The sequence below is a fragment of the Amycolatopsis sp. NPDC031561 genome, from assembly GCF_055580625.1.
The window spans coordinates 170,827-224,867 of sequence record NZ_JBVILA010000010.1; the positions used below are offsets into that span (position 1 = coordinate 170,827).

59 protein-coding genes and 1 pseudogene are annotated in these 54,041 nt (G+C 68.5%); 26 read left to right on the top strand and 34 right to left on the bottom strand.

Annotated features, from left to right (window positions below; all coding sequences use genetic code 11):
- Window positions 1-144: 144 nt before the first annotated feature.
- Window positions 145-1,842 carry a bifunctional 3'-5' exonuclease/DNA polymerase gene (locus ACZ5IK_RS21870; protein WP_465489315.1) on the bottom strand — a complete coding sequence of 566 codons (1,698 nt, stop codon included), beginning with the start codon at window positions 1,840-1,842 and terminating at the stop codon, window positions 145-147.
- A gap of 150 nt (window positions 1,843-1,992) precedes the next feature.
- Between ACZ5IK_RS21870 and ACZ5IK_RS21875 the strand changes: the two genes are divergently transcribed.
- Entirely contained in the window at window positions 1,993-3,627 is a 1,635-nt protein-coding gene (locus tag ACZ5IK_RS21875) for an acyl-CoA synthetase (protein ID WP_465489316.1), read from the top strand.
- Here ACZ5IK_RS21875 and ACZ5IK_RS21880 read toward each other — a convergent pair.
- Window positions 3,624-4,610, bottom strand: a complete 987-nt coding sequence (locus ACZ5IK_RS21880; protein WP_465489317.1) for a hypothetical protein — start codon at window positions 4,608-4,610, stop codon at window positions 3,624-3,626. The two genes, ACZ5IK_RS21875 and ACZ5IK_RS21880, sit on opposite strands and share 4 nt — an antisense overlap.
- 261 nt (window positions 4,611-4,871) lie before the next feature.
- Between ACZ5IK_RS21880 and ACZ5IK_RS21885 the strand changes: the two genes are divergently transcribed.
- The 5 genes from ACZ5IK_RS21885 to ACZ5IK_RS21905 all read left to right on the top strand — a co-directional run bounded on the left by ACZ5IK_RS21885 (window position 4,872) and on the right by ACZ5IK_RS21905 (window position 9,621).
- Entirely contained in the window at window positions 4,872-6,122 is a 1,251-nt protein-coding gene (locus ACZ5IK_RS21885) for a S8 family peptidase (RefSeq protein ID WP_465489318.1), read from the top strand.
- Between the two features lie 100 nt (window positions 6,123-6,222).
- Complete coding sequence (locus ACZ5IK_RS21890) at window positions 6,223-6,975, top strand: SDR family oxidoreductase (protein ID WP_465489319.1); 753 nt, start codon at window positions 6,223-6,225, stop codon at window positions 6,973-6,975.
- A complete protein-coding gene (locus ACZ5IK_RS21895; RefSeq protein WP_465489320.1) occupies window positions 6,972-8,036 on the top strand; it encodes a phosphotransferase family protein in 1,065 nt (354 codons plus the stop codon). Before ACZ5IK_RS21890 ends, ACZ5IK_RS21895 begins: the two co-directional genes overlap by 4 nt.
- Window positions 8,037-8,693 carry a histidine phosphatase family protein gene (locus ACZ5IK_RS21900; protein WP_465489321.1) on the top strand — a complete coding sequence of 219 codons (657 nt, stop codon included), beginning with the start codon at window positions 8,037-8,039 and terminating at the stop codon, window positions 8,691-8,693.
- Between the two features lie 10 nt (window positions 8,694-8,703).
- Entirely contained in the window at window positions 8,704-9,621 is a 918-nt protein-coding gene (locus ACZ5IK_RS21905; protein WP_465489322.1) for an SMP-30/gluconolactonase/LRE family protein, read from the top strand.
- On the opposite strand, the gene ACZ5IK_RS21910 is transcribed toward ACZ5IK_RS21905, so the two are convergent.
- Window positions 9,613-10,083 carry a VOC family protein gene (locus ACZ5IK_RS21910; RefSeq protein ID WP_465489323.1) on the bottom strand — a complete coding sequence of 157 codons (471 nt, stop codon included), beginning with the start codon at window positions 10,081-10,083 and terminating at the stop codon, window positions 9,613-9,615. The genes ACZ5IK_RS21905 and ACZ5IK_RS21910 overlap by 9 nt on opposite strands.
- A gap of 62 nt (window positions 10,084-10,145) precedes the next feature.
- Here ACZ5IK_RS21910 and ACZ5IK_RS21915 point away from each other — a divergent pair, with 62 nt between their 5' ends.
- Window positions 10,146-11,093 carry a helix-turn-helix transcriptional regulator gene (locus tag ACZ5IK_RS21915; protein WP_465489324.1) on the top strand — a complete coding sequence of 316 codons (948 nt, stop codon included), beginning with the start codon at window positions 10,146-10,148 and terminating at the stop codon, window positions 11,091-11,093.
- A 27-nt stretch (window positions 11,094-11,120) separates the two neighbouring features.
- Here ACZ5IK_RS21915 and ACZ5IK_RS21920 read toward each other — a convergent pair whose 3' ends face one another.
- The 4 genes from ACZ5IK_RS21920 to ACZ5IK_RS21935 are packed head-to-tail and all read right to left on the bottom strand — an operon-like array spanning window position 11,121 to window position 14,858.
- Window positions 11,121-11,948 carry an enoyl-CoA hydratase family protein gene (locus ACZ5IK_RS21920; RefSeq protein WP_465489325.1) on the bottom strand — a complete coding sequence of 276 codons (828 nt, stop codon included), beginning with the start codon at window positions 11,946-11,948 and terminating at the stop codon, window positions 11,121-11,123.
- Entirely contained in the window at window positions 11,945-12,637 is a 693-nt protein-coding gene (locus ACZ5IK_RS21925) for an SDR family NAD(P)-dependent oxidoreductase (protein ID WP_465489326.1), read from the bottom strand. Before ACZ5IK_RS21925 ends, ACZ5IK_RS21920 begins: the two co-directional genes overlap by 4 nt.
- On the bottom strand, window positions 12,634-14,136 hold the full coding sequence (locus ACZ5IK_RS21930) for a benzoate-CoA ligase family protein (RefSeq protein WP_465489327.1): 1,503 nt from the start codon (window positions 14,134-14,136) through the stop codon (window positions 12,634-12,636). Before ACZ5IK_RS21930 ends, ACZ5IK_RS21925 begins: the two co-directional genes overlap by 4 nt.
- Window positions 14,133-14,858, bottom strand: a complete 726-nt coding sequence (locus ACZ5IK_RS21935; protein ID WP_465489328.1) for a creatininase family protein — start codon at window positions 14,856-14,858, stop codon at window positions 14,133-14,135. The genes ACZ5IK_RS21930 and ACZ5IK_RS21935 overlap by 4 nt, the downstream gene beginning before the upstream one ends.
- A 48-nt stretch (window positions 14,859-14,906) precedes the next feature.
- On the opposite strand from ACZ5IK_RS21935, the gene ACZ5IK_RS21940 reads away from it, so the two are divergent.
- The 4 genes from ACZ5IK_RS21940 to ACZ5IK_RS21955 all read left to right on the top strand — a co-directional run bounded on the left by ACZ5IK_RS21940 (window position 14,907) and on the right by ACZ5IK_RS21955 (window position 18,882).
- Window positions 14,907-15,728, top strand: coding sequence for a PaaX family transcriptional regulator (locus ACZ5IK_RS21940; protein WP_465489329.1), 822 nt, complete (start codon window positions 14,907-14,909; stop codon window positions 15,726-15,728).
- Window positions 15,725-16,507: a tryptophan 2,3-dioxygenase gene (locus ACZ5IK_RS21945; RefSeq protein ID WP_101605809.1), complete on the top strand. Its 783-nt coding sequence runs from the start codon at window positions 15,725-15,727 to the stop codon at window positions 16,505-16,507. Before ACZ5IK_RS21940 ends, ACZ5IK_RS21945 begins: the two co-directional genes overlap by 4 nt.
- Complete coding sequence (locus ACZ5IK_RS21950; protein WP_465489330.1) at window positions 16,504-17,694, top strand: kynureninase; 1,191 nt, start codon at window positions 16,504-16,506, stop codon at window positions 17,692-17,694. Before ACZ5IK_RS21945 ends, ACZ5IK_RS21950 begins: the two co-directional genes overlap by 4 nt.
- Window positions 17,695-17,811: 117 nt before the next feature.
- Window positions 17,812-18,882, top strand: a complete 1,071-nt coding sequence (locus ACZ5IK_RS21955) for a Glu/Leu/Phe/Val family dehydrogenase (protein ID WP_465489331.1) — start codon at window positions 17,812-17,814, stop codon at window positions 18,880-18,882.
- Window positions 18,883-18,968: 86 nt separating this feature from the next.
- Here the strand turns inward: ACZ5IK_RS21955 and ACZ5IK_RS21960 are convergent, their stop codons facing one another.
- Window positions 18,969-19,157, bottom strand: coding sequence for a DUF5302 domain-containing protein (locus ACZ5IK_RS21960; protein ID WP_076164687.1), 189 nt, complete (start codon window positions 19,155-19,157; stop codon window positions 18,969-18,971).
- 76 nt (window positions 19,158-19,233) lie between these two features.
- Window positions 19,234-20,199 carry a winged helix-turn-helix transcriptional regulator gene (locus ACZ5IK_RS21965; RefSeq protein WP_465489332.1) on the bottom strand — a complete coding sequence of 322 codons (966 nt, stop codon included), beginning with the start codon at window positions 20,197-20,199 and terminating at the stop codon, window positions 19,234-19,236.
- 129 nt (window positions 20,200-20,328) lie between these two features.
- On the opposite strand from ACZ5IK_RS21965, the gene ACZ5IK_RS21970 reads away from it, so the two are divergent.
- Both ACZ5IK_RS21970 and ACZ5IK_RS21975 read left to right on the top strand, forming a co-directional pair.
- On the top strand, window positions 20,329-21,801 hold the full coding sequence (locus tag ACZ5IK_RS21970) for a carotenoid oxygenase family protein (protein ID WP_465489333.1): 1,473 nt from the start codon (window positions 20,329-20,331) through the stop codon (window positions 21,799-21,801).
- A 144-nt stretch (window positions 21,802-21,945) separates the two neighbouring features.
- The gene (locus ACZ5IK_RS21975; RefSeq protein ID WP_465489334.1) at window positions 21,946-23,169 is read left to right on the top strand and encodes an acetyl-CoA acetyltransferase; all 1,224 of its coding nucleotides are present in this window, start codon (window positions 21,946-21,948) and stop codon (window positions 23,167-23,169) included.
- Here ACZ5IK_RS21975 and ACZ5IK_RS21980 read toward each other — a convergent pair.
- Both ACZ5IK_RS21980 and ACZ5IK_RS21985 read right to left on the bottom strand, forming a co-directional pair.
- Complete coding sequence (locus ACZ5IK_RS21980) at window positions 23,085-23,483, bottom strand: hypothetical protein (RefSeq protein ID WP_465489335.1); 399 nt, start codon at window positions 23,481-23,483, stop codon at window positions 23,085-23,087. The genes ACZ5IK_RS21975 and ACZ5IK_RS21980 overlap by 85 nt on opposite strands.
- Window positions 23,484-23,575: 92 nt before the next feature.
- Window positions 23,576-24,445: an alpha/beta fold hydrolase gene (locus ACZ5IK_RS21985; RefSeq protein WP_465489336.1), complete on the bottom strand. Its 870-nt coding sequence runs from the start codon at window positions 24,443-24,445 to the stop codon at window positions 23,576-23,578.
- Window positions 24,446-24,506: 61 nt separating this feature from the next.
- Between ACZ5IK_RS21985 and ACZ5IK_RS21990 the strand changes: the two genes are divergently transcribed.
- Window positions 24,507-25,250: a TetR/AcrR family transcriptional regulator gene (locus tag ACZ5IK_RS21990; RefSeq protein ID WP_465489337.1), complete on the top strand. Its 744-nt coding sequence runs from the start codon at window positions 24,507-24,509 to the stop codon at window positions 25,248-25,250.
- A 93-nt stretch (window positions 25,251-25,343) separates the two neighbouring features.
- On the opposite strand, the gene ACZ5IK_RS21995 is transcribed toward ACZ5IK_RS21990, so the two are convergent.
- On the bottom strand, window positions 25,344-25,976 hold the full coding sequence (locus tag ACZ5IK_RS21995; protein WP_101605817.1) for a TetR/AcrR family transcriptional regulator: 633 nt from the start codon (window positions 25,974-25,976) through the stop codon (window positions 25,344-25,346).
- Window positions 25,977-26,201: 225 nt separating this feature from the next.
- The gene (locus ACZ5IK_RS22000) at window positions 26,202-27,548 is read right to left on the bottom strand and encodes a sensor histidine kinase (RefSeq protein WP_465489338.1); all 1,347 of its coding nucleotides are present in this window, start codon (window positions 27,546-27,548) and stop codon (window positions 26,202-26,204) included.
- A gap of 77 nt (window positions 27,549-27,625) precedes the next feature.
- Between ACZ5IK_RS22000 and ACZ5IK_RS22005 the strand changes: the two genes are divergently transcribed.
- From ACZ5IK_RS22005 to ACZ5IK_RS22015, 3 genes are read left to right on the top strand one after another with little or no spacing between them, the layout of a single operon-like run.
- A complete protein-coding gene (locus ACZ5IK_RS22005; protein WP_465489339.1) occupies window positions 27,626-28,141 on the top strand; it encodes a P-loop NTPase family protein in 516 nt (171 codons plus the stop codon).
- A complete protein-coding gene (locus ACZ5IK_RS22010; RefSeq protein ID WP_465489340.1) occupies window positions 28,138-28,797 on the top strand; it encodes an ATP-binding cassette domain-containing protein in 660 nt (219 codons plus the stop codon). The genes ACZ5IK_RS22005 and ACZ5IK_RS22010 overlap by 4 nt, the downstream gene beginning before the upstream one ends.
- Window positions 28,794-29,909 (top strand): ABC transporter permease, encoded by a 1,116-nt coding sequence (locus ACZ5IK_RS22015; RefSeq protein ID WP_465489341.1) that lies wholly within the window; start codon window positions 28,794-28,796, stop codon window positions 29,907-29,909. The genes ACZ5IK_RS22010 and ACZ5IK_RS22015 overlap by 4 nt, the downstream gene beginning before the upstream one ends.
- On the opposite strand, the gene ACZ5IK_RS22020 is transcribed toward ACZ5IK_RS22015, so the two are convergent.
- The 6 genes from ACZ5IK_RS22020 to ACZ5IK_RS22045 all read right to left on the bottom strand — a co-directional run bounded on the left by ACZ5IK_RS22020 (window position 29,906) and on the right by ACZ5IK_RS22045 (window position 35,315).
- Window positions 29,906-30,607, bottom strand: coding sequence for a response regulator transcription factor (locus tag ACZ5IK_RS22020; protein ID WP_101605822.1), 702 nt, complete (start codon window positions 30,605-30,607; stop codon window positions 29,906-29,908). The genes ACZ5IK_RS22015 and ACZ5IK_RS22020 overlap by 4 nt on opposite strands.
- A 76-nt stretch (window positions 30,608-30,683) precedes the next feature.
- Window positions 30,684-31,358: a nitrilase-related carbon-nitrogen hydrolase gene (locus tag ACZ5IK_RS22025; protein WP_465489386.1), complete on the bottom strand. Its 675-nt coding sequence runs from the start codon at window positions 31,356-31,358 to the stop codon at window positions 30,684-30,686.
- Window positions 31,315-32,169, bottom strand: a complete 855-nt coding sequence (locus tag ACZ5IK_RS22030; RefSeq protein WP_465489342.1) for a hypothetical protein — start codon at window positions 32,167-32,169, stop codon at window positions 31,315-31,317. The genes ACZ5IK_RS22025 and ACZ5IK_RS22030 overlap by 44 nt, the downstream gene beginning before the upstream one ends.
- Window positions 32,170-32,238: 69 nt before the next feature.
- On the bottom strand, window positions 32,239-33,045 hold the full coding sequence (locus tag ACZ5IK_RS22035; RefSeq protein ID WP_465489343.1) for a sugar phosphate isomerase/epimerase family protein: 807 nt from the start codon (window positions 33,043-33,045) through the stop codon (window positions 32,239-32,241).
- Window positions 33,045-34,196, bottom strand: a complete 1,152-nt coding sequence (locus ACZ5IK_RS22040; protein WP_465489344.1) for a dihydrodipicolinate synthase family protein — start codon at window positions 34,194-34,196, stop codon at window positions 33,045-33,047. The genes ACZ5IK_RS22035 and ACZ5IK_RS22040 overlap by 1 nt, the downstream gene beginning before the upstream one ends.
- A gap of 78 nt (window positions 34,197-34,274) precedes the next feature.
- Window positions 34,275-35,315, bottom strand: a complete 1,041-nt coding sequence (locus tag ACZ5IK_RS22045) for a LacI family DNA-binding transcriptional regulator (RefSeq protein WP_465489345.1) — start codon at window positions 35,313-35,315, stop codon at window positions 34,275-34,277.
- A gap of 38 nt (window positions 35,316-35,353) precedes the next feature.
- Between ACZ5IK_RS22045 and pip the strand changes: the two are divergent.
- The 4 genes and pseudogenes from pip to lpdA form a co-directional block, all read left to right on the top strand.
- Window positions 35,354-36,292, top strand: a pseudogene (gene pip / locus ACZ5IK_RS22050) (prolyl aminopeptidase); the annotation flags it as partial.
- A gap of 66 nt (window positions 36,293-36,358) precedes the next feature.
- Complete coding sequence (locus tag ACZ5IK_RS22055) at window positions 36,359-36,766, top strand: nitroreductase family deazaflavin-dependent oxidoreductase (protein WP_465489387.1); 408 nt, start codon at window positions 36,359-36,361, stop codon at window positions 36,764-36,766.
- A gap of 63 nt (window positions 36,767-36,829) precedes the next feature.
- Complete coding sequence (locus ACZ5IK_RS22060) at window positions 36,830-37,600, top strand: lysophospholipid acyltransferase family protein (protein ID WP_465489346.1); 771 nt, start codon at window positions 36,830-36,832, stop codon at window positions 37,598-37,600.
- Window positions 37,601-37,647: 47 nt separating this feature from the next.
- Window positions 37,648-39,033 carry a dihydrolipoyl dehydrogenase gene (gene lpdA, locus ACZ5IK_RS22065; protein WP_465489347.1) on the top strand — a complete coding sequence of 462 codons (1,386 nt, stop codon included), beginning with the start codon at window positions 37,648-37,650 and terminating at the stop codon, window positions 39,031-39,033.
- A 235-nt stretch (window positions 39,034-39,268) separates the two neighbouring features.
- Here the strand turns inward: lpdA and ACZ5IK_RS22070 are convergent, their stop codons facing one another.
- From ACZ5IK_RS22070 to ACZ5IK_RS22085, 4 genes are all read right to left on the bottom strand, one after another.
- On the bottom strand, window positions 39,269-39,523 hold the full coding sequence (locus ACZ5IK_RS22070) for an AMED_5909 family protein (protein ID WP_465489348.1): 255 nt from the start codon (window positions 39,521-39,523) through the stop codon (window positions 39,269-39,271).
- On the bottom strand, window positions 39,501-39,749 hold the full coding sequence (locus ACZ5IK_RS22075; protein WP_465489349.1) for a hypothetical protein: 249 nt from the start codon (window positions 39,747-39,749) through the stop codon (window positions 39,501-39,503). The genes ACZ5IK_RS22070 and ACZ5IK_RS22075 overlap by 23 nt, the downstream gene beginning before the upstream one ends.
- 288 nt (window positions 39,750-40,037) lie before the next feature.
- A complete protein-coding gene (locus ACZ5IK_RS22080; protein WP_465489350.1) occupies window positions 40,038-40,499 on the bottom strand; it encodes a hypothetical protein in 462 nt (153 codons plus the stop codon).
- Between the two features lie 4 nt (window positions 40,500-40,503).
- Window positions 40,504-40,749 carry a hypothetical protein gene (locus tag ACZ5IK_RS22085; RefSeq protein ID WP_378440264.1) on the bottom strand — a complete coding sequence of 82 codons (246 nt, stop codon included), beginning with the start codon at window positions 40,747-40,749 and terminating at the stop codon, window positions 40,504-40,506.
- 242 nt (window positions 40,750-40,991) lie between these two features.
- Between ACZ5IK_RS22085 and ACZ5IK_RS22090 the strand changes: the two genes are divergently transcribed.
- Both ACZ5IK_RS22090 and ACZ5IK_RS22095 read left to right on the top strand, forming a co-directional pair.
- Entirely contained in the window at window positions 40,992-41,735 is a 744-nt protein-coding gene (locus ACZ5IK_RS22090) for a DUF5919 domain-containing protein (RefSeq protein WP_465489351.1), read from the top strand.
- Window positions 41,736-41,745: 10 nt separating this feature from the next.
- Entirely contained in the window at window positions 41,746-42,216 is a 471-nt protein-coding gene (locus ACZ5IK_RS22095) for an NUDIX hydrolase (protein ID WP_465489352.1), read from the top strand.
- 5 nt (window positions 42,217-42,221) lie between these two features.
- Here ACZ5IK_RS22095 and ACZ5IK_RS22100 read toward each other — a convergent pair whose 3' ends face one another.
- Both ACZ5IK_RS22100 and ACZ5IK_RS22105 read right to left on the bottom strand, forming a co-directional pair.
- Entirely contained in the window at window positions 42,222-43,115 is an 894-nt protein-coding gene (locus tag ACZ5IK_RS22100) for a hypothetical protein (protein WP_465489353.1), read from the bottom strand.
- A 10-nt stretch (window positions 43,116-43,125) separates the two neighbouring features.
- Entirely contained in the window at window positions 43,126-43,746 is a 621-nt protein-coding gene (locus tag ACZ5IK_RS22105) for a TauD/TfdA family dioxygenase (RefSeq protein WP_465489354.1), read from the bottom strand.
- A gap of 69 nt (window positions 43,747-43,815) precedes the next feature.
- Between ACZ5IK_RS22105 and ACZ5IK_RS22110 the strand changes: the two genes are divergently transcribed.
- Entirely contained in the window at window positions 43,816-43,998 is a 183-nt protein-coding gene (locus ACZ5IK_RS22110) for a hypothetical protein (protein ID WP_125681322.1), read from the top strand.
- A gap of 683 nt (window positions 43,999-44,681) precedes the next feature.
- Here the strand turns inward: ACZ5IK_RS22110 and ACZ5IK_RS22115 are convergent.
- On the bottom strand, window positions 44,682-45,053 hold the full coding sequence (locus ACZ5IK_RS22115; RefSeq protein ID WP_101605830.1) for a PH domain-containing protein: 372 nt from the start codon (window positions 45,051-45,053) through the stop codon (window positions 44,682-44,684).
- A 28-nt stretch (window positions 45,054-45,081) separates the two neighbouring features.
- On the bottom strand, window positions 45,082-45,555 hold the full coding sequence (locus ACZ5IK_RS22120) for a hypothetical protein (RefSeq protein WP_465489355.1): 474 nt from the start codon (window positions 45,553-45,555) through the stop codon (window positions 45,082-45,084).
- 79 nt (window positions 45,556-45,634) lie between these two features.
- Between ACZ5IK_RS22120 and ACZ5IK_RS22125 the strand changes: the two genes are divergently transcribed.
- Window positions 45,635-46,405, top strand: a complete 771-nt coding sequence (locus ACZ5IK_RS22125; protein ID WP_101605832.1) for an FHA domain-containing protein — start codon at window positions 45,635-45,637, stop codon at window positions 46,403-46,405.
- On the opposite strand, the gene ACZ5IK_RS22130 is transcribed toward ACZ5IK_RS22125, so the two are convergent.
- The 3 genes from ACZ5IK_RS22130 to ACZ5IK_RS22140 form a co-directional block, all read right to left on the bottom strand.
- Window positions 46,398-46,694: a hypothetical protein gene (locus ACZ5IK_RS22130; RefSeq protein ID WP_101605833.1), complete on the bottom strand. Its 297-nt coding sequence runs from the start codon at window positions 46,692-46,694 to the stop codon at window positions 46,398-46,400. The two genes, ACZ5IK_RS22125 and ACZ5IK_RS22130, sit on opposite strands and share 8 nt — an antisense overlap.
- 76 nt (window positions 46,695-46,770) lie before the next feature.
- Window positions 46,771-47,856 (bottom strand): winged helix DNA-binding domain-containing protein, encoded by a 1,086-nt coding sequence (locus tag ACZ5IK_RS22135; protein WP_465489356.1) that lies wholly within the window; start codon window positions 47,854-47,856, stop codon window positions 46,771-46,773.
- Between the two features lie 97 nt (window positions 47,857-47,953).
- Window positions 47,954-48,415: a GNAT family N-acetyltransferase gene (locus ACZ5IK_RS22140; RefSeq protein ID WP_465489357.1), complete on the bottom strand. Its 462-nt coding sequence runs from the start codon at window positions 48,413-48,415 to the stop codon at window positions 47,954-47,956.
- Window positions 48,416-48,515: 100 nt separating this feature from the next.
- Between ACZ5IK_RS22140 and ACZ5IK_RS22145 the strand changes: the two genes are divergently transcribed.
- Window positions 48,516-49,427, top strand: a complete 912-nt coding sequence (locus ACZ5IK_RS22145) for an NADP-dependent oxidoreductase (protein WP_465489358.1) — start codon at window positions 48,516-48,518, stop codon at window positions 49,425-49,427.
- Window positions 49,428-49,484: 57 nt separating this feature from the next.
- Here the strand turns inward: ACZ5IK_RS22145 and ACZ5IK_RS22150 are convergent, their stop codons facing one another.
- The 4 genes from ACZ5IK_RS22150 to pstC are packed head-to-tail and all read right to left on the bottom strand — an operon-like array spanning window position 49,485 to window position 54,017.
- Entirely contained in the window at window positions 49,485-51,038 is a 1,554-nt protein-coding gene (locus ACZ5IK_RS22150) for a substrate-binding domain-containing protein (protein ID WP_465489359.1), read from the bottom strand.
- A complete protein-coding gene (locus ACZ5IK_RS22155) occupies window positions 51,035-51,853 on the bottom strand; it encodes a phosphate ABC transporter ATP-binding protein (protein ID WP_465489388.1) in 819 nt (272 codons plus the stop codon). Before ACZ5IK_RS22155 ends, ACZ5IK_RS22150 begins: the two co-directional genes overlap by 4 nt.
- Window positions 51,854-51,876: 23 nt before the next feature.
- Window positions 51,877-53,028, bottom strand: coding sequence for a phosphate ABC transporter permease PstA (gene pstA, locus ACZ5IK_RS22160; protein ID WP_465489360.1), 1,152 nt, complete (start codon window positions 53,026-53,028; stop codon window positions 51,877-51,879).
- Complete coding sequence (gene pstC / locus ACZ5IK_RS22165; protein ID WP_410663559.1) at window positions 53,028-54,017, bottom strand: phosphate ABC transporter permease subunit PstC; 990 nt, start codon at window positions 54,015-54,017, stop codon at window positions 53,028-53,030. The genes pstA and pstC overlap by 1 nt, the downstream gene beginning before the upstream one ends.
- Between the last annotated feature and the right edge of the window lie 24 nt (window positions 54,018-54,041).

The window sequence follows — 54,041 nt, forward strand, 5'->3', positions numbered from 1 at the left end:
TCTTGGTTGGGTCGTGGGGGGGGGGGGGGGTTGGTGGTGTGGGGGTGTCTTGTGGGGGAAAACCCAAAACCCCCCCCCACGACCACGGTGACCCACTCGGTACCGCACTAGGACAGTCGCCGCAATTAGTCCTCTAGTTGCGGTTTACTTCGCGTCCGCGTAGGTGTCCACGGCGGCGATGTGCAACGGGAACCGGACCGGGCAGGCCTCCCCGAACAGCATCCGTGCCGCCTCCGTCATGCTGTCCACAATGGACTGCGAGACCTCGTCGGCGAACTCGGCGGGGGTGTGCACCAGGACCTCGTCGTGCTGGAAGAACACCAGATGCGCGGGGGAGGGGAGCTTGCCCCGCAGGGTCGCCAGCAGGACCGCGGTCATGTCCGCCGCGCTCGCCTGCACGACGAAGTTGCGGGTGAACCGGCCCCAGTTGCGGGACGCCTGGCGGGCCTTGAGCTCTCCGGCCTCGTCGTCCGCGACACCGCCGGTCAGCGCGCGCCAGGCCTCCGACGGCGCGGGCGACGTGCGACCGAGCCGGGAGCGGACGCGCTCGCCGCGTTCCCCGGCCTGCGCGGCACGCTCCACATAGGACACCGCGTCCGGAAACCTGGTCCGCAGCAACGCCAGCAGCGGCCCCGCCTCACCGGACGTCCCGCCGTACATCGCCGAAAGCATCGCGATCTTCGCCCGGTCGCGGTCGTCACGGTCGTCCCAGGCGGGCACCGGGACGCGGCGGACCCCGGAGAACATCGCCTCGGCGAGGCTCGCGTACAGATCCGTGGCCGCGGCGACGTCGGCCAGCTTGCGGTCCCCGGACAACGCCGTCAGCACCCGCGGCTCCAGTTGCGCGGCGTCGGCGACCACCAGTTTCCAGCCCGGATCGGCCCGGACGCAGGTCCGCAGGACCTTCGGGATCTGCAGCGCGCCGCCACCCCGGCTCGCCCAGCGTCCGGAGACGACGCCGCCGACGATGTAGTGCGGGCGGAACCGGCCGTCGTGCACCCACTCGTCGAGCCAGGTCCAGCCGTTGGCCGAATGCAGCCGCGCGAGTTCCTTGTACTCCAGCAGCGGCGGGACGGCGGGGTGGTCGATGTCGCGCAGCAGGTACTTCCTGGCCGAGGTGACCTCGATGCCCTCGCGCCCGAGCGCCCGGACGACGCTGGCCGGGGCGTCCGGATTGACCGGACGCCCGCCGAACGCGTCGCTGATCCGCGCCGCCAGCTCGACCAGCCGCTTCGGCCGCTGCCCGGCCGGGACGCGCGGCCCGAGCTGATCGGCGAGCAGTTCGAGATGCAGGTCCGCCCGCCATGGCAGCCCGTCGGCCGACATCTCCGCGGCCGCCAGCGCGCTCGCCGACTCCGCCGCGAACAGCAGGCGGAGCCGCTCCGGATGATCGGTGACCGCGACTCGCTTTTCCTGCTCGGCCAGCACCCGGCGGGCCGCGTCGATGACGGTGACGCCGGACGGCAGCCGGGGGCCGCGCGTCTCGAACAGCGTCGGCTGGTCGTCCTCGGCCCAGAGGGGCGGCTCGTCGGCGGGCGCCTCCTGGCCGTTCGCCCTGGCCAGCGCGCCGTGCAGGCTCCGCGACTCCTGCGGCCTGCCCTCGTGCGCCAGCAGCAGGCCCTCGGTCAGCGTCAGGTCGTGACACCGCCGCACCCGGACGCCTGCCTTGATCAACGCCGGATACGTCCGTTCGACCGACGGGAACACCCAGCGTGGCGCGTGCTCCGCCTCCAGGCGCCGCACCTCGTCGACGAACTCCGCAAGCTTCAGGCCCCGCGGCGCTTCCCCGGAAATCGAGATCGCGAAGTCGCCATCTTCTTCTTGACCTGCGAACGCTTGCACGTTGCCATTGTGCTAGTTGCCACCGACATTTCTGTCACCAGCACGCTAGTGCGCCTGCGCTACCGGTCGGCTACTGTCGAGTAGCAACCCATACCGCCGGTACGTGAAGGCGGAATGGCGTCTCGCCGCAGCAGCAACGGAGGTGCCCGGATGAGAAACCCCACCGGCCTCGCCACCCTGGTGGCGGGCAAGGTGACCGAGACCGTGCGGAGCATCGACGTGATGCGCCAAGCGGGCCTGCTCCCGATCCCGCGGGTCGACGAGGGCCTGCGTTCGCTGGTCATGGTGCGGAAGTGGGGTCCGTTCGCCGGCGCGAACATGATCGCCGCCCGCCGGGACCCGACCGCGACCGGCATCATCGACGAACTCGGCCCGCTGACCTTCAAGCAGCTCGACACCCAGTCGAACGCGCTGGCCAGGGCATGGGCCGAGCGTGGCCTCGGACCGGGCTCGGTGATCGCCGCGTTGTGCCGCGACCACCGCGGTCTCGTGCTGACGATGCTCGCCTCCGGCAAACTCGGCGCGAAGCTGCTGCTGATGAACACCGGGTTCGCCAAACCGCAGCTCGCGGACGTCTCGAAGCGCGAAGGTGTCACGGCGCTCGTCTACGACCAGGAGTTCACCGACCTGCTGGACGCGGTCGAGGGCGAGGTCGACCACTACCTCGCGTGGGTCGACTCGGACACCGTGCGCCCACGCGACATCCCGGTCGTCACCGAACTGGTCGCCAGTACCGACGACCGCCCGTGGCCCGCGCCCGCCAAACCGGGTGGTTTCATCCTCCTGACCAGCGGCACCACCGGGACACCGAAGGGCGCGCCGCGGCCGCACACCTCGGCGCTCGCCTCCGCGCAGTTCCTCGACCGCATCCCGCTGCGGACCGGCGAGGCGACCTACATGGGCGCGCCGCTGTTCCACGGCACCGGGTTGTCGCAGTTCATCCTGTCCTTCGCGCTCGGCTCGAAGGTCGTCATGCGGCGCAAGTTCGTGCCGGAGGAGACGCTGCGCGGGGTCGCGGAGAACCGCTGCACGACGCTGGTCCTCGTGCCGACGATGCTGCAGCGGATCGTCGATCTGCCCGAAGAGATCCGCGCCAAGTACGACACCTCGTGCCTGCGGATCATCTTCGTCGCGGGTTCCGCGCTGTCCCCGGACCTCGGGAACCGCGCGACAGCCGCGTTCGGCGACGTCGTGCACAACCTCTACGGCTCGACGGAGGTCGCCGTCGCGACCGTCGCGACGCCGGAGGACTGGCGCAAGGCACCCGGCACGGTCGGCCGCGCGCCGGTGGGCTGCAAGGTCGCGCTGTACGACGAGAAGGGCGGCAAGATCACCGAGCCGCATGTCACCGGCCGGGTGTTCGTCGGCAGCGGGCTGAGCTTCCAGGGCTACACGGACGGGCGGCACAAGGAGATCATCGACGGTCTCCTCTCCAGCGGCGACGTCGGCCATTTCGACGAGGACGGCTTGCTGTTCATCGACGGCCGCGACGACGAGATGATCGTCTCCGGCGGCGAGAACGTGTTCCCGATCGAGGTGGAGAACCTCCTGGTCGAACGCGAGGACGTCCTCGAAGCCGCGGTGGTCGGTGTCGAGGATCCCGAGTTCGGGCAGCGGCTCAAGGCGTTCGTGGTGCGGGCCGACAAGTCGGATCTGGACGTCGACGGGGTGCGTGAGTACGTCAAGGCCAACCTCGCCCGGTACAAGGTGCCGCGCGACGTGGAGTTCCTCGACGAGCTACCGCGCAACGCGACCGGGAAGGTATTGCGCAACAAGCTGCACTAGTACTCCCAGTCGATGCCGAAGACGCCGGGACCGAAGTCGAGTGCGACGGCGTGGACGCCGTTGTTCTGATCGAGCTTCAGGTCCCGGCGGTCCAAGGGAGACGTCCCTTGCCTCAGGCCCGAGGCACTTGTTCCCGCCGAGGGCCCATGTGCGCTGTATTGCCAGCACTTCGTCGGGATGGTGTCCGGGTCGAACCGGATCTCCAGCAGGTACTCCCGGACCGGACGCCGGAACTCGCGGTAATGCGTGTTCCGGCATTCCGGGTACGGCGGGCCGGGGTTCGTCAGGGAGTACTCGATCAGGTGCGTCTCGCCGCGGTCGATGGGCCGGTCGAAGAGCAGTTCGGCCACCGTGAGCCCGTGCTCGTCGTCGACCTCGGCGCGGCCGACGTGGCAGTTGCGCAGCGTGTTCAGCACCGGCGGCCCGGCTTCCGGATCGCCCTGGGCGTAGACCAGCAGCCAGCGATCCTGCCCGTCCGCGCCCGCCTGGAACACCGCCCGCGCGGTCACCGCGCGTTGCCCGCCGTCCGCGGCGATCTCGCACAGGTCGTGCAGGCCGACCAGTTTCAGCTGATGGTGTTGTTCGAGCGCGTTGGGAGCGCCGACCTTCTCCAAGAGCGCCTGAAGCGCTTCGAGCGGGAAGGTCAACGGCTGTTCGGTGGTGGCCCGGCTGCGGCGTGACGACGCCCCCCGTGGCCGCGGCGGCGGCAGTAGGCTGAGCAGCGAACCGGCGGGAATCGCCAGGACCTCTTCGAGGACCCGGACCGCGGACAGCGAACTCTGTCGCTCCGGCTGGCGTTTGCCGGACTGCCAGTAACTCAACGCGGTGACGCTGACCGACGCGCCTCGGGCCAGGAGCCGGGCTTGGATCCGGTCGAGACTCAGGCCGCTGGTGGCGATGGCCGACCGCAACGCCGTGGCGAACGCGGTCCGCGGCTCTTCATCGTCCGTGGTCACTCGATCCGCCGTGCTCCCCGCCACCATATGCCGCCCGACCGCCCCCGCCTGCCGCTTCTTGACACCGTCGGAGTTGATAACAACGCGAATAACTTTAACAGTCTGGGGTAACACTCCAGGGGCGCCTTCTGCCAGGCGAAAACGCCTTTCCGGACGAGCGCCGTTAGTCCTTATGGCCTAGTACTGGTAACTGTGAATCATTGCCGGGCACCTGGCGAACCGGTTTGCATGGCTGCAGCAACGATCATCCTCCCGGGTGATCCGCACGGCGCGGCAGGAAGGGAACCAGTGAGCAAGTCCCGGAAGAACCTGAAGTCCCGAAAGACCCGTAGCGGTTTGGTGGCGGGAGTCGCCCTCGCCGGTGTGACCGCGGCGGTCGCCACGTTCGGTGCGGGTGCGGCCAACGCCGACCAGCAGGGCGAGATCCGCGGCGCCGGTGCGGCCAACGCGGTCGGCGGCAGCTACATCGTCGTCCTCAAGCCCACCGCGGTCGGCCAGGGCGTGGCCGCGGCGAGCGAGATCACCGCGAACGTCGCCTCCAAGGCACAGGGCCTCACCGGTCAGTACGGCACCACGCTTTCCCGCACCTACGGCTCGGCGCTGAACGGCTTCTCGATCAAGGCCGACGAGGCCGCCGCGAAGCGTCTCGCCGCCGACCCGCAGGTCGCGTACGTCGTCCAGAACAAGACGTTCAAGATCAGCGAGACCCAGGACAACCCGCCGTCGTGGGGGCTCGACCGCGTCGACCAGGCGGACCTGCCGCTCGACAACAAGTACACGTACCCGACGAAGGCCGACAACGTCACCGCCTACGTCATCGACACCGGTGTCCGCGGCTCGCACAAGGACTTCGGTGACCGCGCGACCGGCGGCAAGGACTTCGTCGACAACGACGACACCCCCAACGACGAGCACGGTCACGGCACGCACGTCGCCGGCACCATCGGCGGCACGGACCACGGTCTGGCCAAGGGCGCCAAGATCGTCGGCGTCCGGGTGCTGGACGCCAACGGCAGCGGCACCACCGAGGGTGTCGTCGCCGGTGTCGACTGGGTCGCGGCGAACGCCAAGGGCCCGTCGGTCGCCAACATGAGCCTGGGCGGTGGCGCGGACGACGCCCTGGACGAGGCGGTCAAGGGAGCCATCGGCAAGGGCGTGACCTTCGCGCTCGCGGCGGGCAACGAGTCCTCCGACGCCGGCACCACCTCCCCGGCCCGCGTCAAGGAGGCCATCACGGTGGCCGCCAGCGACAAGACCGACAAGCAGGCCAGCTTCTCGAACTACGGTTCGGTCGTGGACCTGTACGCCCCGGGTGTCGACATCACCTCGTCGTGGGGAACCGGTGACGACGCCACGAACACCATCAGCGGTACCTCGATGGCCTCGCCGCACGTTGCCGGCGCTGCCGCGCTGTACCTCTCGGCCCACCCTGACGCCACCCCGGCCCAGGTCGCCGAAGGCCTGGTCGCCGCGGCCGCCGACGGCAAGATCAGCAACCCGACCGGGGGCACCGCGAACAAGCTGCTCCAGGTGAAGTAAACGTCCTTTCGGACAGGCTGCCCCCGGCGAACTCCAGGCGCCGGGGGCAGCCATCCGTCCAAGGGGCGCCGGACTTGTTACCAACGGGTAAGCTCCAGCCATGGTCCTGCGGAAGAACATCCTGATCACCGGGGCGAGCTCCGGACTCGGCGAGGGAATGGCCAGGCAGTACGCCGCAAGAGGCCGCAATCTGGCACTGGCCGCCCGTCGTGCCGACAGGCTCGAAACCCTCGCCGCGGAACTCAAGAAGGCCTATCCCGGCATCACCGTGGTCACCCGGAAGCTGGACGTGAACGACCACGACCAGGTCTTCACCGTCTTCGAGGAGTTCCGTGAGGAGCTCGGCTCTCTCGACCGCGTGATCGTGAACGCGGGCCTCGCCAAGGGACAGCCGATCGGCTCCGGCCGGTTCGACGCCAACCGCCAGACCCTCCAGACCAACTTCCTCGCCGCGGCCGCCCAGATCGAGGCCGCCGTCGGCATCTTCCGGAAGCAGAAGGAAGGCCACCTCGTGGTCGTTTCCTCCTTCTCCGCGCTTCGCCCCTTCCCCGGCAACATGACCGCGTACGCCGCCTCGAAGACGGGCGTCTCGGCGCTGGCCGAGGGCACCCGGATCGAGCTGATGAGGACGCCGATCAAGGTCACCCAGCTGCTGCCCGGGTTCATCGAGTCGGAGATGAACGTGGACATCTCGAAGATCCCGCTCGCCGTGAAGGCGGAGACCGGCGCGCAAGCGCTGGTCAAGGCGATCGAAACCGAGAAGGCGAAGGCGTTCGTGCCGTCGTGGCCGTGGACCCTGCTCTCGAAGGTGTTCCGGTTCGTCCCGGTGTCGGTGCTGAAGAAGTTCGCATGACCCTGGCCGCGGACAAGACCGTCGAGGTGCGCGGTGAGGACTCGTTCGACCCCGCCGCGGTGCACGCCTGGCTGTCCGGACACGTTCCGGGGCTCGGCGACGCGCCGCCCGTGGTTCGCCAGTTCCCCGGCGGCGCCTCGAATCTCACGTACCTGCTGACCTATCCCGACCGCGAGCTGATCCTGCGGCGCCCGCCGCTCGGGCACAAGGCCGCGTCCGCGCACGACATGCGCCGCGAGTTCCGTGTCCAGCAGGCGTTGCGACCGGTCTTCCCTTACGTGCCCGAGGTTCTCGCCTTCTGCGACGACGAAACCGTGCTCGGCGGCGACTTCTACGTGATGGAACGTCTCGAAGGTCTGATCCTGCGGGGAGATCTGCCCGCAGGGCTCGACCTGACGGCCGGGAGCGCGCGTGAGTTGTGCGGCAAGGTCGTCGACAGGCTGGTGGAACTGCACGCCGTCGACGTCGAGGCCGCCGGGCTGGCCGATCTCGGCAAGGGCGCCGGTTACGTCGAACGTCAGGTGCGCGGCTGGTCGGAGCGGTTCCTCAAGGCGCGCACGGACAACGTCCCCGACTGCGCCGAGGTGATGGCGTGGCTGAAGGAGAATCAGCCGTCCGAGGTCAAGATCTGCTTGATCCACAACGACTACCGGCTCGACAACCTGGTGCTCGACGACGACCTCGGCATCGTGGGCGTGCTGGACTGGGAGATGGCCACCCTCGGCGATCCGCTGATGGAACTCGGCAGCACGCTGGCGTACTGGGTGCAGGACGACGATGACGACGTCATGAAGCTCAGCCGCCGCCAGCCGACGCACGTGCCGGGGATGTACACGCGCGAGGAATTCGTGCGGCGCTACGCGGAACGCTCCGGCCTCGCGATCGGCGACTGGACGTTCTACGAGGTGTACGGCCTGTTCCGGCTCGCGGTGGTGATCCAGCAGATCTACTACCGCTTCCACGAAGGGCAGACGAGCAACCCGGCGCTGAAGGATCTCTGGCAGTTCGTCGGCTATCTCGACGGGCGTTGCCGCCGGATCATCGGAGGAGGGCAGGCGTAGATGGGCGCGATCTACCTGGTCCGGCACGGGCAGGCGTCGTTCGGCGCGGAGAACTACGACCAGCTCTCGCCGCGCGGTTTCGAACAGTCCACTGTGGTCGGTGAGGAACTGCTGCGGCGGGGTGTCGAGTTCACCCAGGCTCGGTCCGGTTCCCTTGCCCGCCAACGGGACACGGCCGCGACGGCGTTGAAGGCGCTCGGTTCCGGGGTCGCCGTCGTCGAGGACGAACGCTGGAACGAGTACGACCACGTCGACATCGCGAAGTACCACGCCGCCGGTGTCCAGCAGACCGACTCGCGGGCGTATCAGGCCGCTTTGGACGGTGCGCTGAGCGCTTGGGTCTCGGCGGGGGAATCCGGTCCGTGTGCCGAGACCTGGCCTCAGTTCTTGGAACGCGTCAAGGGCGCGCTGGCGGACGTCGTGGCGTCACTGGGCAAGGGCGAGCACGCCGTCGTCTTCAGCTCCGGTGGCGTGATCGCGACGGTCTGCGGTGCGCTGATGGGCACGCCCGAGGCTGGGCTGCTGAAATTGAACCGGGTCACCGTGAACGCGGGCATCACCAAACTGGTGTCCGGCCGCGGCGGGGTGACCCTGCTGTCGTTCAACGAACATCCGCATTTCGAGGCGGAAGCCGCAAAACTGCTCACCTACCGCTAGGAGCCACGCGATGTCGTTCGGCGAGGTCACGGTCATCCCGGTCAACGGGCACGGTCCCGAAGACGTCGTGGTCGACGACCAAGGGCGCGTCTACACCGGCGTCGACGACGGGCGCATCCTGCGCGTCTCGCCGGACGGCAGGCGGATCGACGTCCTCGGCGACACCGGCGGCCGTCCGCTGGGGCTGGAGTTCTTCGGTGACGATCTCCTGATCTGCGACGCCAAAGCCGGGCTGCTGACGATGCCGCTCGCCGGTGGCGACACCACCACCCTGGCGACTTCGGCCGTGGGCCTCGATTTCGTGTTCTGCAACAACGCCGCCGTGGCCGCCGACGGCACGGTGTACTTCACCGACTCGTCGCGGCGGTTCGGCATCGAGAAGTGGCGCGACGACCTGATCGAGCAGACCGGCGGCGGACGGTTGCTGCGGCGGACCCCGGACGGGAAGATCGAGCAGCTCGCCGACGGTTTCCAGTTCGCCAACGGGGTCGCGCTGCCGCCCGACGAGTCCTATGTGGCCGTGGCCGAAACCGGCGCCTACCGGGTCGCTCGCGTGTGGCTCACGGGCGACCGGGCGGGCACGCGGGACTATCTCGTCGACGATCTGTGGGGTTACCCCGACAACATCTCGACCGGCAGCGACGGGCTGATCTGGATCACCGTGGCGAGCCCGAAGGTGCCCGCGCTTTCCTTGATACAGAAGCTCCCCGCGCCGCTGCGGGCCGGTGTCCGCGCGCTGCCGACGTCGCTCCAGCCTGCGCCCGCGCGGGAATGCGGGGTGCGCGGGGTGACTCCGGACGGGAAGCAGGTCCACGAACTGCGCGGGGAGATCGACGGGTTCCACGTCCTCGTCGGCGTCCGGGAACGGGACGGGAAGCTGTACTTCGGCTCCCTGGAGGACAACGCGATCGCCGTCACGTCAGTCTAGGCAGAATTCGTTGCCCTCCGGGTCGTTCATCACGATGAAACCGAGGCTCAACGGCTGCTCTGGCTCGAAGCGCTGAATCCGCTTCGCCCCCAGCGCGACCAGCCTGTCGCACTCGGCCTCGAGCGCCGCCATGCGCTCGTCCCCCTCGAGACCGGGAGCGGCGCGGAGGTCGAGGTGGAGGCGGTTCTTGGCGATCTTGTCCTCCGGGACCTGCTGGAAGAAGATCCTCGGTCCCACGCCGTCCGGGTCCTGAAGGGCGGACCTGCTGTTGCGCTGCTCCACGGGCACGCCGACCCGCTCGAGGAACTCGTCCCACGCGTCCAGCGGATCGGTGCCCTCGGGCACTTCGACCCCCGGCGGGCCGGGGTGGACGTAGCCCAGGGCATCGCGCCAGAAGGTCGACAGGGCTTTCGGGTCGAGGGCGTCGAAGCTGACCTGGAATTCGCGGCTCTTGCGGTTCATGGGATCACTCTGACATGCCTAGCGGACAGGATCGGTCCGCTATCTCTGACAGAGTGGGTGACATGGAGGACGAGCGGGGTACGACCGAGCGGGTGCTCACCCTGCTCGGACTGCTGCAGCAACGCGCGGTGTGGACCGGCCCCGAACTGGGCGAACGGCTCGGCGTCACCCCGCGCACGATCCGGCGGGACATCGAGCGGCTACGCGCCCTCGGCTATCCGGTGCAGGCCAGCAACGGCGTCGGCGGTGGCTACCAGCTCGGCCCCGGCCACGACATGCCGCCGCTGTTGCTGGACGACGAGGAGGCGATCGCCACCGCGGTCTCCCTGCTCGCCGGCGCGGGCAGCGGTGACGCGGCGCTCCGGGCCCTCACCAAACTGGACCGGGTGCTGCCGACCAGGCTCCGGCACGAGGTTCGCGCGCTCTCCGGCTCGGTGGTCTCGTTCGACGGAAGCCGCGCGCCGATCGACCCCGACGTGCTCATGACACTGGCGCGCGCGTGCCGCGACGAGGTCGAGGCGGGCTTCGGCTATCCGTCCTCCTCGGGCTTCACAGTGCGGCGGGTCGAGCCGTACCGGCTGGTGGCTTCGGGGCGGCGCTGGTATCTCTTGGCTTTCGACCTCGACCGCGACGACTGGCGCACCTTCCGGGTCGACCGGATGACGGAGGTTTCCGCGCGTTCATGGCGTTTCCGTCCGCGTCCGGCGCCTGACGCGGCGGCTTATGTGCAGGAGAACGTGGCGAGCCGGGTCTATCAGCACCAAGCGCGGTTCCTGGTGCACGCGCCCGCTTCCGTTGTGAGGGCGCAGATCCCGGCGTCGGCCGCGGTGGTGCGGGAACGGGGGGACGCGCGGTGCGAGGTGCTGAGCGGGGCCGGGGATCTCGACTTCCTGCTGATGCATGTGGTGGTGCTGGGGCATTCCTTCGAGGTGATCGAGCCGGTGGAACTGGAGGAACGGTGCCGGATTCTGGCCGAACGACTACTGGGGGCCACCACCTCCCGCAAGTAGTCGACTACTTGCGGAGACAGGGAGGCCTTACCGGCCGGTCCATTGAGGTGAGCGCCCGGCCGCCCAGGCGGCGTAGAACTCACCGTGGTCCTTCGCTGTCATCAGCAAAGCCTGCGTGATCGCCTCGAGCTCGATGGAGCTCCCCAGGTCCATGTCCTGCTCCCGCGTCAGCAGCACCTTCGTGGTGCTGTACGCCAGAGCCGGGCCATCGGCGAGACGGCGAGCCAGCGCGGCAGCGGTAGCAGCCAGGTCGGAATCGTCAACGACCTGGGAAGCCAGCCCGATGGCCTCGGCCCGTGTGGCGTCGATCTTGTCGCCCAGCATCAGCAACTCCGTCGCCCGGCCCAGGCCGACCAGCCGCGGCAGCAGGTACGCCGAGCCCATGTCCGCCCCGGCCAGTCCGACCTTCGTGAACAGGAAGGCGAACTTCGCCGACGAGGCCAGCAGCCGGAAGTCGCTGGCCAGCGCGATCACCGAACCCGCGCCCGCCGCGACGCCGTTCACCGCGGCGATCACCGGGATGGGGCACTCGCGCAGCGCTTTCACCACCGCGCCGGTCATGCGGGTGAACTCCAGCAGTTCCGCGGACTCCATTTTCTGCAGTTCGCCGATGATCTCTTCGACGTCGCCGCCGGAGCAGAACCCGCGGCCTCGGCCGGTGATGACCAGCACCCGGACGTCGCCGCGGTGCGGCAGCTCGGCCAGCAGGTCGCGGAGGTCCGCGTAGATGTCGAAGGTGAGCGCGTTCAGTTTTTCGGGGCGGTCCAAGGTGACCGTGGCGACGCCATCGTCCACGGTGAACTCGAAATGTTCCCAGTTCGCCGTGATCGGCGGCGTGGCGCGGAACGGGCTCATGATTGGATCCCACCTCCATCGAGGACGAGTGTCTGTCCGTTGATCGCGGCGGCTTCGGCGGCCGCGAAGAAGGTCACCGCGTGGGCGACCTCGTCTGGTTCGAGCAGGCGGCCGAGCGGGGACGCGGCGGCGAGGGCGGCTTCCGCGCCGGCTTCGTCGCGGCCGGTCCGTTCCTGGATCCGGGCCACCGAGGCGGCCGTCATGTCCGTGCGCACGAAGGCGGGGCAGACGGCGTTCGCGGTGACGCCGGTGCCCGCGACTTCGGCGGCGGTGGCGCGCATCAGGCCGACGGCGGCGTGCTTCGAGGCCGTATAACCGGCCGTGTAGCGGTAGCCGATGTGCGACGCCGTCGAGGCGACGGTGACGATCCGGCCGGTGTCGCGCGAGCGCATGCCGGGCAGAACCGCCCGTGTGCACAGGAAAGCGCCGGTCGCGTTGACCTCGATCTGGGTTCGCCACTGGTCCAGCGATGTCTTCGCCAGCGGCGCGCTCGCCGAGATCCCGGCGTTGTTCACCAGGACGTCCACCGGCCCGAGGCCGTCGAAATACCGGGCGACGGCGCCCTCGTCGGTGACGTCGCAGTCCGCCCGGCCGGGGGCGTGCACCTTGTCCCCGGCGGCCTGGAACCGGGCGGCGATGGCCGCGCCGATCCCGCGGGTCCCGCCGGTGACGACGACGATCCTGCTCACTCTGCCTCCACCCGGCGCAACGCGCGCCGATCGAGTTTTCCGTTGGCGGTGCGGGGGAGTTCGGTCACGAACACCACCTCGCGCGGATATTTGTGCTTCGCCAGATGGGTCCGTGCGTGGTCCTTCAGCTCTTCCGGGGTGACGGAAAGGCCTTCCGCCAGGACGACGCACGCCCGCGGGACGACCAGGCCGTCGACGCTCACGCCCAGTACCGCGCAGTCGACGACGGCGGGATGACCGATCAGGCAGTCTTCGATCTCGCTCGGCGCGACGAACACGCCGGACACCTTCAGCAGGTCGTCGGCCCGGCCGTGGTGGTGGAAGTACCCGTCGGCGTCGCGGCTGAACAGGTCGCCGGTGCGCACGGTGTCGCCGTGGAACGTCCGCGCGGTCTTCTCCGCGTCGCCGTAGTACTCGCGCGCGATGGTCGGACCGGTGACCTCCAGGGTGCCGATCTCGCCGTCCGGCAAGGGATCGTCGCTCTCGTCGAGGATGCGGGCGGTGTAGCCGGGGACCTCGCGGCCGAGGCTGCCGACCCGCTGCGCGCCGGGCACATTGGACAGATAGATGTGGTACGCCTCCGAGGAGCCGATCCCGTCGATCACCGGGACACCGAACAGGTTGTCCCACTTGCGATGCAGCTCCGAAGGCAGTGCCTCGCCCGCCGACGTCGCGAGCCGCAGAGAGCTCATGTCCACTGTAGACGCCGAAGGATGGGCGATCATCGCGCTCATCATGGTCGGCACGTTGACCAGGATCGTCGGCCGGTGGCGCTCGATCAGAGAGAACAGCAGCTCGGCGGTGCTGCGCTGCGGGAACACGATTCCGGAAGCGCCCACGCCGAACGGGAACAGCGCGGTCAGATCCCGCGCGTAGCCGAAGAACAGTTTCGGCACGGCGAGCACGCGATCGTCTTCGCGAAGGCCGAGCACTCCCAGCGCGTACCGGTCGAAACTCTCCAGCGCGCTGCGCGCCGGGTGCACGCACGCCTTGGGCGAACCGGTGCTTCCGGTGGTGAACTTCCAGATCGCGACGTCGTCCAACGAAGTCGGAGCGGCTTCCAGTTCCGCGGAGGCCGAAGCGCTCAGCGAGGCGAACGAGTGCTCACCGGGCTCCAGAGCGACGTCGCCGATCACCAGCAGGTTCCGCGCCCCGGCCTCGCGCAGCGCGGGCAAGGTCGCGGCATCGGCGACGACGACCACGGCCTCGGTGTAGCCCAGGTAGTACGCGTAATCCTTGGGCTGCAGGAAGGAATACACCTCGGCGGTGACCGCGCCGATCTTCTGCGCCGCGTACCAGACGGCCACGAACTCGATGCTGTCGTTCAGCGCCAGCAAGACCCGTTGTCCACTTCGGACACCCAGCTCCCGCAGCACGTTCCCGGCCCGGTTCACCCGTGCCGCCAAATCCGCGTAAGTGACTTCCTCGTCACCGCACACCAACGCCGTGCGGGAACCGGGGAGGCGGTCCACGAAATGGGTCGCCAGATTGAAGGTCATACCAGCTCCCGGATCGCTTCGACCAGGATGTCGGTGAGCACCGAGAAGGTCTTCTCGCCTTCTTCGGCGGTCGCCTGGGCGGGGGTTCCGCAATAGGCCTCGGTCATCCCGGCCGAGGCGAAGTCCGTGACCCCGCCGCGCGCCAGGTCGACGTGGACGGCGGGAAGGTCGCGCTGGACGACGGCGTCCACGAGGTCCGGCCGGTCGGCGAGCACCAGCGACGTCTCGTACCGCCCGGCATGACACTCGCCGGAGCGGAACTCGTCGGTGAGCCGCGCCGCGTACCGGCGGCGGACCAGGTCCACGAGGCCGACGCCCGCGGTTTCCGCCACCCGCCGCAGTACGGCGAGGTGCGCGGGCTCGAAATGGTTGTTGACCAGCAGGATCCGGGGGAGTCCCTGCTCGGCGAGCGCACCGCAGATCTCGGTGAGCAGCGCGTGCAGTGTCTCCTCCCCGATCGAGATGCCGCCGGCGAATCCGGCCGCGAACCGGGTCACGCCGTAGGGCACCTCTGGCAGGATCAGCACACGAACGCCGGGGTCACCCGCCAGCCGCGCGGCGGCGCGCTCGCACATTCCCCGGGAGATCAGGGGATCGGTGCCCAGCGGCGCGTGCGGTCCGTGCGGTTCGACGGCGCCCACCGGCAACAGCAGCACGGGAACGCGCGCGTCGGACGCGAGCGCGGCGACCTGGCGCGAGCTCAAATCCGCGAAGTACGTCACTCGAATCAAGCTACACCGCAGCGGCCTGAGGTGTATAGAGTTGCTCGCATGCCCGAATCGGCCACACCTCACGGCGACCCAGGTCCCCAGGAACTGGTGATGACGCTGCTCGGCACCTACGTGTCGCCGCGCGAGAGCCGCCGTGTCTGGTCCGGCGGCCTGGTCGGCGTGCTCGCCGGGCTGGGCTACTCCGACGGCGCGGCGCGGATCGCGCTGGCCAGGCTCGCCCGCCGAGATCTGCTCGCGAGACACAAGTCGGGCAGGCTCGTCCACTACTCGCTGACCCGTCGCACGATCGCGTTGCTCGACGACGGCGACCGCCGGATCTTCTCCCTCGGCAAGCGCGAACGCGAGGTCGGGGAGTGGACGGTCCTGTGGCAGAGCATCCCCGAAAGCCGCCGTCAGGCCCGGGAACGGCTGGTGCGACGGCTGCGCTTCCTCGGTTTCGGCCCGGTACAGGACGGCACCTGGATCGCCCCGCACGACCGCGAGGCCGAGGTGCTCGCCCTGCTGACCGAATTGGACGTCTCCGAACACGCCGGGCTGATGCTCGGGACACCGTCGGCGGGGCTCGACGTCCGGCGGTTCGCCGGCCGGGCCTGGAACCTCGACGGCCTCGCCGCGCGTTACGACGCGTTCGTCCGAGATTTCGGCGGATATTCAGGCGACCTGCCTGACGCCGAGGCGTTCCAGGTCCGAACCTGGCTGACGCACACCTTCCGCGCCTTCCCGTCGCTCGATCCGGAGCTCCCGGTCGAGCTGGTGCCCGCTCCGCCGAGCCGGGCGGCCGCGGTCGAACTCTTCCACGATCTCTACCAAGCACTGGCCCCGGCGGCACAGCGCCACTTCGATGAGGTGACCGAACCATGAACGACACTCAGGCGGCATTGAGTTACACGTCCTACCTTTCGCTGGACGAAGTGCTGGACGCGCAGCATCCGAGGTCCGACGAACACGATGAACTGCTCTTCATCGTGATCCACCAAGTGTATGAACTTTGGTTCAAACAAGTTCTCCACGAGGCGCTTTACCTGCAGGAGCAACTCGAAGCGGGTAACACCGCTCACGCCACCCGCACGCTGAGGCGAATCCTGACTATCTTCAAGGTGGTGGTCGCGCAGATCGATGTGCTCGAGACGATGACTCCGAGCCAGTTCACCAGTTTTCGTGCGCGACTCGACGCTTCGAGCGGGTTCCAGTCGGCTCAATTCCGCGTACTGGAGGCCGTTCTCGGCCGCCGGGACGAGCGGGTGTTCGCGCATTATCCCGAGGGCGGTGACCAGCGTGCCCAGATCGCGGACGCGATGGCACGGCCGTCGCTCTTCGATTCCTTCGTCACGTACCTCGCGGTGAAGGAGTACGACGTCCCGACCGGGCGCGATGTCACCAAGCCACTCGAACCCTCTCCGGCGCTCCAAGAGGTTCTGCTGCGGGTCTACCGCGACGACACAGGGCCGTCCGTCGTGGCGGAGCACCTGGTCGATCTGGACGAAGGGATGCAGGAGTGGCGGTATCGGCACGTGAAGATGGTCGAGCGCACCATCGGAGACAAGACCGGGACGGGGGGCTCGTCGGGCGCGCACTACCTGCGTTCGACGCTTTTCTCCCCGATGTTCCCGGACCTCTGGGCGGTGCGGAGCAGGCTTTGACGAACCTCGACGAACTCCGCCGCGATCCCAACGCGCTCGCGGCGCACTACACGGAATTCGGTGTGGCGGACCGGATCCTGTTGACCGGGCACTCCCACCAGGCCTGGCCGGACGTCGCGCGGGAAGGCCTTCTCGAGGCCTTCGCCGACGCGGCCGAAGAGGTCGACACGAAATGGGACCGGGCCTTCGCGAAGGCCGACGAGCTGCGGGCCGGGTTCCGGGCGCTGCTCGGTGACCCGCACGGCGGCATCGCGCTCGGCGCCAGCACCCATGATCTGGTGATCCGGTTCCTGTCGGCGATGGATCTGCGCGGGCGCCCGCGCCTGATCACCACCGACGGGGAGTTCCACACGCTGCGCCGCCAGCTGGCGCGGCTGGCCGAGGAAGGTGTCGAGGTCGTCCGCGTCCCCTCGACGCCGGTCGCCACCCTGGCCGAGCGTGTCGCGGCCGAGGTCACCGAGGACACCGCGGCCGTCCTCGTGTCGGCCGTGCTGTTCGAGACCTCCCGGCTCGTGCCGGGCCTGGCCCACCTCGCCGACGTCTGCCTTTCGAAGTCGGTGAACCTCGTCGTCGACGCGTACCACGCGCTCGGTGTCGTCCCGTTCGCGCTGCACGACCTCGGGCTCACCAACGCCTGGGTCCTCGGCGGCGGCTACAAGTACCTCCAGCTCGGCGAGGGCAACTGCTTCCTGCGGATGCCCGCGCACGCGCAGGAACTGCGGCCGGTCGTCACCGGCTGGTACGCCGAGTTCGGCGCGCTCGCGGACGAGCGCCGGCCCGGTCAGGTCGCCTACGCGAGCGGTTCGGACAGGTTCGCCGGGGCGACCTACGACCCGACGAGCCACTATCGGGGCGCTCGCGTGTTCCGGTTCTTCGCCGAGCATGGACTCATGCCCGAGTTCCTGCGGGAGGTCTCGCGGCACCAGGTCGGCTTCCTCGCCGAAGGCTTCGACAAGCTGGGCCTGCCCGAAGACGTCATCACTCGCGACCGCGAGACACCGCTGGACCGCATCGGCGGCTTCCTGTCCCTGAAGTGCGCCGACGCCGGAGCGCTGCAGGCCGCCCTCGCCGAACGCGGGGTCCGGACCGACAGCCGCGGCGCGTACCTGCGGTTCGGCCCGGCGCCGTACCTGTCCGACGGCCAACTCGACTCCGCACTGCGCATCCTGGACGAGATCGTCCGCTAGGTTTGCGCTGTGGCACCGTCGCCGCCGGACGACCTTCGTGCGGGGGCTGTGCCTTGTTCCAGGAACTTCGCACGTGAGCCACAAGCCGCGTGCACTCCATGACAAGGAGTCACCACAGTGACCGAAGTGTTCGGCCAAGGTACCGGCCATGAACAGGTCGTCTTCTGCCAAGACCAGGCCACCGGCCTGAAGGCCATCATCGGGATCTACTCGACGGCGCTGGGCCCGTCGCTCGGCGGAACCCGCTTCTACCCCTACGAGTCCGAGGACGCCGCGCTCGCGGACGTCCTCGCGCTGTCGAAGGGCATGGCCTACAAGAACGCCCTCGCCGGACTCGACCTCGGTGGCGGCAAGGCCGTCATCATCGGCGACCCCCACAAGCACAAGTCCGAAGCGCTGCTTCGCGCCTTCGGCCGGTTCGTCCAGTCGCTGGGCGGCCGCTACATCACCGCCTGCGACGTGGGCACCTACGTGCAGGACATGGACATCGTCGCCCGCGAATCGGAGTTCGTCACGGGCCGCTCGCCGGAGAACGGCGGCGCCGGCGATTCCTCCGTGCTCACCGCCTTCGGCACCTACCAGGGCATGCGCGCCTCCGCGGACGCAGTCTGGGGCGTCCCGGACCTGGCGGGCCGCAAGGTCGGTGTCGCCGGGGTCGGCAAGGTCGGGCACATCCTGGTCGGGCATCTGATCGAAGCGGGCGCGCAGGTGGTCATCACCGACGTCTCGCCCGCGGCGATCGAGCGCACCCGCGCGGCGTACCCGGGCGTCGAGGTCATCGAAGACCTCGACACGCTGATGCGCACCGAACTCGACGTCTTCGCGCCGTGCGCGCTGGGCGGCGTGCTCACGGACGAGACCGTCGCCGAACTCCGCACCAAGATCGTGTGCGGCGCGGCCAACAACCAGCTCGCGCATCCGGGCGTCGACAAGCTGCTCGACGACCGCGGCATCCTCTTCGCGCCGGACTACCTGGTCAACGCCGGTGGCGTGATCCAGGTCGACGACGAGCGGCACGGCTTCGACTTCGCGCGGGCGAAGCGCAAGACGACGGCCATCTTCGACACCACCAAGGCGGTGTTCGCGCTGGCCAAGGCCGACGGCGTGCCCCCGGCGGCGGCGGCCGACCGGCTGGCCGAGCGCCGGATGACCGAGGTCGGCGGGCTGCGGTCGATCCTGACCGTGTAGGTCTCGCGGTCCGTAACGCTATGAAAGGCCCGTTACTTGCAAATTTTGCAAGTAACGGGCCTTTCATAGCGCGTGGGGGCTGGGACTCAGCCGCTCTTGCGACGGAAGGTGCGCTTGTTCGCGGCGGGCCCGTGCGCGTGCAGGTTCTTGCCGCCCGCGTTCTCGTGGGCCGAGCCGGAGCGGGCCTGGGCCTGCTTGCGCTCCAGCGCCTCACGGAACTTGCGCTTGGTGTCGTCCTCTTCTCCATCCGCTGGGGACGGCGCGGGTTCAGTCATTGCTACCTCCGAGGTGACGACATGTGACAAGTGCCCAGCCTGTCAGGAACCACCACGGATGGCGAGTCGATTTACGTCACCTCGGCGGGGCGGGCAGCTGGACCGGGCCGCCGAACTCGATCCGGTTCCGCAGCAGCGGCCGCCAGCAGTGGTCGCACAGCAGGATCGGCTTCAACCGGTTGCCGCAGTCCACGTGCTCCAGCGTGATGTCGGGTTCCTGCCCCGGCGCTTCGAAGCCCCGCGACCACTCGGCGATGAAGGCCAGCGCAGGGAAGAACGCGAGGCCTTTCGCGGTCAGCCGGTAGTCGTGCGCATCGGTGCGGGTCTTCGCGGTCCCGGTCCGCAGCACGCCGACCTCCACGAGTTTCGACAGCCTGCCCGAAAGCACGCTGGGCCCGATGCCGAGTTCGCGTTCGAACTCCGAGAAGTGCCGTGCCCCGAGCAGCGCGCTCACCACGAGCCCGGTCGACCAGCGGTCGCCGAGGAGCTCCATGGTGTCCGGGAAGAACATCAGCGGATCGGCGGCCAGGGACTCGGCATCCTTGCGGCGGAAGCGTTTCGTCGCCGTCGCTTCGACGACGCCGGTGTCGTCGAGGCGGCGTGCGCGGATGTCGCGGGCGTCGACCCGGCGTTCGCAGGAGGCGCAGCCGAGCGGCGCCGACGTCGCCAGTTCGCAGTCGAGGTGGATCAGCGTCGGCAGGACGGCACGCCGTCCCTCGACCCATTCCCTTTCCCAGGCCCAGATCGAGATCAGCAGTGGCCACAGTTCGAGGCCGCGTTCGGTGAGCCGGTACTCGTGCCGGGTGCGCCGCGCGTCCCGGTACGGCGTGCGGACGAGCATGCCCGCGTCGACCATTTCGCGCAGCCGTCCGGACAACGCGGTGGGGGAGATGCCGAGCCGGAGCCGGAGTTCCTCGTAGCGGCGGAAGCGCAGGAAGAGGCTCTGCAGGATCAGCAGGGTCCACTGATCGCCGAGCAGTTCGAGTGCCCGGCGCAGCGGATCGCCCGCCGGCCTGACTCGGTGCGCCGTCGCCTCTGTCACGTAGCTCCCTTCGAATGGTGTCGCGCTCAGCGTACTACTGACTACAGCAAACGAAGTCTATTGACAGCTGGCTACAGAAATCATAGTCTCTCAGCCAATCGGTCAACGCGAACCAACCGGGGAGAACCGATGACCAGCACCTCCGAGGAGCCGATCCTGGTGGCAGCCGCCACCGGGGAACCCGAGGTCAACCCGTATCTGATGGGCGTCTACGCCCCGGTCGGCGAGGAACTCGACGCGAGCGATCTCGAGGTCATCGGCAAGATCCCCGCCGATCTCAACGGGGTGTACCTGCGCAACGGGCCCAACCCCCGGTTCGAGCCGGAGGGCCGCTACCACTGGTTCGACGGCGACGGCATGATCCACGCCGTCCACCTGGAGAACGGCAAGGCCCGCTATCGCAACCGCTGGGTCCGCACCAAGGCGTTCGAGGCCGAATCCGCGGCGGGCAAGGCGCTCTGGAAGGGCGTCATGGAGTCGCCCAAGGACAACCCGTTCGGCAACACGCACGGCCTGAACGTCAAGGACAGCGCCAACACCGACCTGATCTTCCACCGCGGCCAGGTGCTGTCCACCTGGTACATGTGCGGCACGCCGTACGCGGTCGACCCGCTCTCGCTGGAGACGCTGGGCGCCGAAGACTTCCTCGGCACGCTGGTCGGCGACATGATGGCCCATCCGAAGGTCGACGAGCGCACCGGCGAAATGTTCTGGTTCGACTACGGGCCCCGGCCGCCGTACCTGCGCTACGGCGTGATCAGCGCGGACGGCAAGGTCGTGAGCACGACCGAGATCGAACTCCCCGGCCCGCGCCTGCCGCACGACATGGCGATCACCGAGAACTACGCCATTTTGATGGACCTGCCGCTGATCCAAGACCTCGAAGCGGCGCGCAACGGACGCCACAAGCTGCTGTTCGACCGGTCGCTGCCGAGCCGGTTCGGGGTGCTGCCTCGCTACGGTAACGGTAGCCAGATCCGCTGGTTCGAGGCCAGCCCGTGCTACATCTACCACGTCGTCAACTCCTGGGAGCAGGGCGAGGAAATCGTCCTCGACGTCTGCCGTGTTCAGCGCCCGCAGCCGCGGGAGGACGCGCACACCCCGCTCGCCAAGATGCTGTCGTACCTGCGGCTGGACGCCTCGCTGCACCGCTACCGGTTCAACCTGCGGACCGGACAGTGCCTGGAGGACCGGCTCGACGACGACAACACCGAATTTCCGTCCGTCGACTCGAGGGTGGTCGGCGGCCGGAATCGCTTCTCCTACGCGGTGCACATCTCGCCGGATTCGACGCTCAAGTTCGATGGCCTGGTGTGTTACGACAATCGTGCCGGCACGAAGACCGAATATCGTTTCGGTCCGGGCCGGTGGGGTAGTGAGGCGCCGTTCGCACCACGCGACGGCGCGGCCGCCGATTCCGATGACGGCTATCTGGTGACCTTTGTCCAGGACGAGCGTGAGGGGCGCTCGGAGCTGGACATCTTCGACGCCGCCGATCTCACTGCCGGACCCGTGGCCAGGGTCCTGTTGCCCCAGCGTGTCCCGCTCGGTTTTCACGCGACCTGGGTCCGGGCGGACCAGCTGGAACCTTCCCGTAAGTGAGTGATCCCCTTTCGCGTCAGCCCGCCGGAGGGGTGTGGGCAGGTGCGCGAGGGCCGGAGTAGCCGCCGTCCGAGTCGCCCCTTCCAGGGGGTGGGGCGACTCGGGCACGGCACCGGCCCTGAACCTGGAGAGTGGAACCGGCCGATGACGGTCTTCGTACTGGGCGGGGCACAGACCGATTTCGCGCGGAACTTCGCGAAAGAGGGCGGCGGGCTGTTCGAGATGTTCGCCGAAGTGGTGCCGGACGCGCTGGTGGACGCGCAGGTCGAGCCGAACGAGATCGGTGTCGCCCACGTCGGCAACCTGGCGGCCGAGTTGTTCACCGGTCAGGCCCAGCTCGGCGGGCTGCTGGTGGCGGCCGTCCCGGATCTGGACGGCGTCCCGAGCACCCGGCACGAGGCCGCCTGCGCTTCGGGTGGGACGGCGGTGCTCGCCGCGAGCGCCGACATCGAGTCCGGGCGGTACGACGTCGCGCTGGTGACCGGGCTGGAGCTCATGCGCAACACCGACGCGCGGTCCGCGGCGGGCCATCTCGGCTCCGCGGCCTGGGTCGGCGCCGAGGCGCGCTCGGCCGATTTCCCTTGGCCCGCCTTGTTCGCCGACGTCGCCGATGCCTACGACTGGCGGTACGGGCTCGATCCCGAGCACCTCGGCCTGTTCGCCCGCAACGCTTTCGCGAACGCCGCGCTCAACCCGATGGCGCAGGCCCGCGACTGGAGTTTCCCCGAGGGCTCGTTCGGTCAGGACGATCAGCTGAACCCCGTGGTGGCGGGCGCGCTGCGCAAGAACGACTGCGGCCGCATCTCCGACGGGGCCGCCGCGATCGTCCTCGCCTCACCGGAATTCGCCGCCGAGTGGGCGAAACGCGTGGGCCGCGATCTCGCCGAAGTCCCCCGGCTGGCCGGATTCGGCCACCGGACGGCGCATTTGTCGTTGCGGGGCAAGCTGGATCGCGCCGAAGGACAGGAGTACCTGTTCCCGCATCTGCGGGGCGCGGTGCTCGACGCGTACCGGCGCGCGAAGGTCTCGGGCGCCGAGGAGATGGACGTCGTCGAACTGCACGACTGTTTCACCATCACCGCGCTGGTGGCGCTGGAACATCTCGGCGCGGCCCCGCCGGGAGCGGCGGGACGGCTCGTCGAATCCGGCGGCATCGCGCGGGACGGCGTTCTCCCGGTGAACCCCGGCGGCGGGCTGCTCGGCCTCGGTCACCCGGTCGGCGCGACCGGGGTGCGGATGGTGCACGACGCCGCGCGCCAGGTCGCGGGAACCGCCGGGCCGCTTCAGATCGAGGGGGTGCGGAACGTCCTGACCTTGAACGTCGGCGGATCCTTCACGACCGTGGTCGCGATGGTCGTCGCCCGCTGAACCCACCGGCCGCGATACGCCGCTCCGATGAGCGTCGCCCCGAGGAAGACGGCGGCGGCGACGCCGGTTTCGAGTGTGAACTGGAGTGCGCCCAGCGATCCGACGGTGAATCCCGAATGGACACTCCAGGCGATCACCGCCGTCCCGGCCGCGGCGGCCGTGCTCGTCACCGCTCCGGCGATCAGCACGACGAAACCCAGTGCCGCCAAGGACAAGCCGTGATGGTCCGCCGAGCCGAGGAGCCCGGCCACCGACGCCGCGGCGACGACGGCGACACAACCGAACGGGAAACCGAAGCACTCGGGATTCCTCATCCGACCAGTCAACTCCGCGTGACCGGGCGTGCGGTCAGCGTGAACGTTTTCCCTACGCGTTCGCCGGGATTCTTGACGAAATCCTGATCCCCTCAGGCCTTGCGCGCGTGTGCGGTGATCGTCTCGGCGATCGCGGGCCACAGCTGCCGCGGCAGTTCGTGCCCCATCCCGGGGAACACCACCAGTTCGGCGTCCGGGATCACTTCCGCGGTCGCCTTCCCGCCGCTGACGTTGATCAGCGGGTCGCTCTCGCCGTGGATGACGAGTGTCGGGACGCGGACCTCGCGCAGCTTCGCCGTCCTGTCGCCCGAAGCGACGACGGCGGCGGCCTGCCGCAACGCACCGGCCGGGTGATTCGCCCGGTCGTGGTTGCGGGTGGCCTTCATCCGCAGGTACTCGTCGTCGGACGGGTGCCCGGGCGAGCCCACGAGCTTGAACCACGTGATGCCGTCTTCGATGGCCTGCTCACGGGTGGCGGCGGGCGGCCGGGTCAGCCCGGCCAGCGCCGCCGGCTCCGGATGCCCGACCGAGGGATCGCCGGTGGTCGACATGATCGACGTCAGGCTGAGCAGCCGTTCCGGCGCGTCGATCGCGAGTTGCTGCACGATCATCCCGCCCATCGACGCGCCGACGACGTGCGCGCGCTCGAAGCCGAGCGCGTCGAACAGCCCGGTGACGTCGGAGGCGAGATCCGAGAGCAGGTACGGCGCCGTCGTCAGGTCGCCCGAGGCCAGCGCGGCGAGGTCCGGTACGGGAAGGTCGTCCAGATAGGACGAGAGGCCGATGTCGCGGTTGTCGAACCGGACGACGTGGAATCCGCCCTCGGCGAGCAGTTCGCAGAAGCCGGTCTCCCAGGTGACCATCTGGGCGCCGAGCCCCATCACCAGGACGAGCGGCGGATCGGCGGGGGAGCCGAAGGTGTCGTACTCGAGCTCGAGGCCGTTCACACGCGCGCGGGGCATGGCACGATCCTGCCGGAAGCCCCCGCCATGCGACCAGTCGAATGCGGATACGGTAGCCCGCATGCCGACTTTCTCCGAAGACGCGGGTTCGCGGCCCCGATCCCGCGCGGCTTCCGGACGGCCGGCGGTCACCAAGGACCGGATCATCGACGCCGCACTGGAGTTGTCGGCCGAGACCGGGCTGGAGAACTGGACGCTGCGGCAGCTCGCGGCCGCCGTCGACGCCTACCCCGCGGTGGTCTACCACCACGTGGGCGACCGGGACACCGTCGTCGTCGCGGTGCTGGACCGGGTGGTCGGCGAGCTGACCCTGCCCGACGAGACCCTGCCGTGGCGGGCCTGGTTCGACGAGTTCCTGCCCACCGTGCGGACCGTGCTGCGCCGCTACCCGGGTTCGGCGCGACGGCTGGCCCTGTTCGGCCCGTCTGTCGCCGCCGCCGTGCCGACCATGAACACCGGCATCGGCCGCCTGCTCGCGGCCGGATTCGGCACCGAGGCGCCGTTCGCCTACAACCTGCTGCTCGCGACCGCCTGCCAGTTCGTCGCGATGGAGGACGACCGCGAGAGCGCGATGGCGCTCCAGATGGACCGGTCCGAGGGCTACGCGGCGTATCGCACCCGCGAAGACCTGCCGGGGATGGCGGCGCTGGGTGAGTCGATCGCGGCGCTGGTCGCCGATCCCGATCTCGCGGCCGGCTACTACGAACGTCTCTACGCCTACGCGGTCGAGCGCTGCCTCGACGGGCTGGAGCACCGGCTCACCCAGTTGAACGCAATCGAAAGTTTGACAGAGCCGCGACAGTGAATCGGCGTAGTGTGGAGGGATACCGGTGCTTCGTCACCGGTCCCGAAGCCCCTGGCACCCACCTCCCCCTCGAGGTGCCGGGGGCTTCTCATGTCACTGGCGCGGGGCGGCGCGCTGGATCTCGGGGAACACCTCACCGACCAGCGTGACCAGCGATTTGCTGAGCAGCGTGTGCACCTGCGAGCGGTCGAGCGAGCCGCGGACGAGCCACTCGCGGCCCGCCGCCTTGACCATCCCGCCGAACGCGCGGACCAGCGCGTTCAGCTCTTGCCCGTGCTCGCTTTCGCGGGAGAGGCCGACCGCTTCGAGCACCCGGTCGGCCGACTCGCGATCGGCCTCTTCGAGGATCCGTTCGACTTCGAGGTCCCGGCCGATTCCTTCCGGCGCGATCGCGGCCAGCCACATCTTCTCCTGGCTGGTGACCATGTCCAGGAACCAGTCGATGGCGACGTCGGCGCGCAGTTCGAGCGGGCCCTCCGGCAGGATCTCGACGGCGAGGCGCGGCACGGTCAGCGCCCGCCGGATGATCTCCAGATAGAGCTCACGTTTGGTACCGAAGTAATGGTTGATCAGACCCCTGGCCACCCCGGCCTCCGCCGCGATGTCCGATGTGGACACTTCGGAGTAGGGACGGTCCCCGAAAAGCCTGGCGGCGCAGACGAAGATCTGCTCCTTGCGCTCGTCCGGTTCCAGTCTCCGCCATCTCGGCGCCGGCTCCGTGGTCATATGCCAATCTTCCCACGATCGATTCAGCCCGGCCGGACGGTCACGGGATTCTCTGTGACATGTGAAAGCAAAGTGTAAGTTAATCCGGCGTGTACCGTCTGTTGGCCCGCTGGTCTTTACCGTCTTCTTTCAGGTGGCATGCCGTGCGCGCTGTCGGGGCGCGTTTGCCTCCTACCGGCCCGGCCTGGCGAGTAACCCCCCCTAGCTCGCCAGGCCCGGGCCTTCTTAATGCGGGGAAGGCCTTTCGGCGGGCAAGAGCAGGGTGAACGTCGTCGGCGACGGGCTCGTCAGCCGCAGCCGCCCGCCTTCCGCCTCGGACAGGCTCCGCGCCAGCCGCAGGCCGATCCCGTGGCCTTCCCGCTCCTCGGTCCGCTCTTCGGTCACGAACGGATCGGTCCCGTCCGGGATGGCACCCTCGTCGCTCACGTCGATGGCCAGCGCTTCACCGGCGTCGCGAGCGACGACGGTGACCGTGCCCCGTCCGTGCGTCGCCGCGTTGTCCAGCAGGACGGCGAGTACCTGCCGCACCGCCGCGTCCGCCGCTCGCGCGGGCAGGGCTTCCCGCCCGCTGATCCGCAGCGCGCGGCCGCGTCCGGCGAGCAGGCCGTGCCAGGTCTGGCGGACCTCCTCGAAGAGTTTGCCCAGGTCGAGCAGTGCACGCGGCGCCCTGGTCTGCTTGGCCAGCGCCAGCAGGTCGTCGATGGTCCGTTCCAGCCGGTCGGCCGAGATGATGCCGTCGCGGATCGTGGCGTAGGGGTCGCGATCGGGACTCTCCAGCGCCGCTTCCAGTTGCAGGCGCAGCCCGGTCAACGGCGTCCGCAGCTGATGGGAGGCGTCGGAGGAGAAGGTGCGTTCCCGTTCCAGCGTCTCGCCGATCCGCTCGGAGGTGACGTCGAGCGCTTCGGCGACCTGATCGATCTCGCGGACTCCGGTCCGGCGCGTGCGCACGGTGAAGTCGCCTTCGCCGAGGCGTTCGGCGGTGACGGCCAATTCCTCCAGCGGCCGGGTCAGCCGGGTGGCGATCCGGCGTCCGATCAGCCAGCTGGCCCCGATCGCGATGAGGGCGAGCCCGGCCATCTTCAGCCAGGTCAGCCGGATCCGGGTGTCCAGCTCGGACCGGGGATGGGCGGCACGGACCACCCCGACCAGTGCCGCCCCGCTGAGCACCGGGACGGCGAGGACCACTTCGTCACCGAGCCTCCCGGTCGCCATGTCGGTGTCGTGCGCCTCGCGGACGAACCGGTCTTCGGTCGCCGGGCCGTCGCCGGTCAGGAGCCTGCCGGTCGGCGTGTAGACCGCGACCCGGATGCCGTGGATCCGATCTTCGCCCTCGTCGGCTTCGACCGGTCTGAGCTCCGGGATCCGGCCGTTGGCCAGTTCGCCGGTCACCGCGAGGGCGACGGTGTCGGCGGCGCGTTCGAGGTCGTGGGTGGACGACCCCTCGTGGAACTTGCCGACCGCGACGGCCAGCGGCACCCCGAAGAGGGTGATCGCCAGCACCGCGGCCAGCACGGTGAGGGTGACGATCCGGCGGCGCACGGACAGAGTGTGGCCGACGGGGGCGAGGATCACCCACCCGAAGCGATATTTTGCCGTCCGTTGACCTGAGATCAAGGCGATGTTGACCCCGTTCGCCTTACCTTGGGGCCATGCGCCGACGTGCCGCCGTCATGGCAGGCCCGGGGCCCGGATCCGTCCCCCTCGTCCGGTTCGCCGTCCCGGGCGAGTGTGTGGCCGTGCTGCCCGCCGGAGGTGGGGAAACCCCCGGTGGTGGTCCCGGCGTCGGCGTCCTGCTCAGGCGCGGGAACCTTTTCGACCATCTCACCGTCGAGCAGAACGTCTTGCTGGCCGGAAGGCTCGCCGGCCGTCGCGCCCTCGAAAACGCCGGTGAACTGCTCGAACTGGCCGGACTGGCAGGCCGCGGCGGCGCCTATCCCGGCACTCTCTCGGCCCTGGAAGGCGCGCGGGCCGGTGTCGCCGTCGCGCTGGCCGGGGCGCCCGAGGTGGTACTCGCCGACGAACCGGCGGGCGAACTCGACGGGCTCGCCGCACTCGAACTGATGGACCTGCTGTGCGCGGTCGCGACCCGCGGGACGGCCGTCGTCGTGGCGACTCGCGATCAGGGGATCGCCGCGGCCGCGCACCGGATCGTGAGAGTGGCGTGACGGCACCGCTGGTCCGCACCGACGAGCTGGCGCACACCTATGGCTCCGGGCTGACCGCGGTGGTGGCCGTGCACGGCGTCAGCTGCGTGATCGGCACGGACACCCGCGCGGTGGTGACCGGCCGGGCCGGTGCCGGGAAGACCACGCTGCTGCACCTGCTCGCCGGGATGAAGAAACCGACGGCGGGCACCATCGCCTGGCCCGCGTTCGAGCCGTCCCCGCCGGGCCCCGACCTGATCGGGCTGGTCCTGCAGGACGGCGGGCTGCTGCGCGATCTCGACGTCCGGCTCAACGTCGCCCTGCCGCTGGTCCTCGCGGGCCGGACTGGGACCGCGGTCCGCGACGCCGTCGACGGCGCGCTGGACCTGGTGGGCCTCACCGGGTTCGCCAAGAAGGCACCCCGTGACCTGACCGGCGAACAGATCCGGCTGGCGATCCTGGCCAGGGCGCTCGCGCCCGCCCCGAAACTGATCCTCGCCGACGACCCGGCCGGCTGGCTCGACCAGCGCGCGGGGGAACGGCTTTTCGGCAGGCTCGTGCACGCGGCGGACCGGCTGGCCGCCGGGTTGCTGGTGGCCACCGCCGAACAGGCACCGACGGACCTGTTCGGCGAGTGCTGGGCGATGGTCGACGGGAAGCTGGTGCGGGACCGGTGATCGCGGCGATGGCGTTGTGGGTCGGCGGGATCGCGCGCGTGCGCCCCGCCAGGCTCGGCGTGCCCGCGGCCGGGGTCGCGATCGTGACCACCCTGCTCGCGGTGCACGGCTGGACCGGGGCACCGGCACCGCCGTGGGTACCCGCGACGGTGCTCGTGGTGCTGCTGGCCGCCCCGTCGGAGCGTTCGCTGCGGGGAGACCAGGACCTGCTGCGGGCTCGCGGCGCGACCGGCGGGCAGGTGCTCGGGCTGGCCTCGGCCGAAGCCGCGGCCGCCGGGCTGGCCGGTGGCGTGGCGGGTGTCGCGCTGTCGCTGGCCGCCGGTTTCCTGCCCGGATCAGGGTTGTCCCTTGTCCGGGAAATCGTTCTCTTGCTGCTCGGCGGCCTGGTCGTCGCGGCTCTCGCCGTCCTGCCGCCGGTGCTGCGCGAGTGGTATTTCGTCCCGGCCGACGACGGGCCGCCCTGGTGGACTGCCTACGGCCTCGATTTCGTCCTGCTCGCGCTCGCGTTCTTCTGGCCGCTGCTCGGCTGGGCGGGCGGCACGATGCTGCTGTGGCGCCTGGTGGAGCTGGGGCTGCGCAAGGGAAAGCGGGCGATCGGCGGGGCGCTCCGGCCGCTCGTCTCCGGGCTCGCGGGGGTGCTCGCGCTGTCCATTTCGTGGCGGAGCGCGTTGCTGGCGCGGTCGGTGGCGCTGGTCGCGCTGGCGGTGGCGTTCGCGATCTCGTCCGCCCTCACCAGAGACGGCTGTACCGCGGCGACGGTGGACCGGGTGGCGTCACTCCTGCTCGCCGCGGCCGCGGCGGGACCGTCGTTCGGGCTGGCGCTCAACGAACGCCGCCGCGACCTGCTGATCGTCAGCACCCTCGGCGGGAAACGCCGTCAGGTGGCGACCTTCATCGCGGGCGACGCGCTGATCGTCGGCGGCGGGGGACTGATCGCCGGGCATCTGCTCGGCGTGTTGTTCGTCCTGCTCACCCCGGTGGAATGGGTGGCTTTCCCCCACGGGTACTTCGGGATGCTGGGCGCGGTCGTGATCGCTTCGTGCGTCGCGGCGTCCGCGCGGATCGCGCAGCTCGCCGCCCGCGACGAAGTCTCCGACCTTCGTGACTATTAGCCCTCGAAGGGCTGTTCGAGGCGGTAGCCATGGCCGCGCAGGGTCGAAATCCGCGGCGCCTGCTCGGGGGTGGGCGCCGACTCGGCCAGTTTCCGTCGCAGCGCGGCGATGTGGACGTCGAGGGTCTTCGTGGAGCCGTACCAGTGCGCGTCCCACACCTCCGACATCAGGGTGTCCCGGCTGACCGCCACGCCCGGCTGTTCGGCCAGCCGGGCGAGCAGATCGAACTCCTTGGCGCGCAACGGGATCTCCCGTCCGCCGACGCTGACCCGCCGCCCGGCGGTGTCCACCCGCAGATGCCCGACGGCGATCGCGGGCCTGCTCTCCGGCGGGGCCGTGCCGCGCCGCAGGTGCGCCCGCACCCTGGCGAGCAGTTCGCCGAGGCGGATGGGTTTGGTGAGGTAGTCGTCGGCGCCGGCCTCCAGGCCGACGACGACGTCCATCTCCTCCTGCCGGGCGGTCAGGATGACCAGCACGGCGCCGGGGAGCGCCGCGCGCAGCCGTCGGCAGACCTCGACCCCGTCCAGATCCGGCAGGCCGAGATCGAGCAGGACGAAGTCGATGTCGTCGGCCGCCGCGGCCGCGAGCGCGGTGCGGCCGTCCCGCTGCCAGGAAACCTCGTAGCCGTGCAGGCGAAGGGTCGATTCGAGGACGCCGCCGATCGCGTCGTCGTCTTCCACCACCAGCAATTTCGGCATGCGGGGGAGCTTAACCGTTGAACACTGTTCTTTTCGGCCAAGACGTTACGAACACCACCCCGTCCGTAACAGGGCGCTAACGTTTCCCTGTGCGTTTCCGCTGTAGTGTCCATAAAGGACAGAGTGCGGCGACGGCGAGACACAGCCAGGCGAACACGTCGCCGACACGGGCGTACACGGTCTGTGTTCTCGGCTGTACCGGCAGATCCGCGACGAGTGTCTGCTGGTCGGTGCGGAAATAGTCGGCTTTCCCGAGTACCCGGCCCTGATTGTCCACAGCTGTGGAAATACCGTGGGTGGAGTGCCGGAAGAGCGAGTAACCGTTTTCCGCCGCGCGGAAGACCGCTTTCTCCGAGTGCAGCGAGCCGAATCCCGTCCAGTCGTTCGCGGGCACGAGCATCAGCCCGGTCTCCTTGTCCGCGGCCTGGCGCATCAGCCCGGGGTAGTCGGCGTCGTAACAGATGACCGTCGCGAGCCGTCCGTACGGCGAATCCGCGGTGGGCACGGTTCCCGGGCCGGGCTTCATCGGTTCCATCGGCGTCGGATGCGTCTTGTCGTAGGTCCACAGCACTTCGCCCGTCGGCCCGACGAGCACAGCCAGATTCCGGATGTAAGGAGCTTGGGCGGTGTAGAGCGCGTAGGCGAGTCCGACGTGGATACCCGCTTGTTTCGCTTCGGCGCCGACCCGTTTCAGCAGCTCCGCCTGGTCACGTTCCAGGACGCTGGCGTGCGTTTCCGGCCAGATGACGATCTTCGCCCCCGCCGAGGCCTGCTGGCCGTGTCCTGGTCACGAGATCTTCGGTGACCGGCGCGAGGGCCGCGCCGACCGCGACCGGGTCCGCCGCGCTGACTTCCTGTGCCCGCCAGTACTTCACGCCGATCCGCTCCAGCGCGTCGGTACTCGCCGTGTCCGCGGCGGTCGAGGGACTGATCCCCGCGATCCGGACCGTCTGCGTCGTCGGTGCGTCGAACAGCAACCGCGCGCCGCCCGCGAGGAACACCAGGCCGAGCACACAGGCGTGGACGAGGGCGGTGCGCTTGACCCGCGGCCACCCTTCCGCCCAAACGGTGTTCACCACCGAGGCGAACCACGCGAGGACGAAGGTGAGGCCGTACACGCCGGTCACGGACGCCGTCTGGAGCAGCGGCAGGTTTCCGGACTGGGTGCTGCCGAGCGCGCCGAAGTCCCCGAATCCGGTGGCGAGGGTGAAGAGATATTCGGCCGCCACCAAGGTCGCCGGGAACACCAAGGTCCTCAAGGGGCCGGCACGGTCGGCGAACATGCGGTCGGCGACGAACGCCGTCGTCTGCAGCACCGCGAGCAGGGTGAAGGCGAGCAAGGCCGACAGGACGAACGCCAGGCCGGTGACCCCGAGCCAGCACAGTTGCCCGATCAGCAGGGACAGGCCCACGAACCGGATCGCGCGCCGGACGGGGACCTGGCGGGCGTAGCGGAGCAGGAAGACCGGGAACACCCACGCCGCGAGCGGGACGTTCCAATCGGTGTGGACGGAGAGCAGGAGCAGCGCTGTGCCCAGCCACCAGAGCAGCCGTGGTTTCATACCGCGAACGGTAGGAAACCACGGCCGCCCGGACAGTGGTCCAAGGGCAGCGGACCACCCTGACTTTCGTCAGGAAACGTGATCCCGATACGCCTGGACGGTCTCCGCGAGGACTTCGCCACCGGGACGGCGCCAGAGATCGGCGTCGAACACCTCGACCTCGATGGGCCCGGTGTACCCGGCGGCCGCGACACAGGCCTTCAGGTGCCGGTGGTCGATCGGGCCGTCACCGGGGAGCGCGCGGCCGAGCAGGGTGTCGGTCAACGGGACCTTCTGGTCGCAGACGTGGAATCCGGCGATCCGTCCGGCCGCCGCGGCGATCGACTCCTCGATCCGCGGATCCCACCACACGTGGAACTCGTCGACGATCACGCCGACCTGGTCGGCCGGGTGCTCCAGCGCGATCGCGAGCGCCTGGTCCACTGTGGACAGCACGGACCGTTCGGCGCACTGCATCGGGTGCAGCGGTTCCAGACCGAGCCGGACCCCGCGCTCACCGGCGTACGGCGCCAGTTCGCCGACCGCGTCCGCGACCCGCTGCCGCGAAGACGTCAGGTCGCCGTTCACCCCGCCGACGACCAGGACGAGGACCTCCGCGCCCAGCGCGGCGGCTTCGTCGATGGCCTCCCGCGTCTGCGCGACACCGTCCACAGGGGACCCTTCCGGGGTGATCCCGGTGAAGAAACCGCCGCGGCACAACGACGACACGCCGACGTCGTACTCCTTGAGCAGCCGGGCCGTTTCCTCGACGCCGGTCTCGGCGACCTTGTCCCGCCACAGGCCGATCCAGCGGACGCCCGCGTCGGCGCACCCCGCCACAGCCTCCGGCAGCGACCACGCCTTGGTGGTGATCTGGTTCAGGCTCAACCGGTCCATCAGGCCACCCCCGCCGCGGCCAGCAGCGGCCGCATCCTCGCGACGGCGAGGTCCGGGTCGGCGAGCACTCCGGCGGCGTCCGCCAGGCGCAGCAGTTCGGCCAGATGCGTGATGGACCGCGCCGATTCGCGGCCGGCCACCATCCGGAAGTGCTTCTGGTGCCCGTTGAGATAGGCGAGGAAGACGACGCCGGTCTTGTAGTTCCTGGTGGGCGCCCGGAAGATGGCCCTCGAGAGCGCGACCGTCGGGTCGAGCAGGCCGTGGAAACCGGCCTTGTCGCCTTCGTCGAGCCGGGCGAGCGCGGCGCCCGCGACCTGCGCGACGGCGTCGAAGATGCCCAGAAGCGCTTCGCTGTGGCCCTGTTCGTCCCCGGCGATCAGCTCGGGGTAGTTGAAGTCGTCACCGGTGTAGCAGGCGACGCCTTCGGGCAGTGCGCGGCGGAACTCGGTCTCGATCGACGCGTCGAGCACCGAAACCTTGACCCCCGCGATGACGCCGGCGTGTTCGGCGCAAAGCCTGCCCAGTTCCTTGGCTGCCTCACGGACGTCGCCGTGTCCCCAGTAGCCCGTCAGTGCCGGATCGAACTGCTCGCCCAGCCAGTGCAGCAGGACCGGACGGTCCGCGCCGGAGAGCAGTTTCCCGTACGCGGCATGGTAGTCCTCGGGCCCGGACGCCGATGCGGCCAATGCCCGGCTGGCCATCACGACCGGGATCGCCCCGGCCTCGCCGACCAGGTCCAGCTGCTCACGCCAGGCATCCACAATGGACTCCGCGGTCGCGTCGCCGCCGGGGAGCTGGTCGGTGCCGACCCCGGCGACCCACGGCCGTCCCGCGGCGAGCGCGCCGGTGCGCCGGATCAGGTCCTTGGTGGTGTCCCAGTCCAGTCCCATTCCGCGCTGCGCGGTGTCCATCGCCTCGGCCACGCCGAGACCGCAGGACCACAGGTGCTCGCGGAAGGCGAGCGTCGTGTCCCAGTCCAGGACCGCGCCCTCTTCGGGATCGGCGGCGGCGAACGGGTCGGCCACCACGTGTGCGGCCGCGTAGGCGATCCGGGAGGTCGGCGGTGATGCCGGTTTCGCGGGCGTTTCCGCCCCTTGCGGCGTCCACTCCGCCAGTCCGCCGTCGGCGGTGGGCAGGGCGATCAAGGTCATCGGGTCTCCGTGGCGCGGGGGTGAGAAAGCGCTTTCTCGTGCCACGGTAAGTCACCGCGTGGACCGCACACAAGGGTTTCAGCGAGCGGGGGAAGCGGTGCTGCGGCGCAGGACGACCTCGCCGGACATGCGCACCACGCGCGGCCGGGTACCGGGCGAGGCCTTGAGTGCCAGGTCCATGGCCCGTTCGCCCAGCTTCTCCAGCGGCAGCGCCACCGTGCTCAGCGAGGGCGTGAGATCGCGCACTACCGGGATGTCGTCGAAACCGGCGATCGACATCTCGCCGGGTACGGAGACGCCCGCGTCGCGCAGTGCCGCCATCGCGCCGATCGCCATCACGTCGGTCACCGCGAACACGCACGTCGGCCACTGCTTGCGCGGCCGGGCGAGCACCTTCTCCATCGCTTCGTAGCCACCGTCACGGGTGAACGCGGCTTCCGCGACGTCGTCCTCGCGGAGTTCGACGCCGTGCTCCAGCAGTTCCGCCGCGAAACCGTCGAGGCGGTCGACAACGGTTGTCAGGCTCCTCGGCCCCGCGAGTACCGCGAACCGCCGGTGCCCCAGGTCCAGCAGGGCTTTCGCCAGTTCGGCGCCGCCACCGCGATTGTCGGGCTGGACGGTGTCCACCTTGAGCCCGCGGTGCCTGCTGACCGCGGCGACGTGCCCGCCGCCGCGTCGGTACGGCTCGAGTTCGGCGGCCATCGCCTTTTCCCATGCCTTGTCCTCGAACGCGGAACCGATCAGCAGGATGGCCGAGGCCCGCTGGGCGCGCAGCGTGGAGACGTACGCGACCTCCTTGGCCGGATCGCGGAACGTGCTCGCGAGCATCACCAGGAGGTCGTTCTCGCTCGCCACCCGCATGACCCCGCCCGCGATCGCGGCGAAATACGGATCGCCGACGTCGTGGCAGATCACTCCGACGGTGGGCTGCGAGCCACCGGCCAGGGCCTGAGCGTGAGCGTTGGGGGTGTACGAGAGTTCGGCCGCCGCGGCGATCACTCGTTCGCGGAGATCTCCCCGGACGGTGGCGGTGCCGTTGAGGACGCGGGACGCTGTCGCGAGCGACACGGCCGCGGTGCGCGCCACATCTTCCAGCGTCACGTGGGGGCGGGCCTTCATCGATCCTCCAAGCTGCTGTTTGGGGCATAGTGGCGGACATGCTCGGCCTTTACCCGGAAATCGAACCTTACGTCCAAGGGATGTTGCCCGTCGGTGACGGCAATGAGATCTATTGGGAGGAATGCGGCGATCCCGAGGGCAAACCCGTGATCTTCCTGCACGGTGGCCCCGGAAGTGGTTCGATCCCGAGACATCGCAGACTGTTCGATCCCGACCGGTACCGGATCGTCCTTTTCGACCAGCGCGGCTGCGGGCGCAGCACCCCGAACTGCGCCACGCCGGAAGCGGATCTTTCGGTCAACACGACGTGGCACCTCGTCGCCGACATCGAGCGGTTGCGAGAGCATCTCGACATCGAACACTGGATGGTCTTCGGCGGCTCGTGGGGGAGTGTGCTCGGGCTGACCTACGCGGAAACGCATCCCGGACGGGTCACGGAACTCGTTCTCCGGGGCGTGGCCACGTTGCGGGTGAAGGAACTGCAGTGGCTTTTCGGCGGGGGAGCGGCGTTCCTCTTCCCCGAGGCGTGGTCGCGATTCCTGGCCCCGGTGCCGTTTTCGCGCCGCCAGGACAACCTGATCGAGGTGTATCACGAACTGCTGCACCACCCGGACCCGTCGGTGCACGGGCCCGCCGCGATCGCGTGGAGCCGCTGGGAAGGCGAAACGGTCAAATTGCACCCGCAGGCCGACGTGATCGACGCGTTCAGCGATCCGTCGTTCGCCCTCGCGATCGCGAGGATCGAGAACCACTATTTCCGGCACGGTGGCTGGCTGGCCGAAGATCAGCTGCTGCGCGACGCCGGGAAGCTCCGGGGCGTCCCGTGCGTTCTCGTCCAGGGACGCTACGACGTGGTCACCCCGGCCATCACCGCTTGGGAGCTCAGCCAGGTGCTGCCGAGCGCGGAACTGGTGATGGTCGGCGACTCGGGTCACGCGTTCGACGAACCCGGCACCCTGCACGAGTTGATCAGCGCGACCGACCGGTTCGCGTCAGACTGGCGGGGCGCCGGTACACCCCAGGACGAGGAGAGGAACCCAGACATGCTTTTCGGTGACGAGCACGTCCGTCGCTACGAAGAGACCGACGGCGAGGTGGGCCACGACTGGGAGAAGGGCGCGCCTTGTCTCGTCCTCACCACCAAGGGCCGCAAGACCGGCGAGGACCGCAAGTTCGCGCTGATCTACCAGTTCGACGACGACGACAACCCGGTCATCGTCGCCTCGAAGGGCGGGGCGCCGGAGGACCCGGGCTGGTACAAGAACCTGCAGGCGAACCCCGAGGTCAAGGCCCAGGTCAAGGCGGACAAGTTCACCGCGCGGGCCCGGACCATCGAGGGTGAGGAGCGCGCGAAGCTGTGGGAGAAGCTCGCAGCGGTCTGGCCGGACTACAACGAGTACGCGAAGAAGACCGACCGTGAGATCCCCGTGGTGGTCCTCGAGCGCGTGTGATCCGCGCCGCGTTCGCGCGTTGTTTCGGCCGAACCGGGGCGGGTTCGGCTACGAATTACGTCCATGGTGCTGAGACCTCGTGAACGCTGGACCGCACTGAGCCCCGTTTCGGGTGACTTGTTGACGTTCCGCCAGATGATCGCCTTCGGCCGGCGCTTCGCCCGCGCCGGCCGGGGGTTCTGGTTCAGCCTCGCGATCAACGTCGTGTGGCCTTTCCTGGTGCTGTTCACCCGGTTCCGGGTGCGCGGCGGGGAGCACCTGCCCGCGTCGGGCGGCTTCCTGGTCGCGTCGAACCACCTCTCGTTCGCCGATCCGACGACGGTGACGGCGTACTGCCTCGCCCACGGCCGCGTGCCGCGCTACCTGGCGAAGGCGAGCCTGTGGGACGCGCCGGTGGTCGGCTCGGTGATGCGCTCGGGCAAGCACATCCCGGTCTACCGCGGGGCGCCCACGGCGTCGGGCGCGTATCGCGACGCCGTGAGTGCCGTGCGTGAGGGCGAATGCGTCGTCATCTTCCCGGAGGCGACCTTCACCGATCACCCGGACGGGTGGCCCATGCGCGGCAAGACCGGGATCGCGCGGATCGCGCTGGAGACCGGGGTCCCGGTGATCCCGCTGGCGAACTGGGGCACGCACCACCTGCTGCCGTCGGACGCCGTCCTCCCGCGCGGCTTCCCCCGCAAGACGGTGAACCTGATCGCGGGTCCGCCGGTGGACCTCTCGGACCTCATGACGCCCTCGCCGTCGCGCGAGGTGCTGGAGGAGGCGACCGGGCGGATCATGGCCGCGGTGACCGACCTGCTGATCGGGATCCGCGGTCCCCGGCCTGAGTAGGCAGTCTCACCCTTCGGACCGTCCCGGTGAGGGGTAGGTTTCGAAGTATGAGCGCACACTATGACGTCGTTGTTCTGGGCGCCGGGGTCGGCGGCTACGTGGCGGCCATCCGGGCATCGCAACTGGGGCTGAGCGCGGCGGTCGTGGAGGAGAAATACTGGGGCGGGGTCTGCCTCAACGTCGGCTGTATTCCCTCGAAGGCACTGCTGCGCAACGCGGAACTCGCGCACATCGTGACCAAAGAGGCGAAGTCCTTCGGGATCCAGGTGGAAGGGAAGGTCACCTTCGACTACCAGGCCGCCTTCGACCGCAGCCGCAAGGTCGCGGACGGTCGCGTCAAGGGCGTGCACTACCTGATGAAGAAGAACAAGATCACCGAGTACGACGGGCACGGCACCTTCGTCGACGCCAACACCATCGAGGTCAACGGCGAGCGGGTCACCTTCGACCACTGCGTGATCGCCACCGGCGCCACTGCGCGCCTGCTGCCGGGCACCACGCGCAGCGACCGCGTGGTCACCTACGAACAGCAGATCATGGAAAACGAACTGCCGGAGAGCATCGTCATCGCCGGCGCGGGCGCGATCGGCGTCGAATTCGCCTACGTGCTGCACAACTACGGCGTGAAGGTGACCATCGTCGAATACCTCGACCGCATGGTCCCGCTCGAAGACGCCGAGGTCTCCGCCGAACTCGCCCGCCGCTACCGGAAACTCGGCATCGAGGTACTGACCTCCACCAAGGTCGAGACGATCGACGACACCGGCGAGCAGGTCCTCGTGACCGTGTCGAAGAACGGCGAGCAGCGCGTCCTGGAAGCGGACAAGGTGTTGCAGGCCATCGGTTTCCAGCCGCGGACCGAGGGATACGGCCTGGACAAGACCGGCGTCGAACTGACCGACCGCGGCGCCATCGCCATCGACTCGCGCGGACGTACCAACGTGCCGCACATCTTCGCGATCGGAGACGTCACCGCGAAACTGATGCTCGCGCACGCGTCGGAGTCCATGGGCGTCGTCGCCGCCGAGACCATCGCGGGCGCCGAGACCATGGAACTCGACTTCGTGATGATCCCGCGCGCGACCTACTGCCAGCCGCAGATCGCCAGCTTCGGCTGGACCGAAGAACAGGCCCGCGAAAAGGGCTTCGACGTCCAGGTGGCGAAGTTCCCCTTCACCGCCAACGGAAAGGCGCACGGCCTCGGCGAGGCCGTCGGCTTCGTGAAGATCCTCAGCGACGCTACGCACGGCGAGCTGCTGGGCGCGCACCTGATCGGGCCCGAGGTGACCGAACTGCTGCCGGAGCTGACTTTGGCGCAGCAGTGGGACCTTACGGTGCACGAGATTTCGCGGAACGTGCACGCTCACCCGACGCTGGGGGAAGCAGTGAAGGAAGCCATCCACGGTCTCGCTGGGCACATGATCAACATGTAAGTGTGAACCTGCCCTGACCTGCGGTTTCGCGGGTCAGGGCAGGTGTCAGGCCGTGGCCAGGCCGGCACGCGGCTTGGTCGCCGAGCGTGTCGTCGAAGAAGTCGTCGACGGCTTTCCGCGTCCGGGCGTGGCTACTCGGCACCGGTTCTGCGCCTTACGAGACACGGGAAGCGCGTGAAGACGTGCTTGTACGCCGCACGTCCCCACGCACGTTTTCCCGACAGCTATTCAGTTCTCAGCTAGCTTGCGCCTTGTTCTTCTGGATCTGTGCGGCCACCTCCTCCGCCTTGCGCTCCTCGTAGCCCACCCAGTAGCGGAGTTCGTGGTGGTGCGCGCGGTCCACATCGGACACTTCGCGGTACATGCGCGCATTCGCTTGATGGAACTTCAGCCACGTCGTCAGATTCGACCCGGGTTTCGGGCGACGAGCGGAGGCGACGAGGTGCGCGTCCTTCAGCGTCTGCGGCTCATTCCGGCCGGGCGTCGTCATCGCGCACCGTCGTGTGTTTGCTGAGGAACACGGCCAGTTCGTCCGCGCTGTCGCGGATTTGGCGAAGGAGCCGGATGAACTCCGGCCACGCGGCCGGGTCGGACGGCGGCAGGATCGCCAGGCTGTCCGGGGCCAGGTAGATGACCAGGGCCGGGTTCGCCGAACCATGGCCCTGCATCCCCGCGACCGCTTGCCGTCCCGGCTTCCACATCGCGTTGAACGCCACGGCCCTGACTCTTCTCGCTGTAAGCGCGTATCTCCCAGGAACGCGCGTTCTCCTCGAAACCCTCGGCAGCCGCCGACACCGCAGCCAGCACCCACCACGGCAACTGGTCTTGAGTCGCCAGCTCTCGCCATGCCGACGCCACCGCCCAGGAAGCGACGGCCATGTCATGCGCCGCCAGGGCATCCCCGCCGTGTGCGGTCCGCTGCGTCATCGCGCTGTAGTGGCGGTAAGCGGCTTCCCAGGTTTGGACCAGGTGCGGGGATGCCGCCCCCGGCGCCCCGCCCACCATCACGCCGCCTTGGGCGTTGACTCGGCAGCGGCGGAGGCCCGGCCCGACTTCGACCCGCCACCAGCGACCGCAGCCTTGAAGCCGGTCGCGCGGAACACGTAGGACTGGTACTTGAACTCGCCTTGACCAGCCACCTTCGGCTCAGCCGTCAGCCCCTCCAGCTCGATCGGCCGCATACCCGGCAGCACTTCCGACGTGGTCGGCACTGGCTGCACATCGGCCAGCAGCGTGATCTCGAACGATGCGCGCTTGGCCTTCGTCTCGTCCGGGTCGGTCACGGTGGCCTTCCACTGACGCTTGCCCGTCACTTCGTCGACCCGCTGTCGTGCCGGGCGGCCCGCAGCACGGTCTTCCCGTGACTGGTACTCGTTGTCCGGCGAGATCTCGCCGACCATCACGAGGCCCTGCGCGAACGCTTCGTCGAAGTCGATGGCGAAGCGGTGTCCTTTGTAGATAGCCATGTCGTCAGTTCCCTTGTTTGTCTGTGTCTGTCGGCACTTCGTCGCCGTCTTTGCCCCTTGCGGCAGCCGCGTTCAGTGCGGCCTGTACCTCTGCGAGTTCTCTCCCCAGCACCGCTATCGCGTCGGAATCGACGAGCAGGACCACGGGGAACGCCTTGCCGAAACGGATCTCCGCCCGGTTGGCGTAGGTGAGCGCGCGGACGCGGATCGGCAGGTCTGCCGTGACGTGGATCTGGACCGTGTCGCGCATCGGGCGCTCAGATCGCGAACCGGCGAGCTGTCCACGTTCCCGAGCCGTGCGCGGACGCTGCCCGACCGGCGGTTGGAGTCGTCATGCCTGCCTCCCTCTTAGTGTCGAGGTGCTGGGGCGAGTCCCCGGCAACCTGGCACCTAATCTCCGCCAAAACGCGGGACGTGATCACCATCTGGCGGGACATCTAGGGACGTCCCTGGTACGGTCGAAGACGTCCCTAAAAGTCCCTAGGAGGGCGGATGCCGAACGAACGCCTGCGGGACGCCCTGCTGCGCAATGGCCTCACGCTGGAACAAGTCGCCGACGCCACCGGGGTCGATCAGAAGACCGTGGAACGGTGGATCACCAAGGGGCGGACGCCGTACCCGAAGCATCGGCACAAGATCGCCGCGATGGCGCGCGAGTCCGAGACCTACCTCTGGCCGGACTCGGTGGCCCCGGAGCGCAAGGCCGAGACGGCCGCCGCCGAGGTCGTGCGCGTGTTCCCGCACCGCAACGCCATCCCCGTCGAACTGTGGGACCGGCTGATCAAGGAAGCGTCGGACACGGTCGAGGTCCTGGTCCACGCCGCGCTGTTCCTGGTGGAGCGCCCGCGGTTCATCAAGGACCTGACTGCAAAAGCCCAGGCCGGGGCCAAGATTCGGTTGGTTTTTGGAGATCCCGAAGGGGAGAGCGTCGCTCTGCGCGGCGACGAGGAGCAGTTAGGCGACGGGACACTTGCCGCGCGCATCCGCAACGCGCTGGCGTTCTACCGGCCGCTCATCGGGGTAGACGGGGTGGAGATGCGCTTCCACAACACCACGCTCTACAACTCGATCTTCCGCTTCGACGACGAAATGATCATCAACACGCACGTCTACGGCTTCCAGGGGGCCCACGCCCCGTCCCTGCACCTCCGCCGGCTATCCGCCGGGGACCTCTTCGAGACCTACTCGGAGAGCTTCGAAGCCGTCTGGAACCTCGCCAAGCCCGCCACCTTCTAGGAGGCCACCCATGGCACGCGTCGACTACTACAACGACCCGAACGCCCCCAAGGCCAACAGCATCGCAGTCGCGGTGTCCGCGTTCATCCAGGACGACGAAGGCCGCATCCTCATGATCCGGCGCACCGACAACGACCTGTACTCGATCCCCGGCGGACAGCTCGAACTCGGCGAGACCCTGTCACAGGCCGCCGTGCGGGAGGTTCGCGAAGAGACCGGCATTGAGTGCGAGGTGACCGGGGTGATCGGCCTGTACTCGAACCCGAACCACGTCATCGCCTATGACGACGGCGAAGTGCGACAGGAGTTCTCGATCTGCTTCCGGGCTTTGCCTGTCGGAGGATACATGCGGACAAGCGACGAAAGTCGTGAGGTTTGCTGGGTTTCACCAGCTGTAGTTGGCAGCCTAAAGGTTCACCCGTCAATTCTCTTGCGAATCGAGCACGCCACAATTGAAGGTGGCGGTGTCTACTACTCGTAGCGCAGTCAGTCGTTGCCGTAGTCGGGCTCGTCGAACACCTCCCCGACTCGGTCAATGAGTGATTCGCGCGACTCTGATCTGCTCTCCTGTGCTAAGCCAGCGATCTTAAACTCGCGAACTCCGGTCAATTTCAATTTGCAAATAGGGCAGTTGAGTTCCTTTGCCACCAAAAACACGGTGGAAACTACCTCGTCATCTTCTGGTTCAAATCTTTCGGCGCCGAACCGGCTTACGTCGTATAGTGCGGAGATGCTCTCTTTGCACGCTGGGCATTCGACCTTGGAGACCCAGCCGACTACAATGCCGCCTGCGGCTCGACGTGCAGCTTTCTCTTCCTCCGGCAATTCTTCCGCGAGTTGTCGGCAGCGGTTTATTTGCGCGCGCACCTCATTCTCAAGTCGCTTGTCGTCTTCGTCGCTGAGCTTTTCGGCATGCGAAAGGAAGCCGGAATCAAGATAGTCTTTCGCGCTTTCCTCGAACGATGCGGCTAGGACATTTAGGACGCGAAGAAACTTGGGCATCCAAGTTGCTCTGTCGATGTTGTCGGCCAATGAGTCGGATGAATGAATCTCCGCGTTTCTCACGGCGACGAGAGATTTGGCATCGGCCTGCACGTCGCTTGTAAAGCTCGGCAATACGGTCCCTAGTCGGATAATTACAGTCTTTGTTTGGATGGACGTGGCATCACTTCCTTCGGTTTTGTATCCCAAGGAATGCAGGATGCTCGAACCATTTGGGTCCGCCAATAGCGCTGGGCTAACTTTGGCGAGTGGTGCTCGCATCATGAATTCTAAACCGAGTAGGCACCATATTAGTACGGCGCCATCCTCTGGCTCGGCCTTCTCGGCACGTCCAAAGTAGAGGCGGGCTTTGGCTCTAAATTCCTGTTCGCTCCACACGTCTTATCTCCTAGCTCGCGTACCCGCGCCAGATGGTTCTTTTCTCGTTGGATGAAACTGCGGTCCGCCTGTGCAGCAAGCGCCAATTGTCAACAACGACAAGAGTGTGTGGGGTCCAATTAATCGTCGCGGTTGGCTGCATCACACCTATCTCCCGAACGAGGTGTTCCTTGAAAATTGGAGATAGGGCGCGCGGGTCCCATCTCAAAAGGGAGATGCCGTTAACTATTTCACGCGATCTCAATGATCGAACTCTTCCTCTGGAGTCACGTCCTCTTAAAATCAGGGTCCGAATGTTGTCCCTGACTGTTGTGTTCGGTGAAGCTTCGAGGTCTAGTAATTCAGTTTTAGCTCCATTTTGAATGCACTCAATTGCAAGTAGGGCCATGTAGCGGGGCGGCCGGATTGAAATAGCGCCATCTGTGTGCCATGGAAAGCGGTCTAGGCCAAATTGCCCAGAAAGACTATTGGCTCTGGAGTTGTCGACAGTTCTGGGTGTTAGAAAGGTAGTTCTCGAATGATCCATCGTGCCAAGTATGCCCAAAATAACTTCGGCTTCATCTATTGATGATTTGTCGATCCTGAACCAGCCTTGCTTGACAAGTGATTCTTTCGCTTCTTCGGTAATCATGGATGGTTGCCCGTCGAAGTAGTTTGGCAGTGATGGCGGCCTGCGAAAACTTCTGCCGAATTTGGCTCTATGGGATCAAGGCGCGCCGCCGTCGGCGGCGCGCTGGTCACCTTGCGTCCGCGTCTCGCCTGCGGGCGCACCTTGCCCGACACGGCGGGCTGCCGCTCCGCTCCGCCCACCGGCCGGGCGGTGCGCCCGCTGAAGCCGTGGACAGGTGCAGCCGCCGCCAGCGGCGCGCAGGTACGCCAATGAGCACGTCGGCCTCCTCGCTCAGACGATCGTGCTCAGAGGTCGCGAACGGACCAACGGCTGTTACGCGGAGCCACCGCCCCGATGCCAGATCGTCACAACGGCCGTCGCGTGGATGGCTTCGTATCGGGGAGATGGGGGAGGAGTGGGCGAGTGCCAGGCCGTCTCCAGGCCGTCAGACGTCGGGTAGGGATGAGAACACGCGAGAAGTATCCAGCCCTGTTCGCGCAGGTCAGCGACCAAAAGTAGCGATCATCCCGAGGTCAGCGAAACCCCGGCATCAAAAGATCAACATGTAGGTGCTCGGTCCGGTAGGTCGTGAGTGGCGTTTCGGGTTATTGAGCCGAGGGCAACGTGGTGTGTCGGATGGCGTGTCCGTGAAGGCCTCCTTGAGGGACCCTGGGTCCCTCAAGGAGGCCTTCACGGACTTGGGAACCGGGCAGTGGTGTCACAGTTGCACCAGTGTCATCAGGGATCACATCGGCGCGTAGTGAAGGACGCCTTCACAACCCTCAGGGTAGGCAAGGAGGCCTTCACGGCCAGCCGAGCGCCCACACGACAGACCAACCCTGCGCCACCATTGCCCTTCCCCCTCAATAGAACCCGAATCGCCACTCACGACCTACCGGACCCAACGCCCTCCCGCCCCCGACGAGCGGCAAGTAGCGAGCGAAAGCGGCCGGAGGCTAGAGCGTGTGGGAAGCGATCAGCTGGCCGATCGCCCGGATGTCCGAACCCCGGAACTCCAGTCGCACGTTCCCCAGTCCGCTGAACCACAGGTCCAGCTCCGCGTCCAGATCGAACGTGCCCGCGGTCTCGATCGAGAACGCCTGGATCCTGTTGTAGGGCAGCGAAGTGAAGTCCTTCTTCTTGCCCGTCATACCCTGGACGTTCACGGCGATCAGCCGCTTGTTCGTGAACACCACGAAGTCGCGCACCGCCTTGAACGACGAGATGATCTCTTCCCCGGGGATGATGATCGGCTGCACCGTCGGCGCGATGTCCTTCGGCTTGCACGGCGTGAGCTTGAAGACGGTGTCCTTGGAGAAGTCAATCATGCTCTCCACAGTACGGATTTCCGCCGGATCAGGCCTCGGGCGTGAACTTCACGACCACCTTGCCGTCCTTGATCGCGGTCACCTTGTACCCGATCCCGTTCGTCCGTCCGCCGCTGCCGCTGAAGGACGCTCGTGCGCCGCTGGGGAGGGCGGCCGAGAGGGCGACACCGTCGGCCGACACGGAATCGACGGCGATGTAGGTGACGCGCAGCCGGGCTTCGAAGGCGATCCTGTCCTTCGGCTTCAGGATGACTTCGCAGTCGCCGTCCCGGCAGGATTTGAGGTCGGTGCCCTGCGCCGCGACCAGCGGACCGTCCGGGTGGGCGACACCCGACGACGACGGCGGAGCGCTGGAAGACGGCGAAGGTGACGGCGAGGGAGAAGGTGAAGGTGAGGACACGGGAGCGGGCGTGGGCGGCGAAGCGGGCGGGGTGTCGGATCCGCAACCGGCCAGGGCCGCGGCGGACACGAGCAGGAGGCCTGCCACACGCTGAGTAGACATATGCTGAACGTAAAGCGACGGCGTGGGGACCCCTCCCCGGCGGCGTCTCACATACTTTCGGGGATCAGGAGGAGGCACGATGAAGCGGCTCACGATGGCGCACGAAAGCCTGGCGCTCGGCGTGCCCCGGTCGGCCCCCGGCGCGGTGTTCGCCCTCACGCTCGCGGGCGGCGTGTCCGTCGACCCCGACGAGGGGGGCGAGATCTCCTTCGGGCGCAACCGGCCGCAGGTCGACGTCTGTGTGGGGGAGAACGATCTGCGGGTCAGCCGCAGGCACGGGCACCTGAACTTCACCGGCGGGCAATGGTGGGTCAGCAACACCGGCCAGCTGCCCATCCGCCTGCCCAACTCCCGCTGGCTCTCCCAGGGCGAGGACCCGATCCCCCTGTCGGACGGGTACACGCCGCTGTTCGTCCGCGGTTCCGGCAAGCGGGAGCATCTGCTCGAGTTGTACATCGCCGGTCCCGACGGCGGGCAGCCCGCCACCCGGCACGGTGACGTCACCGTGCCGCCCCGCCGCTGGCGCCTCAGCGCGGAGGAACGCCTGGTCCTGGTCGTCTTCGGGCAGCGCTACCTGCTGCACGACCTCAACCCACAGCCGCTGTCCCGTCAGCAGACGGCCGAGGTGCTCGCCGAACTCCGCCCCGACGAAACGTGGACGAGCCGTCGTGTCGAGCACCTCGTCATCGACGTCCGGGCGCGGTTGTCCGCCGGCGGCGTTTACGGCCTGCGGCGCGAAGAGGTCGGCGAGCCGGTCGGAAACGCGTTGAACGACAACCTGTTGCGGGAGCTGGTGCTCTCCACCACCCTCGTCCCGCCGGACCTCGCCCTGCTCGACGCGCTCAGTTGACGCCCTCCATCGCCGCCTTCGCGACGTCGCTGCCCCTGTCCGCCTCGCCGGCGACCTTCACCAGCGCCGCCGTCGCCTGATCCCGGCTCTCCTCGGCCTTCACACGTCCCGCCGAGGCCGCGTTCACGCCGAAGAAGGCGCCCACCACCGTGCCGATCACCGTTCCCGCCGCGGTGATCACCGCCGTGACGTCGGACGTGTTCGGGTATCGCATGACCGCCGCCACCGCGATGACCGCGAGCGCGCTCAGCCCCGCCAGCACCGTCATGAATCCGTAGTTCTTGCCCATGGCCCGCTCCCTTCAGGCTCCTTGAGGCAATGCTTCGCCCGAACGGCGCCCTTCGTTACGGCAAAAGGCCGGACCGTTATCCGCCGATGCCGAAACGGACGTCGTGACCCTGGTCCGGCACTACGAATTCCAACAGCCGCATACCCTCTTCGGTGATCAAATCTTTGTCCCGCAAGGGTTTCCGGGATTCGATCGTCAGGGTCGCCCCTTTGATCTCCCAAACGGCCAGGAAATCACCGTCGACGAGCAAAGTGCCCCTGCGGCCTCCGGGACCCGGCGGTAGCGGCACGCGGCGGCCGTCCGGGATCAGGCGCACGCGGTCCGCGTGGGAGAGCAGGACGTTGTCGTACTCGGGCAGGAACCGAGGGGGCGCCGGGGTTTCGGGGTCGGGCCGTGGCGCGTCGGGGAGGTCGAACAGCTCCTTCCCCGCGGTGTCGGTGAAAGTGCGCAGCCGCGGCCGGAGCCGTTCGAAGACTTCCTTGAGTTTGGTGAGTCCCGACCAGATCTGTGCGTCGCGGACGGTCGCCGGGCCGAACGCCGTGAGGTAGCGCAGCACCAGATCGTCGAGGGAGATACCGTCCTCGACCGGTTTGCCGACCCACTCGTCGAGCAGGGAGAACGCGACCGGCCCCTGCTGACCCCACAGTCCTCGCGGCGTCACGTGCGCGAGAGGGAGAAGGCTGTTGACCGCGTAGGCGAGGGTGGGCGGGTCGGCGTCGGGCCACCGGTCCGCCAGCGCGGTCCGGATCTCGGCACGAGTGTGGGGCCGCCCGGCCAGCAGAGCCCGTCCCGCTTCGGTGATCGCGGCGAGATCGAGACCGGCGACCTCCCGTGAGTAATGGCCGAGGAAACCGCGTTCGACCACGGTTCTGATGGTCGGCCACAGGGCGAGGCAGTCTTCGGCCGTCACCAGGTGCACGGTTCCCCGCATCAACGTCGACCGGACGACCTCGCGGGCGGCCAGCGGTTTCGCCAGCTCGTCCACCTGGAAATCCCGCAGCCGCGACCACAAGCCGACGTAGGACGAGTCGGGTGCCTGTGCCTGGAGGCCCGCCAAATGCTCGATCGCGGGGACGGCGGCCAGCGCGGAGCGCTCCAGCAGGAGTTGCCGGGCCAGCGTCGCGCGGTTGAGCGCCCGCGCGCTGAGGTGTTCCGTCGTCATTTCAGCCGCACTTCCGTAGGAACGTACGAAGGTCTTCGGTGACCGGTTGCGGTATCTCCATGGCCGGGAAATGGCCACCGGCAGCCTACCGGCCGGTTCAGTCGCGCGGTGGACGCTTGACGTCGAAGACCAGTTCCGGGCGCTCCCAGGTGATCTTCGGCGGGTTGGGCGGGACGACACCGACGCGGCGCGCGCCCATCCGCTCGTAGAACCCGGTGGCGGGCGGGTGGGAAACGACGCGGATCTCGGTCATGCCGAGGTCCGCGGCCTGCCCGAGCATGTGCTCGACCAGCCACGCGCCGATGCCGGTGCCCTGGGCGGAATCGGCGACGAAGAGCAGGTCCAGCTCCGCCGGATACTCGATCAAGCTGTAGAAACCGATCACGTCACGCTGCGCGTGGGCGACGAACGCGGGATGGGTGGCGAGGTAGTCCTCGGTGACCCGGTAGTCCTCGAGAATCGACGCGTACTCCCCTTGGTAGGCGGCGGATTCGTGCAACAGCGCCGTGACCCTGTCGGCGTCGGAAGCGCTTGCCCTGGAGATGCGGTAGCTCGTCACGCTCGAAGCTTAGAACGTCACACCGACAACTCTTGACCTCCAGCTAACTGGAGGGATGAGGCTGGGTTCCGACAGCTGGGGAACGAACTGGAGGAACAAGATGAAAGCGGCCGCGTTCACGGAAGCCGGTGGCCCGGAGGTACTGCGGGTGCTGGAGCTGGAAGAGCCACACGCCGGGGCGGGGGAGGTCCGGGTGCGGGTGAAGGCGGCGGGGGTGCAGCCGTACGACGCGGCCGTTCGGGCGGGCTGGGAACCCTCAGGGTTCGATCTGCGTTGGCCGCGTGTCCCGGGGAACGAGTTCGCCGGGGTCGTCGACGAGGTCGGTTCCGGGGTTACCGGCCTCGTCGCGGGGGCCGAGGTGCTCGGTTTCACCGCCGTTCAGGCCTACGCCGAGTACGTCGTGGTGCCCGCGGAGAACGTCACGGCGAAGCCGCCGGAGATGCCGTGGGAGGTCGCGGGCGGCTTCACGGCGGGAACGCAGACGGCGTACCTGGCGCTCGACGCCCTGCGGGTCGCCCGCGGCGAGACGCTGCTGATCCACGGGGCGGCGGGCGCGGTGGGCACGGCCGCCGTCCAGCTCGCCGCATTGCGCGGCGCGCGGGTCATCGGCACGGCTAGCGAGGCGAACCAGGAGTACGTCCGTTCGCTCGGCGCCGAGCCGCTGGTCTATGGCGACGGCCTCGCCGATCGGGTGCGTGCCCTCGCGCCGTCCGGGATCGACGCGGCGCTGGACGGGGCGGGCGGTGTCGCGTTCGATCTCTCGCTGGAACTGGTCGGGAATCCGGACCGCGTGCTCACCCTGGTCGACCACGCCCGCGCGCCGGAGGCGGGAGCGCGGATGGTCACCGGAACGCGGTCGGCCGAGCGCCTGGGGATGCTGGCGTCGTTGTACGCCAAGGGGGAGCTGCGGTTCCTGGTGCGGCGGACGTACCCGTTCGGCGAGGCCGCGGCGGCACATCGGGAGATCGAGACCGGGCACGGGCGCGGCAAGGTCGTGCTGACCTTCCCGTGAACCTCGTGAGTGGTAGGGACGGTTCTAACCGTCTTTACCACTCACGAGACGTGGCCCTCAGGCTCTCCGCAGCTTCCGGATCACCCCGCGCACCACCAACGGCGCCACGATCGCCACGAACAGCACCAGCGCCGCCCAGCCTCCGAAGCCACCGAAGCCGCCTTCGTCGTAAGCCGCCGGTGCGGCCTCTCGCCAGTTCTTCGAGCCGCCGCCCGCCGATTCCTCGTCGGGACCGGCCGTCGCGGTCGTGACCTTGTCGCCGGTGGCCGGACCGGTGGCCGGACCCGCCGACTTACTCGGCCCGGAGCCGCCCGGCCCGGCGGCGGGCTTGCCGTTCGGGTTGAGGATCCCCGCGGCCACCAGCGGGTCGGGCGGGCTGCTGGCGCCCGCGCCGAGGCTGCCGCGGAAGGTCGGGTTGCCGCAGTTGCCCGCGTTCAGCTGTTTCGGCGGCTGCCCGGTGAGCCGCGAGTTGGAGTTCATGATCTCCTGCGACAGGTTCGGCGGCAGTGGCGAATAGCCGATCCGGGCCATGTTGATCTGGCCGTCGCACGCGACGTGCTCGAGGAACGCGGTCATCGTGTCCGTCTTGCCCTGGTCGCCGTAGCCGCCGCGGCAGGTGTCCCGGCCGGTCGTGCAGGGCATCATGATGTAGGAATACGCCGAAATCGGGTACGTCTTCGGGTCGGCGTTCGAGTAGACCTTGTCGAGTTTCTGGCTGAGGTCCGGGCGGAGTTCTGCGAACTTCAGCGCGGACGCGATGTTCTCCGCGTAAGGCTGGGTGTACTGGCCCGCGCCGTTCTGCACCCACGCCGACGGCACGTTGTGGCGCTGCGCGTAGGCGAATTCGTCGTAGGCGACGGAGAACGGGATGGTCGCTTTGCCGATGGCCTGCGCGATCTGGTCCGAGTCCGCGAGCAGCCGGTACCAGTCGGCGTCCGGTCCCCGTTCGGGCAGCTGGATCGGGCGCACCCCGGAGGGCAGGCTGCCCATCCCGTTGCCGACGTTGCGGGAGACGAAGCGCTGGTAGGCGTCGGGCGCCGCATACGCGATGAAGTCGTAGAACAACGCCGTCGTCCCGGACTGCCCGGTCCGCCCGACCAGGGTGATGGGCTGGTCCGGCAACGACTTCCCGCCGTTGGTCGCGGTGATCGCCGGATCGCTCCAGCGGGTGATGTCCCGGCTGAAGATGCGGCCGATCACCTCGCGCGTGAGGTGCAGGTAGTCGACCCGCTTCCCGGCCTGGTCGGTCACGTTGTACATGACGGCGACAGCACCGGCGACGTCCGGCACGTACTGGTAGCCGCGGGTCTGCGCGGTCACCCCGCCGCCGCCCGCCGCGAGGAGCGACGAGACCTCGGCTTCGGTCCCGCCGAAGTCGACCGTCCGGTCGCCGTACTGGTTGACCCCGGCGGGCGAGTTGGTGGCCGAATAGTTGACCGGGATACCGCGCGACGTCGCGCCGTTCTGCCAGTCGGTCATCGCGACGCCGACGTAGCTGGACCCGGAACCGGTGACCCTGCTGAGCGCCGCCGCGCCGGGCGCGCCCGCCACCGAGAGCGACAACAGCAGCGCCGAGACTCCGACCAAAGTGACCAGCCTGCTCGTCCTCATCCGAATCGCCCGTTCACGTAGTCGAAGGTGCGTTCATCCGATGGCGCGTTGAAGATCGTGTCCGTCGGACCGTGTTCGATCACCCGGCCGGGTTCGTTCTCGGCCGCGAGGAAGAACGCGCAGTGATCCGAAACCCGTTGTGCCTGCTGCATGTTGTGCGTGACGATCACGACGGTCACCTCGTGCCCGATCTCGGCGATCGTCTGCTCGATCCGCCGGGTGGACGTCGGGTCGAGGGCGGAGCACGGCTCGTCCATCAGGAGCACGTTCGGCTGTACCGCGAGAGAACGGGCGATGCAGAGCCGCTGCTGCTGTCCGCCGGACAGGGCGCCGCCAGGGGAGCTCAGCCGGTCACGGACCTCGCGCCACAACCCGGCGCGTTCGAGACTCTGTTCCACGAGCGCGTTCTTGTCGTCGCATTTGACGCCGGCGAGCTTGAGCCCGGCGAGCACGTTGTCCCGGATGGACATCGCCGGGAACGGGTTCGGCTTCTGGAAAACCATGCCGATGCGCAGCCGGACCTGCTGGGGCCGGGTTCCGTCGGCGTAGATGTCCTGGCCGTCCAGCAGGACTTCGCCGGTCAGGGAGGCCGACGGCACGAGTTCGTGCATCCGGTTGAGGATGCGCAGGAAGGTCGACTTGCCGCAGCCCGACGGGCCGATCAGCGCGGTCACCTCCTTGGCGGGCATCCGCAACGACACGCCTTCGAGGACCAGCCGGTCGCCGAACCAGGCGCCGATCTCCCGCGACTCGAGTGCGGCCGCACCGGGCGGGGGGCCACCGGTCAAGGCGACCTGGGGCCTGCTGGTGTCCACATCGGACAATTCGGTGGTGTCGGTCACCGGTTCTCCTGTGTTCTCAAGGTCTTCTTCGAACTCTTGGCCTTGCGCTTCGACCGGTCACGCCCGACGAACCTGGCGATCGCGAACAGGCTGAAGATGAGCAGGATCAGCACGAGCGCGCCGACGTAGCCGCGCTGCTGGACGTTTTCCAGCGGCTGCTTGATGAAGCGGTAGATGAACAGCGGGATGCTCTCCTGCGGAGCGGAGAACGGGTTGGCGTTCATCGCGAGCGACCCGAACGAGGTGAACAGCAGCGGTGCCGTTTCCCCGGCCACCCTGGCGATGCCGAGGATGACGGCGGTGGTGACCCCGGTACGGGCGGTGGGCAGGACCACCGACCACACCGTCCGGGCCCGGCTCGCGCCAAGTGCCAGCGACGCCTCGCGCAGACCGTCGGGCACCAGCCGGAGCACCACGTCCACGGTCCGCGTCACGGTCGGCAGCATGACCATCGTCAACGCCAACGTGGCCATCAAACCGTTGTAGCTGAACAATCCCACGCCAGCCTGGATGCCGGGGATGATCAGTGCCGCGTAGATGAACAGACCGGCCACGATGGACGGGAGACCGCTCATCGCGTCGACCATGATCCGCACCGGGCGGCGGAACCTGGACCGCGTTTCGTTGAGGAAGATCGCGGTGAGCAGGCCCAGCGGGACGACGAACACCAGGGTCAGCGCGGTCTGCTGGAGGGTGCCGACCACCGCGTGCAGCCCGCCGGTCGCGGTGACCGGATCGGTCGGCGCGACCGCGGACATGTCGTGGGAGAAGAAGGCCAGGCGCAGGTAGGGCGCGCCCTCGATGACGATGTAGGTCAACAGGAACAGCAGCGGGACGAGCAGCGTGAGCGCTCCGGAGACCACGACGGTCGAGACGATCCGGTCCGACGCGGCCAGCCTGCCCAGCCTGTCGCGGGTGACTAGGTAGAGCATCGCCAGGTACAGCAGGTAGGCGACGATCAGATCCGCCAGCCAGCCGGGGGATTCCAGCAGCAGATGCATGACGAACCAGGTGAGCAGCGTGGCCGACACCGCACAGCCGAGCGCCGCCAGCCTGTCCTGCCGGGTGGTCTCCGACGGGCGGCGTTTGACGAGTTTGCGCGGGCCGGGCGTCACCGGAGGAGTCAGTGTTGTGGTCGTCGTGGTCATCAGGCATCCACTCCCGCACCGGACCGGCTCTTCGAGATGATCACCGACGCGGTGAAGTTCGTGGCCAGGGTGAAGATGAACAGCACCAGGCCCGCGGCCATCAGCCCGGACAGGTAGAGCCCCGACGCGCCCGAGTTGTTGGCGATGAACCCGGAGATGGTCGCGCCGCCGAACTGCAGGACGTGCTGCGTGATCTCCGGAACCTGGGGCAGCAGAAGGGAAACGGCGATCGTTTCGCCGAGCGCGCGGCCGAGCCCGAGCATCGAGCCGCCGATGATCCCGCCCCGGCCGAACGGCAGCATGACCGTTTTGACCATGCCCCAGCGCGTGCTGCCCAGCGCGAGCGCCGCTTCCTTTTCCCCGGGCGGAGTCTGCGCGAACACCTCGCGGATCACCGAGGTCGTGATCGGGAGGACCATCAGGGAGACCACCAGCCCGGCGATGAACATGGACTGGATGTAGAGCGTGTTCTCCTTGGACGCGAACAGCGGGAACCAGCCGAGGTTCTCGGTCAGCCACGTCGAGACCGGGACGATCTGCGGCCCGAGGAAACTGAAGCCCCACAGGCCGTACAGCAGGCTGGGGATGGCGGCGAGCAGGTCGACGAGGCCGGTGAGGAAACCGCGGACCCGGCCGCTGGAGTACTCGGTGATGAACAGCGCCGCGAGGATGCTCAGCGGTACCGCGATCAGGACCGCGATGAGCGCGACCACCACCGTGCCGTAGAGCAGGCCCAAGACGCCGAGTACGCCCGAGGCCGGATCGAACCGGATGGTACCGAAGAAGCCGAAGCCGCTGTTCTCGAAGGCGGGCCCGGACCGATACACCAGGAAGAAGCCGATGACCAGGAGGATGCCCAGCATGGTCAGCCCGGCGCCGGTGGTGACCCGGCGGAACGCCCGGTCGGCCCGGGAAAGGACTTCGGTGATCGCCCGCCGCACCGGTGCTCCCGGTGGGGACGGGTCGGGCCGGGGTGGCGCGACGGTCACGAGCGGCCTTCCTTCGTCTCGGTG

Bases quoted from the DNA above. Each gene is read 5' to 3' on its own strand.
- ACZ5IK_RS21875 (WP_465489316.1), top strand. From the start codon at position 1,993: ATGAGAAACCCCACCGGCCTCGCCACCCTGGTGGCGGGCAAGGTGACC.
- ACZ5IK_RS21880 (WP_465489317.1), bottom strand. From the start codon at position 4,610: ATGGTGGCGGGGAGCACGGCGGATCGAGTGACCACGGACGATGAAGAG.
- ACZ5IK_RS21890 (WP_465489319.1), top strand. From the start codon at position 6,223: ATGGTCCTGCGGAAGAACATCCTGATCACCGGGGCGAGCTCCGGACTC.
- ACZ5IK_RS21895 (WP_465489320.1), top strand. From the start codon at position 6,972: ATGACCCTGGCCGCGGACAAGACCGTCGAGGTGCGCGGTGAGGACTCG.
- ACZ5IK_RS21900 (WP_465489321.1), top strand. From the start codon at position 8,037: ATGGGCGCGATCTACCTGGTCCGGCACGGGCAGGCGTCGTTCGGCGCG.
- ACZ5IK_RS21905 (WP_465489322.1), top strand. From the start codon at position 8,704: ATGTCGTTCGGCGAGGTCACGGTCATCCCGGTCAACGGGCACGGTCCC.
- ACZ5IK_RS21910 (WP_465489323.1), bottom strand. From the start codon at position 10,083: ATGAACCGCAAGAGCCGCGAATTCCAGGTCAGCTTCGACGCCCTCGAC.
- ACZ5IK_RS21915 (WP_465489324.1), top strand. From the start codon at position 10,146: ATGGAGGACGAGCGGGGTACGACCGAGCGGGTGCTCACCCTGCTCGGA.
- ACZ5IK_RS21920 (WP_465489325.1), bottom strand. From the start codon at position 11,948: ATGAGCCCGTTCCGCGCCACGCCGCCGATCACGGCGAACTGGGAACAT.
- ACZ5IK_RS21930 (WP_465489327.1), bottom strand. From the start codon at position 14,136: ATGACCTTCAATCTGGCGACCCATTTCGTGGACCGCCTCCCCGGTTCC.
- ACZ5IK_RS21940 (WP_465489329.1), top strand. From the start codon at position 14,907: ATGCCCGAATCGGCCACACCTCACGGCGACCCAGGTCCCCAGGAACTG.
- ACZ5IK_RS21945 (WP_101605809.1), top strand. From the start codon at position 15,725: ATGAACGACACTCAGGCGGCATTGAGTTACACGTCCTACCTTTCGCTG.
- ACZ5IK_RS21960 (WP_076164687.1), bottom strand. From the start codon at position 19,157: ATGACTGAACCCGCGCCGTCCCCAGCGGATGGAGAAGAGGACGACACC.
- ACZ5IK_RS21970 (WP_465489333.1), top strand. From the start codon at position 20,329: ATGACCAGCACCTCCGAGGAGCCGATCCTGGTGGCAGCCGCCACCGGG.
- ACZ5IK_RS21975 (WP_465489334.1), top strand. From the start codon at position 21,946: ATGACGGTCTTCGTACTGGGCGGGGCACAGACCGATTTCGCGCGGAAC.
- ACZ5IK_RS21980 (WP_465489335.1), bottom strand. From the start codon at position 23,483: ATGAGGAATCCCGAGTGCTTCGGTTTCCCGTTCGGTTGTGTCGCCGTC.
- ACZ5IK_RS21985 (WP_465489336.1), bottom strand. From the start codon at position 24,445: ATGCCCCGCGCGCGTGTGAACGGCCTCGAGCTCGAGTACGACACCTTC.
- ACZ5IK_RS21990 (WP_465489337.1), top strand. From the start codon at position 24,507: ATGCCGACTTTCTCCGAAGACGCGGGTTCGCGGCCCCGATCCCGCGCG.
- ACZ5IK_RS21995 (WP_101605817.1), bottom strand. From the start codon at position 25,976: ATGACCACGGAGCCGGCGCCGAGATGGCGGAGACTGGAACCGGACGAG.
- ACZ5IK_RS22005 (WP_465489339.1), top strand. From the start codon at position 27,626: ATGCGCCGACGTGCCGCCGTCATGGCAGGCCCGGGGCCCGGATCCGTC.
- ACZ5IK_RS22020 (WP_101605822.1), bottom strand. From the start codon at position 30,607: ATGCCGAAATTGCTGGTGGTGGAAGACGACGACGCGATCGGCGGCGTC.
- ACZ5IK_RS22030 (WP_465489342.1), bottom strand. From the start codon at position 32,169: ATGAAACCACGGCTGCTCTGGTGGCTGGGCACAGCGCTGCTCCTGCTC.
- ACZ5IK_RS22035 (WP_465489343.1), bottom strand. From the start codon at position 33,045: ATGGACCGGTTGAGCCTGAACCAGATCACCACCAAGGCGTGGTCGCTG.
- ACZ5IK_RS22040 (WP_465489344.1), bottom strand. From the start codon at position 34,196: ATGACCTTGATCGCCCTGCCCACCGCCGACGGCGGACTGGCGGAGTGG.
- ACZ5IK_RS22045 (WP_465489345.1), bottom strand. From the start codon at position 35,315: ATGAAGGCCCGCCCCCACGTGACGCTGGAAGATGTGGCGCGCACCGCG.
- ACZ5IK_RS22055 (WP_465489387.1), top strand. From the start codon at position 36,359: ATGCTTTTCGGTGACGAGCACGTCCGTCGCTACGAAGAGACCGACGGC.
- ACZ5IK_RS22060 (WP_465489346.1), top strand. From the start codon at position 36,830: ATGGTGCTGAGACCTCGTGAACGCTGGACCGCACTGAGCCCCGTTTCG.
- lpdA (WP_465489347.1), top strand. From the start codon at position 37,648: ATGAGCGCACACTATGACGTCGTTGTTCTGGGCGCCGGGGTCGGCGGC.
- ACZ5IK_RS22070 (WP_465489348.1), bottom strand. From the start codon at position 39,523: ATGACGACGCCCGGCCGGAATGAGCCGCAGACGCTGAAGGACGCGCAC.
- ACZ5IK_RS22080 (WP_465489350.1), bottom strand. From the start codon at position 40,499: ATGGCTATCTACAAAGGACACCGCTTCGCCATCGACTTCGACGAAGCG.
- ACZ5IK_RS22085 (WP_378440264.1), bottom strand. From the start codon at position 40,749: ATGCGCGACACGGTCCAGATCCACGTCACGGCAGACCTGCCGATCCGC.
- ACZ5IK_RS22090 (WP_465489351.1), top strand. From the start codon at position 40,992: ATGCCGAACGAACGCCTGCGGGACGCCCTGCTGCGCAATGGCCTCACG.
- ACZ5IK_RS22095 (WP_465489352.1), top strand. From the start codon at position 41,746: ATGGCACGCGTCGACTACTACAACGACCCGAACGCCCCCAAGGCCAAC.
- ACZ5IK_RS22105 (WP_465489354.1), bottom strand. From the start codon at position 43,746: ATGATTACCGAAGAAGCGAAAGAATCACTTGTCAAGCAAGGCTGGTTC.
- ACZ5IK_RS22110 (WP_125681322.1), top strand. From the start codon at position 43,816: ATGGGATCAAGGCGCGCCGCCGTCGGCGGCGCGCTGGTCACCTTGCGT.
- ACZ5IK_RS22115 (WP_101605830.1), bottom strand. From the start codon at position 45,053: ATGATTGACTTCTCCAAGGACACCGTCTTCAAGCTCACGCCGTGCAAG.
- ACZ5IK_RS22120 (WP_465489355.1), bottom strand. From the start codon at position 45,555: ATGTCTACTCAGCGTGTGGCAGGCCTCCTGCTCGTGTCCGCCGCGGCC.
- ACZ5IK_RS22125 (WP_101605832.1), top strand. From the start codon at position 45,635: ATGAAGCGGCTCACGATGGCGCACGAAAGCCTGGCGCTCGGCGTGCCC.
- ACZ5IK_RS22130 (WP_101605833.1), bottom strand. From the start codon at position 46,694: ATGGGCAAGAACTACGGATTCATGACGGTGCTGGCGGGGCTGAGCGCG.
- ACZ5IK_RS22135 (WP_465489356.1), bottom strand. From the start codon at position 47,856: ATGACGACGGAACACCTCAGCGCGCGGGCGCTCAACCGCGCGACGCTG.
- ACZ5IK_RS22145 (WP_465489358.1), top strand. From the start codon at position 48,516: ATGAAAGCGGCCGCGTTCACGGAAGCCGGTGGCCCGGAGGTACTGCGG.
- ACZ5IK_RS22150 (WP_465489359.1), bottom strand. From the start codon at position 51,038: ATGAGGACGAGCAGGCTGGTCACTTTGGTCGGAGTCTCGGCGCTGCTG.
- pstA (WP_465489360.1), bottom strand. From the start codon at position 53,028: ATGACCACGACGACCACAACACTGACTCCTCCGGTGACGCCCGGCCCG.